The 57,671-nt window shown below is 64.3% G+C and carries 39 protein-coding genes and 1 tRNA gene (2 of these 40 running past the window's edge); 21 read left to right on the forward strand and 19 right to left on the reverse strand.

The window, feature by feature from the left end:
• Positions 1–956: the 5' portion of a trans-sulfuration enzyme family protein gene (locus tag F3J43_RS03330; RefSeq protein WP_205297604.1), read on the reverse strand. Its footprint begins 214 nt before the window's first position; 956 of the gene's 1,170 nt are visible here — the first part of the coding sequence; it begins with the start codon at positions 954–956; the stop codon falls past the left edge of the window.
• Positions 957–1,121: 165 nt separating this feature from the next.
• Between F3J43_RS03330 and F3J43_RS03335 the strand changes: the two genes are divergently transcribed.
• Positions 1,122–1,580: an Lrp/AsnC family transcriptional regulator gene (locus tag F3J43_RS03335; protein ID WP_166883399.1), complete on the forward strand. Its 459-nt coding sequence runs from the start codon at positions 1,122–1,124 to the stop codon at positions 1,578–1,580.
• A gap of 40 nt (positions 1,581–1,620) precedes the next feature.
• On the opposite strand, the gene F3J43_RS03340 is transcribed toward F3J43_RS03335, so the two are convergent.
• Positions 1,621–3,951, reverse strand: coding sequence for an FdhF/YdeP family oxidoreductase (locus tag F3J43_RS03340; protein WP_166883400.1), 2,331 nt, complete (start codon positions 3,949–3,951; stop codon positions 1,621–1,623).
• A 256-nt stretch (positions 3,952–4,207) separates the two neighbouring features.
• On the opposite strand from F3J43_RS03340, the gene moaA reads away from it, so the two are divergent.
• Together moaA and F3J43_RS03350 are read left to right on the forward strand one after the other, a co-directional pair.
• The gene (gene moaA / locus F3J43_RS03345) at positions 4,208–5,212 is read left to right on the forward strand and encodes a GTP 3',8-cyclase MoaA (RefSeq protein WP_166883401.1); all 1,005 of its coding nucleotides are present in this window, start codon (positions 4,208–4,210) and stop codon (positions 5,210–5,212) included.
• Between the two features lie 21 nt (positions 5,213–5,233).
• Positions 5,234–6,133: a bestrophin family protein gene (locus F3J43_RS03350; RefSeq protein WP_166883402.1), complete on the forward strand. Its 900-nt coding sequence runs from the start codon at positions 5,234–5,236 to the stop codon at positions 6,131–6,133.
• A gap of 32 nt (positions 6,134–6,165) precedes the next feature.
• On the opposite strand, the gene moaB is transcribed toward F3J43_RS03350, so the two are convergent.
• Positions 6,166–6,705, reverse strand: coding sequence for a molybdenum cofactor biosynthesis protein B (gene moaB, locus F3J43_RS03355; RefSeq protein WP_166883403.1), 540 nt, complete (start codon positions 6,703–6,705; stop codon positions 6,166–6,168).
• A 204-nt stretch (positions 6,706–6,909) separates the two neighbouring features.
• On the opposite strand from moaB, the gene F3J43_RS03360 reads away from it, so the two are divergent.
• Positions 6,910–7,797: a LysR family transcriptional regulator gene (locus F3J43_RS03360; RefSeq protein ID WP_166883404.1), complete on the forward strand. Its 888-nt coding sequence runs from the start codon at positions 6,910–6,912 to the stop codon at positions 7,795–7,797.
• Here F3J43_RS03360 and F3J43_RS03365 read toward each other — a convergent pair.
• A complete protein-coding gene (locus F3J43_RS03365; RefSeq protein ID WP_166883405.1) occupies positions 7,785–8,564 on the reverse strand; it encodes an AraC family transcriptional regulator in 780 nt (259 codons plus the stop codon). The genes F3J43_RS03360 and F3J43_RS03365 overlap by 13 nt on opposite strands.
• Before the next feature lie 299 nt (positions 8,565–8,863).
• Between F3J43_RS03365 and F3J43_RS03370 the strand changes: the two genes are divergently transcribed.
• The 5 genes from F3J43_RS03370 (at position 8,864) to F3J43_RS03390 (ending at position 15,368) form a co-directional block, all read left to right on the forward strand.
• Positions 8,864–10,480, forward strand: coding sequence for an APC family permease (locus F3J43_RS03370; RefSeq protein WP_166883406.1), 1,617 nt, complete (start codon positions 8,864–8,866; stop codon positions 10,478–10,480).
• A 52-nt stretch (positions 10,481–10,532) separates the two neighbouring features.
• Complete coding sequence (locus F3J43_RS03375) at positions 10,533–11,459, forward strand: 4-hydroxyproline epimerase (RefSeq protein WP_166883407.1); 927 nt, start codon at positions 10,533–10,535, stop codon at positions 11,457–11,459.
• A gap of 39 nt (positions 11,460–11,498) precedes the next feature.
• Entirely contained in the window at positions 11,499–12,446 is a 948-nt protein-coding gene (locus tag F3J43_RS03380; RefSeq protein WP_166883408.1) for a dihydrodipicolinate synthase family protein, read from the forward strand.
• 108 nt (positions 12,447–12,554) lie between these two features.
• A complete protein-coding gene (locus tag F3J43_RS03385) occupies positions 12,555–14,132 on the forward strand; it encodes an aldehyde dehydrogenase (NADP(+)) (protein WP_166883409.1) in 1,578 nt (525 codons plus the stop codon).
• A gap of 3 nt (positions 14,133–14,135) precedes the next feature.
• On the forward strand, positions 14,136–15,368 hold the full coding sequence (locus tag F3J43_RS03390; protein WP_166883410.1) for an NAD(P)/FAD-dependent oxidoreductase: 1,233 nt from the start codon (positions 14,136–14,138) through the stop codon (positions 15,366–15,368).
• Positions 15,369–15,489: 121 nt separating this feature from the next.
• Here F3J43_RS03390 and xenA read toward each other — a convergent pair whose 3' ends face one another.
• Positions 15,490–16,581 carry a xenobiotic reductase XenA gene (gene xenA, locus F3J43_RS03395; protein ID WP_166883411.1) on the reverse strand — a complete coding sequence of 364 codons (1,092 nt, stop codon included), beginning with the start codon at positions 16,579–16,581 and terminating at the stop codon, positions 15,490–15,492.
• 74 nt (positions 16,582–16,655) lie between these two features.
• Between xenA and F3J43_RS03400 the strand changes: the two genes are divergently transcribed.
• Positions 16,656–16,964: an ArsR/SmtB family transcription factor gene (locus F3J43_RS03400; protein ID WP_166883412.1), complete on the forward strand. Its 309-nt coding sequence runs from the start codon at positions 16,656–16,658 to the stop codon at positions 16,962–16,964.
• A 108-nt stretch (positions 16,965–17,072) separates the two neighbouring features.
• On the opposite strand, the gene mqo is transcribed toward F3J43_RS03400, so the two are convergent.
• The gene (gene mqo, locus F3J43_RS03405; RefSeq protein WP_166883413.1) at positions 17,073–18,710 is read right to left on the reverse strand and encodes a malate dehydrogenase (quinone); all 1,638 of its coding nucleotides are present in this window, start codon (positions 18,708–18,710) and stop codon (positions 17,073–17,075) included.
• Between the two features lie 328 nt (positions 18,711–19,038).
• Positions 19,039–19,230: a DUF4223 family protein gene (locus F3J43_RS03410; protein ID WP_023630554.1), complete on the reverse strand. Its 192-nt coding sequence runs from the start codon at positions 19,228–19,230 to the stop codon at positions 19,039–19,041.
• A gap of 722 nt (positions 19,231–19,952) precedes the next feature.
• On the opposite strand from F3J43_RS03410, the gene F3J43_RS03415 reads away from it, so the two are divergent.
• The 3 genes from F3J43_RS03415 (at position 19,953) to F3J43_RS03425 (ending at position 21,291) form a co-directional block, all read left to right on the forward strand.
• On the forward strand, positions 19,953–20,189 hold the full coding sequence (locus F3J43_RS03415) for a hypothetical protein (protein ID WP_166883414.1): 237 nt from the start codon (positions 19,953–19,955) through the stop codon (positions 20,187–20,189).
• Positions 20,190–20,220: 31 nt separating this feature from the next.
• A complete protein-coding gene (locus F3J43_RS03420; RefSeq protein ID WP_166883415.1) occupies positions 20,221–20,511 on the forward strand; it encodes a DUF3077 domain-containing protein in 291 nt (96 codons plus the stop codon).
• A gap of 297 nt (positions 20,512–20,808) precedes the next feature.
• Entirely contained in the window at positions 20,809–21,291 is a 483-nt protein-coding gene (locus tag F3J43_RS03425) for a hypothetical protein (protein ID WP_166883416.1), read from the forward strand.
• Positions 21,292–21,622: 331 nt separating this feature from the next.
• Here the strand turns inward: F3J43_RS03425 and F3J43_RS03430 are convergent, their stop codons facing one another.
• The 7 genes from F3J43_RS03430 to dapA form a co-directional block, all read right to left on the reverse strand.
• Positions 21,623–22,147 (reverse strand): hypothetical protein, encoded by a 525-nt coding sequence (locus F3J43_RS03430; RefSeq protein ID WP_166883417.1) that lies wholly within the window; start codon positions 22,145–22,147, stop codon positions 21,623–21,625.
• Positions 22,147–36,825, reverse strand: coding sequence for a two-partner secretion domain-containing protein (locus tag F3J43_RS03435; protein WP_166883418.1), 14,679 nt, complete (start codon positions 36,823–36,825; stop codon positions 22,147–22,149). Before F3J43_RS03435 ends, F3J43_RS03430 begins: the two co-directional genes overlap by 1 nt.
• A gap of 399 nt (positions 36,826–37,224) precedes the next feature.
• Positions 37,225–37,314, reverse strand: a tRNA-Ser gene (locus tag F3J43_RS03440).
• A gap of 91 nt (positions 37,315–37,405) precedes the next feature.
• Positions 37,406–38,116, reverse strand: a complete 711-nt coding sequence (gene purC / locus F3J43_RS03445; RefSeq protein WP_166883419.1) for a phosphoribosylaminoimidazolesuccinocarboxamide synthase — start codon at positions 38,114–38,116, stop codon at positions 37,406–37,408.
• A 28-nt stretch (positions 38,117–38,144) separates the two neighbouring features.
• Positions 38,145–38,903 carry an MBL fold metallo-hydrolase gene (locus F3J43_RS03450; protein WP_166883420.1) on the reverse strand — a complete coding sequence of 253 codons (759 nt, stop codon included), beginning with the start codon at positions 38,901–38,903 and terminating at the stop codon, positions 38,145–38,147.
• A complete protein-coding gene (bamC, locus tag F3J43_RS03455; RefSeq protein WP_166883421.1) occupies positions 38,904–40,019 on the reverse strand; it encodes an NlpB/DapX family lipoprotein in 1,116 nt (371 codons plus the stop codon).
• Between the two features lie 17 nt (positions 40,020–40,036).
• Positions 40,037–40,924, reverse strand: coding sequence for a 4-hydroxy-tetrahydrodipicolinate synthase (dapA, locus tag F3J43_RS03460; RefSeq protein WP_166883422.1), 888 nt, complete (start codon positions 40,922–40,924; stop codon positions 40,037–40,039).
• 260 nt (positions 40,925–41,184) lie between these two features.
• Here dapA and F3J43_RS03465 point away from each other — a divergent pair, with 260 nt between their 5' ends.
• On the forward strand, positions 41,185–41,745 hold the full coding sequence (locus F3J43_RS03465) for a glycine cleavage system transcriptional repressor (protein ID WP_166883423.1): 561 nt from the start codon (positions 41,185–41,187) through the stop codon (positions 41,743–41,745).
• 10 nt (positions 41,746–41,755) lie between these two features.
• Positions 41,756–42,229 (forward strand): peroxiredoxin, encoded by a 474-nt coding sequence (locus F3J43_RS03470; protein WP_166883424.1) that lies wholly within the window; start codon positions 41,756–41,758, stop codon positions 42,227–42,229.
• 60 nt (positions 42,230–42,289) lie between these two features.
• Here F3J43_RS03470 and F3J43_RS03475 read toward each other — a convergent pair whose 3' ends face one another.
• The gene (locus tag F3J43_RS03475) at positions 42,290–43,360 is read right to left on the reverse strand and encodes an AI-2E family transporter (protein WP_166883425.1); all 1,071 of its coding nucleotides are present in this window, start codon (positions 43,358–43,360) and stop codon (positions 42,290–42,292) included.
• Between the two features lie 21 nt (positions 43,361–43,381).
• Positions 43,382–43,621 carry a sulfurtransferase TusA family protein gene (locus tag F3J43_RS03480; RefSeq protein ID WP_166883426.1) on the reverse strand — a complete coding sequence of 80 codons (240 nt, stop codon included), beginning with the start codon at positions 43,619–43,621 and terminating at the stop codon, positions 43,382–43,384.
• Positions 43,622–43,729: 108 nt separating this feature from the next.
• Here F3J43_RS03480 and F3J43_RS03485 point away from each other — a divergent pair, with 108 nt between their 5' ends.
• Positions 43,730–45,166, forward strand: a complete 1,437-nt coding sequence (locus F3J43_RS03485) for a M48 family metalloprotease (RefSeq protein WP_166883427.1) — start codon at positions 43,730–43,732, stop codon at positions 45,164–45,166.
• Between the two features lie 95 nt (positions 45,167–45,261).
• Here F3J43_RS03485 and nadA read toward each other — a convergent pair whose 3' ends face one another.
• Together nadA and F3J43_RS03495 are read right to left on the reverse strand one after the other, a co-directional pair.
• Positions 45,262–46,320, reverse strand: a complete 1,059-nt coding sequence (nadA, locus tag F3J43_RS03490; protein WP_166883428.1) for a quinolinate synthase NadA — start codon at positions 46,318–46,320, stop codon at positions 45,262–45,264.
• Positions 46,321–46,596: 276 nt separating this feature from the next.
• The gene (locus F3J43_RS03495; RefSeq protein WP_166883429.1) at positions 46,597–48,111 is read right to left on the reverse strand and encodes a YdgA family protein; all 1,515 of its coding nucleotides are present in this window, start codon (positions 48,109–48,111) and stop codon (positions 46,597–46,599) included.
• A gap of 512 nt (positions 48,112–48,623) precedes the next feature.
• Between F3J43_RS03495 and F3J43_RS03500 the strand changes: the two genes are divergently transcribed.
• From F3J43_RS03500 to F3J43_RS03520, 5 genes are all read left to right on the forward strand, one after another.
• Positions 48,624–49,976, forward strand: coding sequence for an APC family permease (locus tag F3J43_RS03500; RefSeq protein ID WP_166883430.1), 1,353 nt, complete (start codon positions 48,624–48,626; stop codon positions 49,974–49,976).
• A gap of 69 nt (positions 49,977–50,045) precedes the next feature.
• The gene (locus F3J43_RS03505) at positions 50,046–52,112 is read left to right on the forward strand and encodes a methyl-accepting chemotaxis protein (protein WP_166883431.1); all 2,067 of its coding nucleotides are present in this window, start codon (positions 50,046–50,048) and stop codon (positions 52,110–52,112) included.
• Between the two features lie 181 nt (positions 52,113–52,293).
• Positions 52,294–54,063 (forward strand): phosphoethanolamine transferase CptA, encoded by a 1,770-nt coding sequence (locus F3J43_RS03510; RefSeq protein WP_166883432.1) that lies wholly within the window; start codon positions 52,294–52,296, stop codon positions 54,061–54,063.
• A gap of 470 nt (positions 54,064–54,533) precedes the next feature.
• Positions 54,534–56,087: an amino acid permease gene (locus tag F3J43_RS03515; RefSeq protein WP_166883433.1), complete on the forward strand. Its 1,554-nt coding sequence runs from the start codon at positions 54,534–54,536 to the stop codon at positions 56,085–56,087.
• Positions 56,088–56,135: 48 nt separating this feature from the next.
• The gene (locus F3J43_RS03520; RefSeq protein WP_166883434.1) at positions 56,136–57,428 is read left to right on the forward strand and encodes an NAD(P)/FAD-dependent oxidoreductase; all 1,293 of its coding nucleotides are present in this window, start codon (positions 56,136–56,138) and stop codon (positions 57,426–57,428) included.
• Between the two features lie 44 nt (positions 57,429–57,472).
• Here F3J43_RS03520 and F3J43_RS03525 read toward each other — a convergent pair whose 3' ends face one another.
• Positions 57,473–57,671, reverse strand: the 3' end of a protein-coding gene (locus F3J43_RS03525; protein ID WP_166883435.1) for a TolC family protein. It continues 1,148 nt past the right edge of the window; only the last 199 of its 1,347 coding nucleotides appear in the window; its start codon lies off the right edge, out of view; the stop codon is at positions 57,473–57,475.

The raw sequence follows: 57,671 nt of genomic DNA on the forward strand, positions 1-57,671 counted from the left end.
TCGACCAGGCGATTGACCGCCGCCCGATCCCCCTTGATACGCAATGCCACCACCGCGCCGCCGGTGCGCATCTGGCGCTGGCACAGCGCATGCTGCGGGTGGCTCTCCAATCCTGGGTAGTACACCTGCTCGACCTGCGGGTGCTGCTCGAGGAACCGCGCCACACGCAGGGCGTTGGCACTCTGGCGCTCCATGCGCACATCCAGGGTCTTCAGCCCGCGCAGAGCCAGGTAGCAATCGAACGGTCCCTGGATCGCCCCCACCGCCATGCTGATCCTGCGCAGCCGCGCCAGCAGTGCGTGGTTGCCCGCCACCACCACGCCGCCGGTCAGGTCGGAGTGGCCACCGATGTACTTGCTCGCCGAATGCATCACCAGGTCGACACCAAGGGTGATCGGCTGCTGGTTCCACGGCGAGCAGAAGGTGTTGTCGATGCAGGTCATGATGCCGCGTTCGCGGGCCAGGCCGCACAGTGCCTTGATGTCCACCAGGTGCAGCAGCGGGTTGGTCGGTGACTCGATCCAGATCAGCTGGGTCTCGGGGCGGATCGCGGCGGCCACCGCCGCCAGGTCGTTGAGGTCGACATAGGTGGTGGTCAGGCCCGAGGTACGCCCACGGTAGTCTTCCAGTAGACGGAAAGTGCCGCCGTAGACACCGTTCATCACCACCACATGGGCATCCTTGGACAGCAGCTCGAGCACCGTGGCGGTGGCGCTGACGCCCGACGCGCAAGCAACTGCACCCACCCCTTCCTCCAACGCCGCGACGCAGGTCTCGTAGGCGTGCCGGGTAGGGTTGCTGACGCGGCTGTAGGCATATTCAGGGTTGTCGTCCAAGCCACGCTTGATGAACGAACTGGAAGTGACGATGGCCGGGAAGATGGCATTGTCGGCGACGCTGGATTGCTCGCCGGCGTGAATGGTGCGGGTGGCGAAATTGCGCGGCTTTTCGGACATGGTCGGGCCCATAGGCTGAGGGTGGGGAGCCGCCACTATCTCATATCCGCCAGCGCTCGACGCCTGCGCAATCAACGTGCTGCCCCGCCACCGAAAAAAGGTTTCAAACAGTACTTCACGCCGCTAATCTCGGAAAATCTTCCCTTTTCAGAGCCAAGCGACGACATGGACAGTTTCGACCAGCACATCCTTACCCTGCTCCAGCGTGACGCGTCGATTTCCCTCAAGGACCTGGCCGAGGCGGTCAACCTCTCGACCACCCCGTGCTGGAAACGGGTCAAGCGCCTGGAAGAAGAAGGCTACATCCGCAGCCGCGTCGCCCTGCTCGACCCCGAACGCCTGGGCCTGGGCCTCACCGTGTTCGTCCAGCTCAAGACCCAGCGCCACGACAGCGCCTGGCTGGCCCAGTTCGCCGCCACGGTGACGGCGTTCGAGGAGGTGATGGAGGTGTACCGCATGTCCGGCGACTGGGACTACATGCTGCGTGTAGTGGTCGGCGACATCGCCACCTACGACCGTTTCTACAAGAAGCTGATCACCAGTACCGACGGGCTGTCGAACATCACCTCGAGCTTCGCCATGGAGCAGATGAAGTACACCACGGCCTATCCGGTGAATCGCTGAGCGACCCTCGGGGTGATGCGCGAGCAGACTCCCGTACGACTCATTCCCCGCTGTTGATCGTCTCGATCCGATTACTGGCGCGGGCCTTCTCCAGCCTGATCGCCACGAACTTCGAAGTTGGCGTGTAGGTGCCCTCGCCGTAGCTTTCCAACGGCACCAGCGGGTTGGTCTCCGGATAGTAGGCCGCCGCCTGGCCGGGCGGCAGGTCGTAGGACACCAGGCGGAAGCCCGACACCCGTCGCTCGCGGCCATCCTCCCACAACGACACCATGTCCACCTGCTCGCCCGGCTCGAAGCCCAGGCGACGAATATCGGCCTCGTTGACGAACACCACTTCGCGCAGGCCGAACACCCCGCGATAACGGTCGTCCAGGCCGTACAGGGTAGTGTTGTACTGATCATGCGAACGCAGGGTCTGCAGGATCAGGTCCGGCTTGTCGCCACGGGCCAGCACCTTGGCATTGACCAGTTGCTCGGGCAGTTGGCTCGGGGTGAAGCGCGCCTTGCCCGTGGCGGTGCGGAAATTGCGCTCGGCGGCATTGTTGCCCAGGTGGAAACCGCCCGGGTGCTGCAGACGCTCGTTGAAGTCGCTGAAGCCGGGGATGACATCGGCGATCAGTTCACGAATGCGCCCGTAGTCGGCGATGACATGCTCCCAGTCGATCGGTCGATCGCCCAAGGTGGCCTTGGCCATACCGGCGACAATCGCCGGCTCCGAGCGCAACAGCGGCGAGCGCGGTTTCAGTTGGCCGTGGGAGATGTGCACCATGCTGAAGGTGTCCTCCACGGTCACGCCCTGTGGCCCCTCGGCCTGCAGGTCGATCTCGGTACGGCCCAGACACGGCAGGATCAGCGCGTCGCGGCCGGTGACCAGGTGCGAGCGGTTGAGCTTGGTCGAGATCTGCACGGTCAGCGCGCAATTGCGCAGCGCCGCGTGGGTGCGCGGGGTGTCCGGGGTGGCCTGGGCAAAATTGCCGCCCAGTCCGATGAACACCTTGGCACGCTGCTCCTCCATGGCCTTGATCGCCAGCACGGCGTTATGACCATGCTCGCGCGGCACCTTGAACTGGAAGCGCTTTTCGATGGCATCGAGCAACTGTGCCTTGGGCTTCTCGTCGATGCCCATGGTGCGGTCGCCCTGCACGTTGCTGTGGCCACGCACCGGCGACAGACCGGCGCCCGGCTTGCCGACATTGCCGCGCAACAACTGCAGGTTGACGATCTCCTGCACGGTCGGCACCGAATGACGGTGCTGGGTCACGCCCATCGCCCAGCACATGATCACCCGCTCGGCCTTGCGGTACATGCGCGCGGCCAGTTCGATCTCGGCCTTGCTCAGGCCGGACTGCTCGATGATATGTGCCCAGGGCGTGGCATCCACGACGTCGAGGTAGGCGTCGACGCCGCTGGTATGTTCGGCGATGAAGGCATGGTCGAACACCGCCGGCAGGCCATTGGCCTTGGCCTCGCGCTCCCACTGCAGGAGAAACTTGGCGATACCGCGCATCGCCGCCATGTCCCCGCCCAGGGCCGGGCGGAAGTAGGCGGTGTTGGTCGGCTCGGAGCCGTTGCTGAGCATCTCGAACGGGTGCTGTGGATGCTGGAAGCGCTCCAGGCCACGCTCCTTGAGCGGATTGAAACAGACTACCTGGGCCCCGCGCTTGACCGCTTCGCGCAGCGGTTCGAGCATGCGCGGGTGGTTGGTCCCGGGGTTCTGGCCAATGACGAAGATCGCATCGGCCAGCTCCAGGTCATGGAACACCACGGTGCCCTTGCCGACGCCGAGGGTGTCGCTCATGCCCACGCCGCTGGCCTCGTGGCACATGTTCGAGCAGTCGGGGAAGTTGTTGGTGCCATAGGCGCGGACGAACAACTGATAGAGGAACGCTGCCTCGTTGCTGGCCCGGCCCGAGGTGTAGAACTCGGCCTGGTCGGGCGACTCGAGAGCGTTGAGGTGCTGGGCGATCAGCGCGAAGGCCTGTTCCCAACTGGTCTCGACATAGTGGTCGGTGGTCGCGTCGTAGCGCATCGGGTGAGTCAGGCGCCCCTGGTACTCGAGCCAGTAGTCGGTCTGCTCGAGCAGCGCGCTGACACTGTAGCGGGCGAAGAAATCCGGGTCCACCGAGCGGCCGGTGGCCTCCCAGTTGACCGCCTTGGCGCCGTTCTCGCAGAACTTGACCATGTCGCTTTCCGGCGACTCGCCCCAGGCGCAGCCCGGGCAGTCGAAGCCGCCGTTCTGGTTGGTCTTGAGCATGGCCCGCAGGTTCTTGAAGGCGTTCTCGCTGCCCAGCCAGCTCTTGGTCACGCTCTTGAGCGCGCCCCAGCCGGCCGCTGGCCCCTTGTAGTCCCTGATGTGTTCGTCCTGGCTCATGCTCTCTAGATTCCCGCGCGGTGTTTTCTAAAGCCTAAGAAGCCCCCCGGACAGCGTCCAATCGAAATAAGTGAAGGCGTGATAAACGGTTTCGATCACGGCATGCAGGCCTCGCCATTCGTGGCGTGCAGCCGTGATAGAGGAGACTGATCGAACAGTCGGGGAAAGCAATTTGACGGCACTGGACGCAGGTTATAGCTTGAACCTTGTCTGCGGCACTGCGCCGCCTCACCCCTTGCCTATGTCGAGCGCGAACGTGGAAAACAACCCCCAGGCCCTGATCGACGGTTTCAACCGCAAAGTCGACTACCTGCGGATGTCGGTGACCGACCGCTGCGATTTTCGCTGCGTCTACTGCATGGCCGAGGACATGCAGTTCCTGCCGCGCCAGCAGATCCTCAGCCTCGAGGAGCTGTACCAGGTCGCCGAACGCTTCGTCGCCCTCGGCACCCGCAAGATCCGCCTGACCGGCGGCGAGCCGCTGGTGCGCCAGGGCATCGTCGAGCTCTGCGGGCGCATCGCAGCCTTGCCCGGCCTGCGCGAACTGTGCCTGACCAGCAACGGCTCGCAGCTCGGCCGCCTGGCCCGGCCGCTGTTCGACGCCGGCGTGTCGCGCCTGAACATCAGCCTCGACAGCCTCGACCCCGAGCGTTTCCGCGCCCTCACCCGCACCGGCGACCTGGCCCAGGTGATCGCCGGCATCGACGCCGCGCGCGCCGCCGGCTTTCGCCGCACCAAACTCAACGCCGTGGTGCTCAAGGGCCGCAACGACCACGAGATCGTCGACCTGGTGCGCTTCGCCATCGATCGCGAACTGGACATTTCCTTCATCGAGGAAATGCCCCTGGGGGTCATCAGCGAACACGAGCGGGGCGAATCGTTCTGCTCCAGCGATGATGTCCGCGCCCGCCTGGCCGAGCACTTCACCCTGATCGAGTCGGCCGAGTCGTCCCAGGGGCCGGCGCGCTACTGGCGCCTGGCCGAGGCACCAGGCACCCGCGTTGGCTTCATTTCACCGCACAGCCATAATTTCTGCGCCACCTGCAACCGCGTGCGGCTCACCGTCGAGGGCCGCCTGTTGCTGTGCCTGGGCAACGAGCACTCGGTGGACCTCAAGCAGGTCCTGCGCCAGCACCCCGGCGACAGCGCCCGCCTGGAAACCGCCATTCGCGACGCTATGCAGCTCAAGCCCTACCGCCATCACTTCGAAGTCGGCGGCGAGGTGCAGATCCTGCGTTTCATGAACATGACCGGTGGCTGATCGGCCGCCTCTGGAACCGCCTTGATCGTCCACCCACGTCCCGACATGCTGCGCGTGCTGTTCACCCTCAAGGGCTCGATCATCCAGCGTATTGCCCTGCGCTGCCTGGGGGTGACCCTGCTGGCAGCGCTGATCGTGCTGGTCGAACGGCACTATCCGGCGTTGTTCTACCCGGTCAGCGCCACGCCGTTCACCCTGCTCGGCCTGTCGCTGTCGATCTTCATGAGCTTTCGCAACAACGCCTGCTACGACCGCTGGTGGGAAGGCCGCAAGGCCTGGGGGCAAATGATCATCGAGGTACGCTCGTTCGTGCGCGAAAGCGTGGCGATCGACGATGCGCACCTGCGCGCGCAACTGCTGCGCAGCCTGTGCGGCTTCGCCCATGCGCTCAATGCCCGGCTGCGTAACGAAGATGAACTGGCCGCCGCCCAGGCGTGGTTGCCGACACCGACACCGGTGTTCAGCCACAACGTGTGCGACGGCATCCTGCGCGAGGTCGGCGCGCATTGTTCACGGTTGGCCAAGGAGCAGGCGATCAGCGAGTTTCGCTACACCGTCCTGGAGCAGCGCCTGACCGGGCTTTCGCAGGTGCAAGCCACCTGCGAACGGATCAAGGGCACGCCGCTGCCCTTCCCCTATACCCTGCTGCTGCACCGCACCATCTACATCTTCTGCCTGCTGCTACCGTTCGCCCTGGCCGAGCCATTGGGCTGGCTGGCGCCGTTGTTCACCACCATCGTCAGCTACACCTTCTTCGGCCTGGATGCGATCGGCAACGAACTGGAGGATCCCTTCGGACGGGACGAGAACGACCTGCCGACCGACGCCATGGTGCGCACCCTCGAGCGCGACGTGCTGTCGGCACTGGGACACACGCCGCTGCCGCCGCCACTGGTGCCGGTGGATCATGTGCTGCGCTAGAAGATGCAGCGCGGCCCCGCGATAAGCCGCCGTCAGCCGCGGCTCTCGCAGGCGCCGATCGGCTTGAGGTGGGCCACGAAGTTGCACGGCCGGTGGCGGGCGTCGAGCTGCTCGGCCAGGATCCCTTCCCACGCCGTGCGACAGGCGCCGGTCGAGCCCGGCAGGCAGCACACCAGGGTACCGTTGGCCAGCCCGGCCAGGGCCCGGCTCTGTACCGTCGAGGTACCGATATCGAGAATCGACAGCGCGCGGAACAGCTCGCCAAAGCCGTCGATACGCTTGTCCAGCAGACACTCCACCGCTTCCGGCGTGCTGTCGCGCCCGGTGAAACCAGTACCGCCGGTGATCAGCACCACCTGCACCTGCTCATCGGCGATCCAGGTCGCGACCTGGGCACGGATGCGGTACAGGTCATCCTTGAGCAACTCGCGCGCCACCAGGCGGTGGCCGATCTCCACCGCGCGGCTGGCCAGCAGCTCGCCGGAAGTATCGTTGTCGTAGGTGCGGGTGTCGCTGACGGTCAGCACGGCGATGTTCAACGGCACGAATACCGCATCCGGTTTCACACTCATGGCTCTGCTCCTGAATTGGCCCTGGCGCCACGTTAGAACCCTGTCCGCCCAGCGTCCAATCGATAGCGCGAACCGACCGATCAAGGGCGTCTATCACCCCATCATCAAGCGCCTCTATCAACTGGTCATCATTAAAGATTGGCCAGCCTGGGTCGCTTTGGTTAAGGTCGCAGGACCCGCCCACCCCGCTCGCCAGGCCGCCTCATGGACATCAAGCAGCTCAAGTTCCTCATTGCCCTCGACCAGACCCGCCATTTCGGCCAGGCCGCGGCGCTGTGCCACATCACCCAACCCACGTTGTCCATGCGTCTGCGCAATCTCGAGGACGAGCTGGACCTGGTGCTGGTCAAGCGCGGCCAGCGCTTCGAGGGCTTCACCGAGGCCGGCGAGCGCATCCTCGCCTGGGCCCGTACCCTGCTCGCGGCCCATGACGGCTTGCAGGCCGAGGCCGCCAGTTGCCGTGGCCAGGTGGTCGGCAGCCTGCGCCTGGGCACCGTGCCGCTGGCCAGCTTCAACCCCATGCAACTGCTGATGCCGCTGCGCGAGAAGTATCCGGAACTGACCTTCCAGCTGTCCTCGCTGAGTTCCGAGCAGGTCATCGACGGCCTCAGCCGCAACCAACTCGACCTCGGCATCTGCTACCTCGACCAGGTCAATGCCAGCTTCTTCGAGGTGATCGAGCTGAGCATCACCACCATGGGCCTGCTGCACGACACCCGGCACTTTCGCTTCGAGGCCGACAGCCTGCGTTGGGACGACCTCGGCGAACTGCCGCTCGGCCTGCTGAGCAAGGGCATGCACTATCGCCAGTCCCTGGACCTGAGCTTGCGCAGCCGCGGCCTGGAGCCCAACGCGGTGCTGGAAAGCGACTCGACCTTCCAACTGATCCAGGCGATCAACACCGGCGTGTGCTGCGCGGTCATGCCGCTGGACTGCGGCCTGGAGGAGCTCAGCGCGCACATGCGCATCATCCCCGTGCAGGACGCCAGCATCCACAGCCCGGTCGGCCTGCTGCTACGCCGTAGCGAACCACGCTCGGCGATCGCCGAACAGTGCTTCGACGAGGCCAAGGCGCTGTTTCAACCCTCCTGAGTCGTCGCCTGCCGATACTGCCGCGGACTGAAGCCGGTCAGTTGCCTGAACTGCCGGCTGAACGCGCTGTGGTCGGTGTAGCCGCAGCGCAGCGCGACCTCGGTGATCGGCAGGTCGGTATGCAGCAAACGGTGGGCATGCTCCAGCCGCGCCTTGTGGATCATCTGCCGCGGCGTGAGGTGGAAGACCTTCTTGCAGTAGCGTTCCAGTTGCGCCACCGAGATCCCGGCGATACGGGTCAGCTCGCCCATGCTGATCGGCTGGTGGAAATGCTCGCGGATATGACCGTCCACGGCGGCCAGGCGCTGGTAGGCCGGGTGGCTGTCGGTGGCTGACTGCAAGTCGATCGAGATGCCCACCAGGCCGATGATCTTCCCGGCCGGGTCGTACAGCGGACGCTTGTGCGTCAGGCACCAGCCCGGCTCGCGACTGCCATACAGGTGCAACTCCAACTGATCTTCCAGCACCAGCCCCTCCTCCAGCACCCGCCGGTCCTGCTCGGTGTAGCCAGGGCCCAGGCGTGCCGGAAACACCTGCGCGCTGGTCTTGCCCAGCAGCGGCTGCAACTGCTTCAGGCCACAACGCTGCACCAGGGTGCGGTTGGCCAGCACGTAGCGGGCCTGGTCGTCCTTGATGAAGATCGCCGCGTTGGCGATCACATCGAGCATGGGTAACAACCAGACCACACCCGTGAGCAAAGCCTCGAGAGACTCGGGGCGGTGCTGGTCGAGGTGCTGGTAAAGCGCAGTCAGCGATTGCTGGGGCATGCGAATCTCTCGTCGGTTCAGCACCCTGATCGCGGCACCGTTCGGCGCCGTGGGAGCGTGCCTGCCCCGCGATGGACCGGCCCTGCAAGCCTAGCCAGGAGCATGGCCGGGGCACCAGCAGTTTTCTCCGACTGTGCCGATTTCGTCACCTCCCCTGCAGAAAACCATCAAGAACCCTCGCCCCGACCGGTTCACTCTATGCCCCACGCAAGCCGCACCGAGACCAACAAGAACGCGGCCCACGAAGCCGCACCGTGACAGCAGACCTGCCTATCCAAAACCTACAAAAAGGCGACCCCATGTCAGGCAAATTCAAGAAACAGCTCTCCCTGCTGGACCTCACCTTCATCGGCCTGGGCGCCATATTCGGCTCCGGCTGGCTGTTCGCCGCCAGCCACGTCTCGGCCATCGCCGGCCCGGCCGGCATCCTCTCCTGGTTCCTCGGCGGCTTCGCCGTGCTGTTGCTGGGCATCGTCTACTGCGAGCTCGGCGCCGCCCTGCCCCGCGCCGGTGGCGTGGTGCGCTACCCGGTGTACTCCCACGGCCCGCTGCTGGGCTACCTGATGGGCTTCATCACCCTGATCGCGTTCTCCAGCCTGATCGCCATCGAAGTGGTCGCCTCGCGCCAGTACGCCGCGGCCTGGTTTCCCACGCTGACCAAGACCGGCTCCAGCGACCCGACCGTGTTCGGCTGGCTGGTACAGTTCGCCCTGCTGGGGTTGTTCTTCTTCCTCAACTACCGCAGCGTCAAGACCTTCGCCAAGGCCAACAACCTGATCAGCGTGTTCAAGTTCATCGTGCCGCTGCTGGTGATCGGCGTGCTGTTCACCTTCTTCAAGCCAGAGAACTTCGAGGTCCAGGGCTTCGCCCCGTTCGGCCTGTCCGGTGTGGAGATGGCCGTGTCGGCCGGTGGCATCATCTTCGCCTACCTGGGCCTGACCCCGATCATCTCGGTGGCCAGCGAGGTGAAGAATCCGCAGCGCACCATCCCAATCGCGCTGATTCTCTCGGTGTTGTTGTCCACCGCCATCTATGCCCTGCTGCAACTGGCCTTCCTCGGCAGCGTGCCGACCGAAATGCTGGCCAACGGCTGGGCCAGCGTGACCAAGCAACTGGCCCTGCCCTACCGTGACATCGCCCTGGCTCTGGGCGTGGGCTGGCTGGCCTACCTGGTGGTGGCCGACGCGGTGATCTCGCCCAGCGGCTGCGGCAACATCTACATGAACGCCACTCCGCGGGTGATCTATGGCTGGGCGCAGACCGGCACGTTCTTCCGCTACTTCACCCGCATCGACGAACAGTCCGGCATCCCGCGTCCGGCACTGTGGCTGACCTTCGCCCTGGCGGTGTTCTGGACCTTGCCGTTCCCGTCCTGGGAGGCACTGATCAATGTGGTCTCCGCCGCCCTGGTGCTGAGCTACGCCGTGGCCCCGGTATCGGTCGCCGCCCTGCGGCGCAGCGCCCCGGACATGCCCCGGCCGTTCCGGGTCAAGGGCATGGGCGTGCTCGGCCCGCTGTCGTTCATCATCGCGGCGCTGATCGTCTACTGGTCCGGCTGGAACACCGTGTCCTGGCTGCTGGCGCTGCAGATCGCGATGTTCGTGCTGTACCTGCTGTGCCGCCGCTTCGTGCCCACCGAGCACCTGTCGCTGGGCCAGCAAGTACGCTCCTCGGCCTGGCTGATCGGTTTCTACGCCGTGACCATCCTGCTGTCCTGGCTCGGCAGCTTCGGCGGCCTGGGGCTGATCGGTCACCCGCTTGACACCCTCGCCGTCGCCGCCAGCGCCCTGGGCATCTACTACTGGGGCGCAGCCACCGGTGTGCCGGCGCAGCTGGTACGGCTGGAAGGTGACGACGAGAGCGAAGGGGATGCTGCGGCCCACCCTGGGCGCGAACCGGCAGCGCTGGCCTCCTGAGCATTGCCAGCGCGCGTCCCAAAAACTTCCCAAACCTGCAACGGACTACGCCATGAAACACGTCCATGTCATCGACTCCCACACCGGCGGCGAACCTACCCGCCTGGTCATGGAAGGCTTCCCGTCACTCACCGGTCGCAGCATGGCCGAGCAACGCGACGAACTGCGCGAGCTGCACGACCACTGGCGTCGCGCCTGCCTGCTGGAGCCGCGCGGCAACGATGTGCTGGTGGGGGCGCTGTATTGCCCTGCGGTATCGACGGATGCCACTTGCGGGGTGATCTTCTTCAACAACGCCGGCTACCTGAACATGTGCGGCCACGGCACCATCGGCCTGGTCGCCTCGCTGCACCACCTGGGCCTGATCGCACCAGGCCTGCACCGGATCGACACGCCGGTAGGCCAGGTCAGTGCCACCCTGCATGAGGATGGCCGCGTCACCGTCGGCAACGTGCCGGCCTATCGCTACCGCCAGCAGGTGGCCGTCGACGTACCAGGCCTTGGCCTGGTACGCGGCGACATCGCCTGGGGCGGCAACTGGTTCTTCCTGGTCAGCGAGCACGGCCAGCGTATCGCGCTGGACAACGTCGAGACGCTCACCGACTACACCTGGGCCCTGCTCAAGGCCCTCGAAAGCCAAGGCATCACCGGCGAGCACGGCGCGCCCATCGACCATGTCGAGCTGTTCGCCGACGACGCCGAAGCCGACAGCCGCAACTTCGTGATGTGTCCCGGCAAGGCCTACGACCGCTCGCCCTGCGGTACCGGCACCAGCGCCAAGCTGGCCTGCCTGGCCGCCGACGGCAAGCTCGCCGAAGGCCAGACCTGGACCCAGGCCAGCATCACCGGCAGCCAGTTCCAAGGCCGCTTCGAGCACGACGGCCAGCGCATCCGCCCGTTCATTACCGGCCGCGCCTACATGACCGCCGACAGCACCCTGCTGATCGACGAGCAAGACCCCTTCGCCTGGGGCATCTGACCCCGATTTTCCCGACTGGACACAGCAAGGAGTGACACCATGACCGACAACATCTTCACCGGCTGCATGCCCGCCCTGATGACCCCCTGCACCGCCTCGCGCAAGCCGGACTTCGACGCCCTGGTGCGCAAGGGCCGCGAGCTGATCGAAACCGGCATGAGCGCCGTGGTGTACTGCGGCTCGATGGGCGACTGGCCGCTACTGACCGAGGCCGAGCGCCAGGAAGGCGTGGCGCGCCTGGTGGCCGCCGGCATCCCGACCATCGTCGGTACCGGCGCGGTGAACACCCGCGAAGCCGTGTCCCACGCCGCCCACGCTGCCAAGGTCGGCGCCGCCGGCCTGATGGTCATTCCCCGGGTACTGTCCCGCGGCGCCTCGCCGATCGCCCAGAAGCATCACTTCTCGGCCATTCTCGCCGCCGCGCCGACACTGCCGGCCGTGATCTACAACAGCCCCTACTACGGTTTCGCCACCCGCGCCGACCTGTTCTTCGAGCTGCGCCGTGAGTTTCCGAACCTGATCGGTTTCAAGGAGTTCGGTGGCGGCGCCGACCTGCGCTACGCCGCCGAACACATCACCTCCAAGGATGACGACGTGACCCTGATGGTCGGCGTCGATACCCAGGTGGTGCACGGTTTCGTCAACTGCAATGCCACCGGCGCCATCACCGGCATCGGCAACGCCCTGCCACGGGAGGTGCTGCAACTGGTGAGCCTGAGCAAGCAGGCCGCCAAGGGCGACGCCCGGGCCCGTCGCCAGGCGCGCGAGCTGGAGTCGGCGCTGGCGGTGCTGTCGTCGTTCGATGAAGGCTGCGACCTGGTGCTGTACTACAAGCACCTGATGGTCCTCAACGGCGACCGCGAGTACAGCCTGCACTTCAACGACACCGACGTGCTCACCGATGCCCAGCGCAACTATGCCGAGCAACAGTACGCGCTGTTCCGCACCTGGTACGCCAACTGGTCGGCCGAGCAGAACATCGCCTGACGGCCCTGCCCGCCAGCGACACCGCCTCCTGCACGGGGTCCAGACGCCTGCAGGAGGCGGCCACGCCGGCGCCTCGCGCCACTCCCCTCGCTGCCCAAGGACATCCCCATGACTCTCACTGGCAAACTGTTGCTCGGCCAACGCCTCGTGACCGGTACCGAAGCCCCGATCCATGCCATCGACCCGGCGCGCAACCAGGCGCTCGAACCGGCCTATGCCGGCGCCAGTGCCGAGCAGGTGGCCCAGGCCTGCGCCCTGGCCTGGGCGGCGTTCGATGACTACCGCGAAACCACCCTCGAACAGCGTGCCCGCTTTCTCGAAACCATCGCCGAGCAGATCGAGGCCCTGGGCGATCCCCTGGTCGACCGCGCCACGGCCGAGACCGGCTTGCCCAAGGCCCGTATCCAGGGTGAGCGCGGCCGCACCTGCGCTCAGTTGCGCAGCTTTGCCCGCGTGGTGCGCCACGGCGAATGGCTCGATGCACGGATCGACCACGCCCAGCCGAACCGTCAACCTCTGCCCCGGCCCGACCTGCGTCAGCGCCGGATCGCCCTGGGGCCGGTGGCCGTGTTCGGCGCCAGCAACTTTCCGCTGGCCTTCTCGGTGGCCGGCGGCGACACCGCCTCGGCCCTCGCCGCCGGCTGCCCGGTGGTGGTCAAGGCCCACGGTGCCCACCCCGGCACCAGCGAACTGATCGGCCAAGCCGTGGCCCGGGCAGTGGCGCTGTGCGAGCTGCCAGAGGGCGTGTTCTCGCTGCTGTACGGCGCCGGGCGCGAGATCGGCACCGCACTGGTCAGCGATCCACGGATCAAGGCCGTTGGCTTCACTGGCTCGCGCAGTGGCGGCGTCGCCTTGTGCCGGGTCGCCCAGGCACGCCCCGAACCCATCGCGGTCTATGCCGAAATGAGTTCGATCAACCCGGTGTTTCTCTTCGACGCGGCATTGAGCAACCGAAGCGACGCCCTCGCCCAGGACTTCGTCGCCTCGCTGACCCAGGGTGCCGGCCAGTTCTGCACCAATCCCGGCCTGTTGATCGCCCGCCAGGGGCCGCTGCTCGAGCAGTTCATCGACGCCGCCGCCGGCCATGTCCGGGAGGTCTCGGCCCAGACCATGCTCACCCCGGGCATTGCCGGCGCCTATGCCGAAGGCGTGGCACGACTGAACCAGAACCGCCAGACCCGCCTGGTCGCCCATGGCCTGCCCGCCCAAGGTCCCAACGCGTGCCAGGCGCACCTGTTCGTGACCACTGCCCAGGCGTTCCTGGCCGAGCCTGTACTGCAGGCCGAAGTGTTCGGTGCCTCTTCTGTGGTGGTGGCCTGCGCCAGCGACGAGGAAGTCCGTCAGGTGGCCGAACATCTGGAGGGCCAGCTCACAGCCACCCTGCACCTGGACGACGCCGACCTGGACAGCGTCCGGGCCTTGCTGCCGACCCTGGAACGCAAGGCGGGGCGGATCCTGGTCAATGGCTGGCCGACGGGGGTCGAAGTGTGCGACGCGATGGTCCATGGCGGCCCGTTCCCCGCGACCTCCGACACGCGCAGCACCTCGGTGGGCACCGCGGCGATCGAGCGCTTCCTGCGCCCAGTGTGCTACCAGGACTTCCCCGACGCGCTGCTGCCCGCAGCCTTGGCACATGCCAATCCCTTGCAGTTGCGCCGGCTGCTCGATGGCCAGCGGGAAGACTGAGCCATGGACCAGCCCGATATCGCCGTGGTCGGCGCCGGCATCATCGGCGTCTCCTGCGCCCTGCAACTGGCCCGCCAGGGGCAACGCGTGCTGCTGATCGACCGCCAGGCGCCAGGTCTGGGCGCATCGTTCGGCAATGCCGGGCACCTGGCCACCGAGCAGGTGTTCCCAATCGCCGACCTGTCGATACTCAGGCGCCTGCCGCGCATGCTCATGGACCCGATGGGGCCGCTGCGCCTGGACTGGAAATACCTGCCACGGGCCGTGCCTTGGTTCACCCGGTTGCTGCTCAACCTGCGTGCAGCGCCCTTCCAGCGCAGCGTGGCCGGTATCCGTACGCTCAATGAAGCCAGCCTGGCGGCCTGGCAGCAACTGCTGGCCAGCATCGGGCGCGGCGACATGCTCAAGGAGGATGGTTCGCTGCTGATGTTCGAGCACGAGGCCTCGCGTCCGGCGCTCGAAGCCTTGGGCCTGCGCATGCGGCAACAGGGTGTGGCGGTGGACCACTGGTCGGCGCAGGCCGTGGCCCAGGCCGCGCCACACCTGAGCCCGACGATCAAAGGAGGGCTGTTCTTCCCGCGTACCGGGCACTTCATCGACCCTTACCGTGTGCTCGTGGCCCTCTACGAAGCCGCCAGGGGCGCCGGCGTGCAGTTCACCAAGGCGCAGGTTCGCGGCGGTCGACTGGGCAGCGAGGGCGTCACCTTGCACAGCGAGCTGGGCGAGGTCCGCGCGCGCCGGGTCCTGATCGCCTGCGGCGCCCATTCGGCGCCACTGGTCAAGACCTTGACCGGCCAGGCGGTGCCCCTGGATACCGAGCGGGGATACCACCTGATGCTGCCTGGCGAACAGCAACGCTTGCCATTCGCCGTCACCTCGCTGGAACGCAGGTTCATCATGACGCCAATGAGCGACGGCCTGCGCCTGGCCGGCACGGTGGAGTTCGCCGGACTCGACGCGCCACCGAGCATGCAGCGGGCCTGGCAGTTGCACCGCTTGAGCAAAGGGCTGTTCAGGCAGGACCTGGATGCCGAAGGGGCCACACCGTGGATGGGCTTCAGGCCCTCGTTGCCGGACTCGCTACCGGTGATCGATCGGGTGGGAGATGGCCGGGTGCTGCTGGCGTTCGGGCATCAGCACCTGGGCCTGACCCAGGCGGCGGTAACGGCGCAGTGGGTGGGGGGGTTGGTCATGGGAGAAAGCGTGAACCCGGCCTACCGGCTGGACCGGTTCTGATTCGAATGGCAGACCCGCTCCCACATGAACGGAAGGATTGGAGGTCTCCTGCAGAGGATCGCGATCTTCTGCAGGAGCGGCCTTGTGTCGCGCAAGGGTCGCAACGCGGCCCCGCGAACGATCAGCGATAACGCTCGAGCCAATGCGCGTACGGCGCAGGCAGGGTCCACGAGGCCTTGTCGACCCCCAGCGCCTTGGCGGCAAAGTACGGCCAGTGCGGATCGGCCAGGTGGGCACGCCCCACCGACACCAGGTCCAGCTGGTTGGCCTGCAACGCGCCCTCGGCCAGCTCCGGCGTGCCAAAGCCCCAGGCCGAGGTCACCGGCAGTTTCGCCTCACGACGCACGCGCTCGGCGATCGGCCCCATGAACGCCGGCCCCCAGGGGATGTTGGTCTCGGGAATGGTGAAGCCGACGCTCACGCTCAGCAGATCCAGGCCTGCGGCCTTGAAGCGACGCGCCAGCTCGATGGACTCCTCGAGCGTCTGCTCGTCGCGCCCGTCGTACTCCAGTACCCCGAAGCGCGCGGTCAGCGGCAGATGCTCCGGCCATACTTCACGCACCGCGGCCAGGGTTTCCAGGAGGAAACGGCTGCGGTTGTCGAAGCTGCCACCGTAGGTATCGGTGCGCTGGTTGGAGTGTTCGCTGAAGAAGCTCTGCCCCAGGTAGCCGTGGGCGAAATGCAGCTCGATCCATTCGAAGCCGGCATCGCGTGCGCGGCGTGCAGCATCGACGAAATCCTGCTGGACCCGGGCGATGTCCTCCAGGGTCATGGCCTTCGGCACTTTCGACAAATGGCCACCAAAGGCGATGGCCGAGGGGGCAAGGGTGTCCCAGCCCCGGGCATCGTCGGCGGCGATATGGTCGTCGCCTTCCCACGGGCGATTGGCGCTGGCCTTGCGCCCTGCGTGTGCAATCTGGATACCCGGCACGGCACCTGCCGCCTTGATCGCCTGCACCACCGGCACGAACGCCTGGGCATGGGCGTCGCTCCAGATACCGGCACAACCGGGGGTGATGCGCCCCTCCGGCGACACTGCGGTGGCCTCGACCACCAGCAGCCCCGCCCCGCCTCGGGCCAGGCCGGCCAGGTGCACATGGTGCCAGTCGTTGATCATGCCGTCCTCGGCCATGTACTGGCACATCGGCGGGATGGCGATGCGATTGCGCAGGGTGACGTCCTTGAGGGTGTAGGGTTCGAACAATGCAGGCATGGCAGGACTCCAAGGGATAGTGACTATTGTTCGATCATATTCGAACTTTGGTATTTTAGGAAACCCCGGCTATCATGTCGTCCATGCGAGCCTATACCCATCCCAACCCCGACGATCTGACACTGGAGCGCCTGCTTTACGCCCTGAGCGACCCGTTGCGCCTGGAAATCGTGCGCTACCTGGCCGGCGTCGCCGAAGCCAGTTGCGGCGAGCTGGACGGTGGCCGGCCCAAGTCGAGCATGTCCCATCACTTTCGCGTGTTGCGCGATTCCGGGTTGGTGCAGACCCGCAACGTGGGTACCACGCACATGAACTCCCTGCGCAGCGAAGAACTGGACGGACGCTTCCCAGGGTTGCTGGCCAAGATCCTCGAGCAGCGCTAAGCGCCTGCTGCCTTCACTCACGAACCGCGGGCACAAAAAAACCACGAGGCCGCCAGGGGCGATCCTCGTGGTCGATGTTGCCGGGCAACCCCGGCAAGCATCCAGGCCTTACAGCGCCATGTCGTTCGCAGGCTTGCTCTCGACCGGCGCGGCAGGAGCAACGCTGGTACCGACGCTCTGGTCGATCACTGGCGGCTTCTCCAGCTGCAGTACTTCGGCGGTGTAGTCCCACTCTTTCTGGGTGGCAGCTGCCGATGCGTTCAGCTTGGTACCGTAGCTCGGCACGATCTCCTTGATCTTGGCCTGCCACTCAGGGGTAGCGACCTTTTCCTTGAACACGGTTTCCAGCACGTTGAGCATGATCGGCGCAGCGGTCGAGGCACCTGGCGAGGCGCCCAGCAGGCCGGCGATGGTGCGGTCCTGGGAGGCAACCACTTCGGTGCCCAGCTTCAGCACGCCGCCCTTCTCTTCGTCACGCTTGATGATCTGCACGCGCTGACCGGCCTGCCACAGTTTCCAGTCTTCCTTCTTGGCGTTCGGGAAGTAGGTCTGCAGTGCGGCGAAGCGGTCGTCGTCAGACTGCATCAGCTGACCGGCGAGGTACTCCACCAACGGGTACTGGTCGATACCCACGCGGGCCATCGGCCAGACGTTGTGGGTGGTGGTGCTGCTCAGCAGGTCCAGGTACGAGCCGTTCTTCAGGAACTTGGTCGAGAAGGTGGCGAATGGCCCGAACAGGATCACGCGCTTGCCATCCAGCACGCGGGTGTCCAGGTGCGGTACCGACATGGGTGGCGCACCGGTGGAGGCGATGCCGTAGGCCTTGGCCATGTGCTGCATGGCCACGGTCGGGTTCTCGGTCACCAGGAACGAGCCACCTACCGGGAAGCCTGCGTATTCCTTGGCTTCCGGGATGCCCGACTTCTGCAGCAGCTTCAGCGCGCCGCCGCCGGCACCGATGAACAGGAACTTGGCGTCGGTGGCCGATTCGGTACCGTCCTTCAGGTTCTTGTACTCGACGTGCCAGGAGCCGTCTTCGTTGCGGGTGATGTCCTGCACTTCGGTGGACAGCTTGAGATCGAAGTTCTCTTTGGTCTGCAGGCTGCCAACGAACTGGCGGGTGATCTCGCCGAAGTTGACGTCGGTGCCGATCGGGGTCCAGGTGACTGCCAGCTTCTGGTTGGGGTCGCGGCCTTCCATCATCAGCGGAACCCACTTGGCGATCTGCGCGTGGTCCTCGGAGTACTGCATCGGACGGAACAGCGGGCTGGCCTGCAGGGCGTCGTAACGCTTCTTCAGGAACTTGATGTTGTCATCGCCCCAGACGAAGCTCATGTGCGGGGTGGTGTTGATGAACGAGTGCGGGTTCTTCAGCACGCCCTGGCGAACCTGCCAGGCCCAGAACTGGCGCGAGATCTGGAACGACTCGTTGATCTCGATGGCCTTGGTGATGTTGACGTTGCCGTCTTTGTCTTCCGGGGTGTAGTTCAGCTCGGCCAGCGCGGAGTGGCCGGTACCGGCGTTGTTCCAGCCGTTGGAGCTTTCTTCGGCGACGCCATCCAGGCGCTCGACCATTTCCATCGACCAGGTGGGCTCCAGCTCGTTGAGCCAGACCGCCAGGGTGGAACTCATGATGCCGCCGCCGACCAGCAGCACGTCGACTTTCTTGGTGTCGGCAGCATGCGCTTGCATGACGCTCGCCGCGACAGCCAGACCCAGCAAGGTCTTGCCAGCTTTCTTGAACATTGATCGATTCCAGTCAGTAGAACGGAGGGTGGGCCTGTGGCTGGCCCAGAGGTTCCATGTTCTTCAGCGCAGGCTTGTTGTGATCATTGTTCAGCAGCCAGAGAGACAAGGACGTGCCAGCCTTTGGTCGGATTGACCGACGTAGCTGAAACGATTGACGGATTGTAACCGAATTGCCAGCACAAACAAACGCGCCCCCAGGCGTCAAGACGACAGGTTGCCACGCGACAAGCCACCGCGCCCGGCGCCAAACAAAAACCCCCGGCCACTTCCATGGCCGGGGGTTCTGGATCAAGCTGCAATCAGCTCGACCGGGGTATTTCCAGGATTACTGCTGCTGAGGCAGTTTGTCGATCGGGCCGCAGCCGCCGATGATCTTGGAAATGGAAACCGATGGGTGGAACAGGTAGTCGTACGAGCAGTTCTTAGGCTGGTTGTAGACCTGGCCGGTGCAGCCGGACAGCAGGGCAACGCCCGAAACGACAGCAACAGCAACAGTAGCTTTGATCAGCTTTTTCATAAAAATCCTTTAGTCCATGATCCACCATCACACTGATGGCGCGCGGATCATACGGGAAAATAGCGGTTGAATGAAAGGCATTAGCACACCTGCACTAGTTGCAGGCCATGAACTAGCCAGTTTTCGGAGCTGGAACTAAGCCTGCTAAATCGTTACAGGCAGCCTAATTGAGCATGAATCTGTAGGCGATCGATTTGCAATAGGGTCCTCTGTAGGAGCGGCTTTAGCCGCGATGCAGGCAACGCGGTTCTGGCACCCGCTTCGCGGGTGATCGCGGCTAAAGCCGCTCCTACAGAGGTCGTGCCAAATCAAAGAAATATGTTGTGCTCCATGAGCGCGCGTTTACCGGCAAAGTATCGAGAGCTGCCAAGGCAGATAAAGCTGACTGCAAAGATCAACTTTGCTGGTTATTCCTTCGCCGTCCTACAAGACCATCATCAGACTTTCCTGATTACATGTAGTCCATTTCCGAAGCACACTTCTGCCCCTTTCAAGCCATTGCAGCCGCACGTTGCGCGGCCTAGTCTCGACCCGTCGTTGCCAACTCAACGACCGGCTTTGACAGGCCGAATCTCAGAACGCAATGGTTGCTTCATGGCAGCTGTGCGTGGGGCACATTCGTGTGCGCCGGGATCCTGAGCCTCGGTCTGTCAACCTACGTACAGCTGCCTCCATTGGTTTGACAGCTCGTGGTGGACGCCCTAATCGCTCAGGTTCTTACCATGATAAAAATTGTCCCCGACCCACCGCTAAAAACCGCCGACTCTCCTCATACCGTCGAAGATCTGCTCGTGCAGATCGCCGAATATCTGGTCTGTGCCCTCACCGCCGCCCAGCACGCCGCGATGATCCATACCAAACCGCCCGGCCAGGTCATGGCATTGACCGCCGTCCACGAAATCGACAGCGCGCGCACTTTGGTCGAGATGGCCTTGAGCCGTGTACAGGCAAGGCATTGATCGCGCCACCCCGCGAACAAGGAGAATCGGCATGAGCAACGAAAGGCCCATTACCACTATCGGCATCGGAAGCTTTGGCGAAAGTGGTGAAATCAACAACGAACAGCCGCTGTTTCGAGTCGTACCCGGTCACGCCTTGGACTACGCGCTGGAACAATCAACAACATTGATGACCTGCGCCTACACCCTGAGCGATATCGCGCTGACTCAGGACCTGAAGAACGCCCCTACATTGTTAGCCGCCGCACACTATCTCACCGGCATGGCCAAAGCACTGTCGCAAGATGTCTCCCACGCAGTTACGAACAATCACACTACTTAGCCCCACTGCAATGCAAAAAGCCCCGTAGCGCGAACGACGGGGCTCTGCGCCAGGATGCAGGAGGGGATTGCTTCAAGGCGCGACACGTACGCTAGCTAACAGTGGCATTTGGCCGTATCTACACCTTGCCTAATAGCCGGTAGTCCATTTCCGAATCGGGCGTTCAAGCCCGCCAAGGTATTGCCGCTGGCTAGGTACCACTCTAGGCTCTACCCCGTCGGTGATGCACAAAAGAATCGAAGACCCTAGACGAACAGATTGTGGTGCTTCAGGAGCTATTCGTAGCGGAGGGCGCAGATGGCTAAAAAAGACACACCAGGCGGTGGGCCGCGAAAACCTTGGGCCAACCACCTTCAGCGACTTCATGCAGCAGGCATGGGCTTGGGTGGACGTGACAAGCCAGCAGAGTGGGTTGATGCTGCAACCATAAATGACCTGACCCGTGAAGAACTCAATGCCAAGTTCGAGACCATCGAGATAAAGATGGACGCTAGGCTGGAAGCCATCGCTTCGAAAATCGACGGTTTTCTCAGCGCCCAGACAGAGCGCGACAAGCGTCTGGATGACACGATCGCAGGTGTGCCTCGAGACATTGTTCGACTAGGGAACCTGAAGCTGAATATCTGGGGCGCCACGCTGACCGCTGTTGCGCTTGGTGTAGCGGTGGCCGCACTGGGCGTGACGCTTTATCAAACAGGTAAAGGCGACATCGCCATACTGCCCCAGTCGTCATCTGCGATACAGGCACCCGCCTTGGACCACGCTGCACTCGACGCATAGAAACACGTCGCTCACTGATCCCATATCAGAACGCCTTGATTATTTCCCTTGCCAACCTTGCAGCCTCCTTGTCCATGGAGATAAAGCAGCCTTCGAATGAAGCGCTTGTCAAAACCAGCCTCTGCCCCTTGTACGCCGTGATGACCAACGTTGAGTATGGCCCTTCCTCACGCTCAGGCTTCCTAGCCCCAAGGTGGTTAGAACAAATTCGACAAACTCGTCGAACCGTTCCTCCTTATAGCCATTGAAAAAAATAAAATGGCTGTCTTCGGACGTAGATTCAGAAAACCCGCGCACCCTTTTTGCTCCCCATTTGGCCAGTTGATTACAACTACAGCTGCCAGAATGTCAGGCAAACCCCATACTCATCGAGAAGATCATCAGCAATCTCAAACTGAAAAACCTTCTCTGGAAAGCAGTCTGACAACGCGCGCTTCCAATACCTAGCGATCTGCTCGGCAAACAAATGACAAAGACGATAATCCTCCTCCGACAGCCCAACCTTAAATACGGGTCGATTCGGCGAATCCTCCCACTTTGAAAAGAACTGATTTATTGAGAAAATGTTTCTGTACCGCTCAACATCTTTACGCGATGTGCTTTGCTCCAACGCACCAGCTTCAGTCTCGACCAGCCCCTTCAAACATTTTTTTTGCGACTCGTATTGCTGTGCATTAGGCAGCCAAAAAACATGACCATCAACCTCAACAAAATCGGGAGAAAGCAAACCCAGAACAGAAATTGCCTGCTCCAATGAAACCAAGTTCCCTACATATGAGAAAAACTCTCCAGAGCCAATATCTGAAGCAAATAGACTCAACGAGTCTTTAGAAATACTACCTTGATAAGCTTTCATCAATTCAACCCTAAATGATCAAGAACCGACTGAGGAACATTTCCCTCAAAGGCTTTTGTGTCGTTCCCCTTCTTGGGAAAGTATGACCCATTCGGCGCCTGATTCCATTCGACCACCTTTATCCGAGAGCTAGACACATCATACAGTGCCCGTCCCTCAGGACCATAGACAACAGCATGCCCATTTCCAAGATTGGCGTAAGAATTGGGTGTTTGTCCTTGCAACGGATACTGAACACCACCACGCGTTCCTGCGACTGTCACATTCGTTTTCGTTAGCCCCTTGGTAAATTCTAAATCAATAATGTTACCGGCAGAGTCCGCAATGAACCGGGGTGTATTGGAAGCGTTAGCTTTCGACGAACCCGACTTAGGCTCCAAGCCCACCACACCCGAGGTGGGGCCTGAATCCGGCCGAGCTGAACCAGTGCCCTTGCTACCCCGTCCGGCCAACCCCGTAGCAATCCCTGCCGCACCGGACTCCGCCATGAACGTCTGGTACCAGAAATACTGTGCCTGGCGTTCCTCGTCATAGTGGCGATCCTGGATGATGCGCACCATCGCCCGTTCATCGTTTGTCAGCGTCGACAGTTCAGCCAGTGCATCCAGTGCACTCGAGCCCGCCTTGACATCCGTGTACTGATTGCTGCAATCGCCCTCCCCCTTTGCCTTGCAGCCTTCGAACCATGCGCCGGTCTTGCTTACCCTTATCCCTTCGTACTTATCCAGCACACCGCCGCGGCAGCCCGCAGGGTTCTCGGCGCCCCGGCACCCCACCAACTCTTGCGCGAACTTGTCCACCTCTTCGTGCTTGAGGTAGTTGTTCACCGTCGCTTGTTGGGCGACCCAACCGGCAACCTGCTGGTCCTTGTCGCTTCCTCCGGCTACCGCCGCAACGCTCATCCCCAGTAACTGAGACGTCATGGCCAACAGCTGGTCATGCGCCGCACCGGGGAAAATCTGCTCCCCGTACATCTGGATCAACGCCTTGTTGGCACCCGCCGCCAACGCCGAAGTCGCGAAGTCCCCGCCGGCCATCTCGCCGATCAAGCCGCCGACAATGGCATGGACAGCGACTCGCGTAGGCAAGCCGGAACCGACGAGGCTGCTGCCGACCTGGTTGTAGACAGCACCTGTCAACGCGTCCGCAGCCAGGCCCAGCGCCGCTTCTCCGACGTTGTCGATGAATTTGCCGCCACTGGCGACCGTCTTGAGCGCCGAACTGACCGCCAGGCGCGTGCCCATCTGGGTGATGAACGACGAATCGGCGACGTAACCACCCACCCCGGCGCTGACACCTGCAATGACATAGTTCTTGAGGCTTTCACTGGAGGTGACGTCCTTGAATACCGCTCCCAGGTCACCGCGGTTGTTGATGGTGCTGATCGTCGCGCCGCTGGCGGCGGAGGTGGCCACCGCGGTCAGCGCCATGTTCGCCCAGCCCGCCGAGGTTGCCGCGGTTGTCGCGGTCGCCGCCGTGCCAGCCGCCATCGCCGAGCCAGAGCTGGCCCCCGCCGCAGTACCAATCGCGCTGCTGGCCGCGCCGGCAGTCAACACGGTGACGATGATGATGATGGCCAATATGGCCCCTTGCCCGAGGCCGGAATGGCTGTACTTGAACGACTCATGCAGCTCTTTGACCTGGCGCCAGTCCACATCGCCACGCCGTTCGGCGTCCTTCAGCCATGCCAGTTGCGGGTCGGCCGCAACCATCGAATCGATGGCCTGGCTTACGGTTTCCTGGTCGATCTGGCGGATATCGATCTTCAGGCCATCCACGGCCTTGATCAGCACCTCGCCCTGGGCCACCAGTTGGCTCTGGCGCAAGGTCTCATCGGTGTTGCCCTTGCCCTTGGCGCTATTCCAGGCCAGGCTGTTCTTGCTCTTGATGTGACTTTCCTGATGCAGGTCCTTGACCGCTTCGAAGGTGATACCCCCGCCACTGCTGAGGGTCAGGTCGCCACCGCTGTCGAGTTTTGCCACCTGGTAAAGCTGGTCTCCTGCGCTGACCAGCGTCAGGTCCCCACCCGTGGTGATCGCGCTTCCGACGTTGGTGATCCGAGTGACTTCGTCACGCTTGATGTACTTGCTGCCAAAACTGCCTTTCTTCTTCTTGTCGTACAGCGAATAGTCGCTGTCCTCGGCGGCGAGCAAGGCAAGCTTGCCACCCGCCACGAGGTAGGCTTCGTCGCCCGCGCTGATGCGGCTGGCGCTCATGGCCAGGTCTTCACCCGCGCTGATGGCGATATCGCCACCGGCCTTGAGCTCGGCCCCGACCTGCCTGACGTGGTCTTCCTGGGTCTTGAGCTTCTTCGAGGTGTAGGACGCGTGCTGCTCATCCGCCGCCGACGCCAGGGTCACGTCACCCCGGGCCGAAATATCGATATCGCGTTGCGCCTCGATCCGGCTGGCCACCGCGGTCAGGTCACGCCCGGCCACCGCGGTGAAATCCCGACCCGCGGTGACACTGGAACCGCTCTGGACAATCGACTGGGTCTTGGTGCGCCCGTAGGCGGCACTGTCCACGGCCTCGGCCGAACCCAGCACGATGTCGCGCCCAGCCTGCAGCGTGGTGTCCCGCCCGCTCTGCAACACACCGCCCGCGCTGAGAAGATCGCGGCCAGCGTTGATGCTCATGTCGTTGGCGGCCTCGATGCGCGCGGCGCTGTCCGCGTAGTCCTTGCGCGCGGACAGGCGGGCGCTGTCGGTGACATGGCTGGTCACCGAGCGTTCGTTGACGACATCGCCAATCAACGTGGTGAGGCTGACATCGCGGCCAGAGATGATGCCGCCGGCCTTGTTGACGATATCGTTGCCCGCCAGCAGGTCGACACGGTTGCCGGCCTGGATCAGGCCGCCATTGAGGATGTCGTTGCCGGCGCTGGCCGACAGGTTGTCGGTGGCCCGCAGGGTGCCGACGTTGACCAGGTCCTGCCCGGCGATCAGGTCGAGGTTCTTGCCCGCCACCAGTGCACCGTTGGGCGCCAGGCGGTTGTTGGCGTTGGCGAGGTAGACCACCGGCACCAGCACCTTCTGGCCATTGATGGTGGCTTCTTCCAGCCAGACGATGTCGTGGGTCAGCGCGGCGACCTGCTCCGAGGTCAGGCCCACGCCCACCGCCAGGTTCAACTGCTGCTTGCTGGCGATGGCGTTGTCCATCAGGTACTTGAACATCTTCTCGTCGCTGGTCTGCCCGGCGAGGAAACGCTGGCCGGTGGCGGCCACCACCGCCTGCTGGATCAGGCGCTGCTCGTAGAAGCCGTCCCCCAGGCGCTTGGCGCTTTCATCCGGGTTGTAACCCAGCCCGGCCAGCAGGTAGTCGGAGCTCATGAACTGCTTGAGGTCGGTCAGCAGCGGGTTGGTTTCGACCAGGTACTTGTGCGGTTGGGGCGGTACCGTGCGATCCGGCAGGCCCTCGACGCGCTGGATGACCTGGCCAGCCGTCGCGGTCGCCGGCGTGCTGCCGGGTGCCGTCACTTTCGCCGTGCGCGCATCGACGCCAGGGACGTCCGCACGTTCGCTTGCAGGCACCACGACCGGGACTTGGCTTACCACGGGCGCCAGGTCCGGCCGGGTGGGCTGGCTGATACCCACCTGCCCATCACCTGGGCCGGTGTTGCCGGCCCCCTGGCCCGTCGCGCTGACCGAACCGGTGCTGTCAGCGACGGACGTCTGGCTACCGATCACTTCGTTGCGGGTGATTGCGTCGGCGCTGGTGCGCCCCGATTTCCAGGTGCCATTGTCGACGGCAGTCACCGGGGACACCTGGATCGAGCGGCCATTGCCATCGATGACGGCGGCTTCGCGGGCGGTCACTGCCACCTGGTGCGCGCCTGCCGCAAGCGCACCGATGTCGTCCAGCTTGAGGGTGCGTGCGGAGGCACCAGGCACGGCTTGCTCGCGCTGTGCCAGATCGATGCTGGCACCGCTTAGGGTCCAATTGCCGGAAGTGCTGTCACCCTGGGCGACGCCTGCCGCGCTGGCAGCTTTGTCGCTCAGGCGGAACAGGCCGTTCGGGTTGGTGGGCAAGCTGAAGCCAGGCAGGCTCAACGGGTTGACCTGTTGCTGGGCCAGGTTGGGCGGCAGTTGCCGGTTCAGGACGATGACCGGCGCGCTGCCCGCCACCTTGGTGTCCAGGCTGCGGGCAGCCCCTGCCGCGCCACGGCTGTAGGCGCGCTCAACACCATTGGTGATCTTGCTGGCGGCGGTAATGGAGACGGCGCCGCCGGCCTCTACCACCGAGGGCAGGTAGTTGGAACCGGCATTTTCTACGCGCTGGGTGAGAAACGGATCGGTGCCTTGAATAACCGCCGGAGCGTTATCGACTCGCCCACTTGCATAGTTCGCCGGAAGCACGAATTCCGCATAACCGTATTTTTGACTACTGCCGCTGAGGCCAGTGTCCAGGCGCATGCTGGCGAAATTGGTCCAAGACCGGATCTCACCTTTGCCAATCGAGCGGCTGCCCGAAGTGATTGACGCCATCGACTCGGAACCGGCCGCATTCCAGAACCTGATCCCGCCGTTATAGCCTGCGTCATGATCCGCGTTGTATTGAACGATTTCCTTCCATAGGCTCCAGCCTACTTTGCCGACATCGATGTACTTGAGCTCCGAGTAGCCGTTGAGCGATGTCCCGGTATTGGAGAACGTCCCCGTCCGGATATCGATGTTGCCCGCCGCTGAAACCGTGGAGTTGGAGTTCGAGAACGTCTCGCTTGCAACGGAGAGATTGCGTCCCGCAACGAGGCTGGATTGTTTCGTCACCTGGCCAACTGCGTCATAGGTGTATGTTTTGCCCCACACCAGGTGAGAAACCGGCGCAATCTGTACCTTGCCATCCATGTAACTGGAACAGCTGTAGCAACGAACACCGATGTAGCCAGACTGCAGCGTCGGCGTCGGGTCGAAGTCCAACCGCTTGTTGCTGACGGTCGTGGCCGCGATGGTGAAGTCGCCAAGGCTCTCAAGCGTCCCGGAGATGTTTTCCAGCAAGGCTGCCCGCGTGCCTTGCGCATCCCTGGCCACGCGGATCGCGCCCAGGCTGTAGATGTCGCCTTCGCGGTTGGTAAGGTTTTGCACATAGAGCGCCATGTCGGCGCCGCTGAAAATGAACCCGCCCTGGTTCACCAGGTTCGCAGTGCTGGCGGTCAACACCTGGCCACTGCCCAGTGAGCCGTAGTTGTCGATGCCGCCGGCCTCGAGGGTCAGGTTGGCGGCGGACGTCAGGCGCCCGGCGTTGCTCAACAGGCCGCCCACCTTGACCATGGTGTTGTCGCCGGCCGACAGGCTGGCGCTCCCTCCCACGGTCAATTGGCCCAGCGTGAGGTTCATGGCGCCGAGGCTGCTGGTGCGCCCGCTGGCATTCAGGCTACCGCCGAGCGTCAGGTCAAAACGACCGTCACTGGCGATCACGCCCGCCGTGGACCAATTGTTGCCACTGCCACTGAAGCTTTCCGAGGCCAGCAGTCGCCCTTCGGCGGTCTGGTTCAGTTCACCGACATTGACGGTCAGTCGCCCAGCCTGGATTACGCTGCTGTTGGTCCAGCTGGCGGCGTTCAGGGTCAGACCACCGCGGGTCACCAAGTTGCCACCGCTGTTGGCCAGGTTCGCCATGGACACGTCGAAGTTGCCCGTGCCGCCGTGCAGCACCACACCGTTGAGGTTGCTCAGGCTCGTGGTGTTCAAGGTCAGGTCGGTGTTGCCGATTTCCACCCGGCCGAAACGGTTGTCGAAACCGCCTCGGATCTGGAAATCGCTCTTGCCTGCCGTCCCCAGGGCTCGCAACTGGCCGCTCTGGTTGTCCACCCCCCCCGCCGACACTTGCAGCAGGGTATCGCTTTCAATGACGCCCGAGCGGTTCACCAGCTCATCGCCCAGCGCCAGCTCGATACGTCCACCGGCCAGTTGTCCTGCGCTGTTGTCCAGCCCCAGGCCATCAACTCGCACCAGCCCCTTGGCGTAAAGCCCGCCACCGGCGTTGATCAGATCCCCACCACGAATGCGTGCATCACCCGACTGCGCGGCGATGCGACCGCCGCTGTTGTCGACCACGCCGGCGACCATCAGCAACTGCTGGCCTTGCACGACTCCACCCTTGCCACTGGCATCGCGCCGATTGTCGAGCACGCCGCTGACATTGACGTCCAGCAACCCGGCGAGGCTGGCGAGGATGCCACCCTGGTTGCTCAAGCTGCCTGCACGCTGCACCACAAGGTTGCCACCCTGGGCAAGCAGCTTGCCGCCCCGGTTGTCCAACCCTGCGCCGACATCCAGCAGCAGCCCGCTGCGCCCTTGCACTTCGCCCTGCTGGTTGATCAGCTCGGCAGCCTGCAACCGGACATCTGCATTCTCGCTGTAGATCAACCCCTGGGCGCTGTTGCGCAGGATCGAGCTGGCGTTGACCTTGACCTGCTCCTTGGCCGCAAGGGTGCCAAGCTGGCTGTTGTCGAGGCTACCCGCATTCAGTTCCAGGCGGCCGCGGCTGACGATCTTGCCACCCTGGTTGGCGACTTGCAGCGCCTGCTTGAGCAGCAAGGTGTCGGCACTGACCAGGGTGCCGCCGGTATTGGTCAAGATGCCACGCAGATCCAGGGTCAGGCTGCCGTTGCCCGCGATGCGCCCGGCACTGTTGTCGAGGTCGGTGCCATTGACCGTGATCCATTGCTGGGCATCGATGCTGCCACTCTGGTTGCCGAGGCTGGTGACGTTCAGTTGCAGGGCGTCGCCACTGGACAGCACGCCACCGCTGTTGTCGAGGCTGGCCGCGCCAATGTCCATGCGGCCCTGGCTGACCAGGGCACCGTCGCCGCTGTTGAGCAGGCTCCCAGACAGTTGCACGTCCAGCGCGCCACTGCGGCTGGACAAGGTGCCGGCATTGCGGTTGTCGAGACTGCCGCCATACAGGGTCAAGCCTTGCCAACCGGACAGCAGGCCGTTTTGGTTGGCGACGCTGCCGACGTTCAGGAACACCTGACGAGTGCCGATCAACCTGCCATTGCCGTTATCAAGACGGTTGGCGGAGAGGGTCAGGCCCTGTTTGGCGGAGAGCTCGCCGCCCACGTTGTCGAACACACCCACGTGCTGCACGTTCAGCGCGCCGCCCGCCTGGATCAGGCCATTGCGGTTGCTCAGGTCGTGACCACCCAGGTCGAGGGTCAACGCCTGCTCGCCAAGGATGCGGCCGCTGTTCACCGACAACGCGCCGAGGTTCAGGCCCAGGTCACCGCGAGCGGAAACTTCGCCGTTGCTGCTGTCCAGCCCCTCGGCGGTGATGTCGAGACGACCCTGGCTATTGATCAGGCCGGAGGTGCTGTTGTTCAGCGTGCGCGCGACCAGGGCCACGCTACCGGTGCCGAGCAGGCTGCCACCTTGGTTGTACAGGTCGCCGCTGCGCAGCTTCAGTGCGCCAGCCGCGCTGACCAGGCCTTGCTGGCGGTTGTCGAGCAAGCCCCCGCTGTCCAGTTGCAGGTCGCCCCGGCTGTTGAGCAGGCCAGTGCGATTGTCCACGCTACCCGCGTCGATGCGCAGGTTGGCGGCGCCGATCAGGCCCTTGATGTTGCTCAAGGTCTTGGCGATCACCAGGTTCAGGTCCTGGCTGGCGAGCACGCGCCCATTGTCGTTGTCCAGGCTGCGAGCCTCGAGGGTGAACGCCTGGGTGCTGGAGATTTCGCCGTTATGGTTGCTCACATCGACCAGGTTGCCCAGCAGCAGCGGGCCTGCGCTGTGGATCAATCCGCCCTGGTTGTCCAGTTTGCCGCCCTGGAGGTCGAGGCTCAGGCGGGTGTCGCTGATCAGTTTGCCGCCCAGCTGGTCGAGGCCTGTGACTTTGGCGGTCAGGGCCTGGAGGCTGCCGATGCTGCCGCCGTTGCTGACCTGGCCAGCGGTGAGGTCGAGCGTTTGCGCACTGTTGAGGCGGCCACCACGGTTGCTCAAGGCCCCGGTGACAAGGTCGACCGCGCCCTTGGCGCTGAGGCTGCCTTGGTCGTTGACCAGGCTGGCACTGCGCAACAGCAGGCTGGCATCGCTCACCAGCTCGCCATGGGTGTTGTCCAGCCCGTTCCTGAGGTTCAGGGACAGTGCGCCGGCACTGCCCAGGCTACCGTTGCGGTTATCGAGACTGCCCGCCGTGAGTGCCAGGGTCGACTCGCTGCTCAGGGTACCCTGCTGGTTGTCCAGGTCGCCGCTGAGCTTGAGCACCAGCGGCAGTTGCGCACGGATGAAGCCGCCGTTGTTGCTCAGGCTGGCCCCCACCAGGCTCACGCCCTGACCGTTCACCTGGCCACGGCTGTTGTTGATGACACGTTGCACGGCGAGGGCCAGGTTGCCTGCGGCGAACACCACGCCGCCATCACTGTTGTCCAGGCTCAGCCCGGTGACCGAGACATCGCTGTTGCCGGTCAGCTCACCGCCGCGGTTGTCCAAGGTGTCGACCGAGAGTTTCAGCGCTTTTGTCGCACCCAGCAGGCCGCCACGGTTGTCCAGGTGAGAGGACGTCACCTCGACGCGGTCGGTGCCGATCAACTGGCCGCTCTGGTTGTCGATGGTCGCCACGTCCACCTCGACCAGCGCCTTGCCGGCGACCTCGCCGTGGCGGTTGTCCAGGCTGGCGCCGGCGAGCGAGAGCGCGCCAGCGGCGATCAGCGTGCCGCCCTGGTTGACCAGCGCATCGCGGGCGTTCACCGTCAGGCTGCCGCGGCTGCTGATACGGCCATCACGGTTGTCCAGGCTCAGGCTGCCCAGGTCGAGACTCGCGGCGCTGATCCGCCCCTGGCTGTTGCCCAGCCCCTGCTCGCTGCGCAGGACCAGGCCCTGGTCGCTGACCAGCTTGCCGCCGCCGTTGTCGAGGCTGCGTGCGGCAAGCGTGAAGGCATTCTGGCTGGAGATCTCGCCCCCGCGGTTGGTGACCACGCCAAGGTTCTTCAGGACCAGTTGCGACGCGTTGATCAAGCCTTGGTTGCTCAAATCCCCTTGGTCGAGGTCCAGGGTCAACTGGCTGTTGCTGAACAATTCGCCATGATCCTGGACCAGCCCCGCCATACGGGCATCGAGCACGCCATTGCTGGCGATCCGTCCACCGTTGTTGACCTGGCCGGCACGCAGGCTCAGTGTCGTGTCGCTGATGATCCGGCCACCCAGCAGGTTGTCCAGACGCCCGGTGACCAGGCTCGTAGCGCCCTGGCTCTTGATCAGGCCTTGCCCGCTGTTGTCCAGGCTGGCGCTGGAGAGGCTGAGGTACTGGGCGCTTTCGACGACACCGCCCTGGTTGAGCAGGCCTGCCGCGCTGGTCAATACCAGCGGGCCGGCGCTGGAAATGCTGCCGCCACGGTTGTCCAGTTGTTCACCGCTCAGGCTCAGTGCACCTTCACTGACAAGCTTGCCCTGGCCGTTCAACAGATGGCCATCGAGCAGTGCCGCCGGTTGTGCGGTGAGACGAACCTGCAGCGAGCGCTGCCCCGAGAGCGTGCCCTGGGTGTTGTCCAGATGCCCGCCGGTCAGGCTGACATCCTGGCCGAACAACAGGCCGCGCGCCTGGTTGATGACCTTGGCCACGGTCATGTCCAGGCGGGTGCCGGCCAACAGCTTGCCGCCACTGTTGTCCAACTGCCCCGCGCTGACGCCGACAGCTTGCTGGCCGGAGATTTCACCACCGCGGTTGTCAGCGGAATCCACCTCGATCTTCAGCGCTTTCGTGCTGCCTACCAAGCCGCCCGCGCGGTTGTCCAGCCGGCCGCCGATCAGGCTCAGGCCACCCTGGGCCACCAGCTCGCCCGCCTGTTGATCGAGCGTTTTGACGGTGGCGAGCAGATCGCCCTGGCTGGCGATGCGCCCTTTGCCATTGTTGACGGTGTCGGCGTGCAGGAGAACCTGGCCACCCGCACTGACCAGGCCTTGCTGGTTGAGCAGTTCACCGCTGTCGAGATCCAGCTTGCCCGCACCGTTGAGCAGACCCTCACGGTTGTCGAGCAATGCCAGGCGCAACGTCAGGTCCTGATTGCCACGCACGACACCACCGCGGTTGTCCAATGAGGTGCCACGCAGGCTCAGGCTGCCCTGCCCGGACAGACGCCCCGCACGGTTGTCGATGCGATCGACCAGCAGTTCCATGGTGCCTTTGGCGAGCACGGCACCTGCGGCCTGGTTGTCCAGCAGACCGCTGAGTGCCAGCGACAGGCTACCGTCACTGACCAGACTGCCACCGCTGCGGTTGTCGAGGCTCGTGGCAGCAACCTTCAACGCATGGCCGGCACCCAGGGTCCCGCCCTGGTTGAACAGCGCCCCCGTCACGCCCAGGTCCAGGCTGCCGTCGCTCATCACCTGGCCCTGGCCGTTGGCCAGGCTGGCCGCCCTGATCGTGCTGATGCCGGCGCCGGATACTTCGCCCGCCTCGTTGAGCAGTGCGCCGGCCAATGTGAGGTCCAGGTTGGCGGAGCTGCTGAACAACCCGTCGTGGTTATCCAGGCTGACCGCTTCTGCCGTCAGGCCGGCGGCGGCAATTTGGCCGCCGACATTGAGCAACGCCTGGCGGATATGCAGATCGATGGCCTTGCCACTGAGCAGGTCGCCGTAACTGTTGTCCAGGTGCTCGGCGAACAGGCTGAAGCCCTGTTCGCTCGAGATTTCGCCAGACCGGTTGACCACCGTGGACAAGTTGCGCAGCCGCAACGGCCCCACTGCGTTGATCAAACCGTCGCTGTTGTCCAGCAGCCCCTGGTTCAGGTCCAGGGTCAGGGCACTGCCACTGTACAACTGGCCACCGCCATGCTGGTCGAGCCCGGCCAGCGTGGCGCTCAACGCCTTGTCACTGGCGATTCGCCCACCGTGGTTGTCGACCTGGCCGGCGCTGAGGTCGAGGCGGTCGCCGCTGGTGAGGTAGCCGGCCTGATTGCTCAAGCCACCAGTGGTCACACGCAATCCGGCATCGGCGGCGATACGCCCCCGACTGTTGTCGAGCGAGAGGCTGGCCAGGGTCAAGGCGCCACCGGCGAGCAGTTGCCCGCCGGCGTTGCCAACACCCTGCCCCGCCGTCAGTGTCAGGTTGCCCGCCCCGCTCACCCGGCCACTGTCGTTGAGCAGGTTGACCAGGTCGAGGCCGAGGTCGGCATCACTGCGCAGCACGCCCTGGCGGTTGTCCAGTTGCCCATTGGCGCCGTTACCGTCGCGCAGCAGCAACGACAGCCCCTGCTTGGCATACAGGCTGCCTTGAGCACTATTGTCCAACTGCCCGGCGACGAGGGTGACTGTGCGCTGGCCGGAGATGATGCCCTTGGCCTGGTTATCGAGACGAGCCAGGGTCAGTGCCAGGTTGCCGTTGGCGACTACCCGACCGCCGCCGCTGTTGTCCAGGTGGCCGCCGTTGACAGTGAGGTCGGAAACGCTGCTGATTTCGCCGCCACGGTTGTCGATCTGGGTCGCCTTGAGGGTCAGGTTGCCCTGCGTGGCAATCCGCCCACCCAGCCGGTTGTCCAGGCCGGCTGCATTCAGTTGCAACGTGCCCACCGCGCCGAGTACGCCGCCCTGGTTGAGCAGTTGCCCGGCGACGGCGAGGTCCAGGGTACCGTCGCTGCTCACTCGCCCTTGATGGTTGTCGAGCGCTCCGTCCACCGTCAGGTTCAGGCCGTTGCGCGCTTCCAGGGTACCTTGACGGTTGGCCAGGGAAGCCACGCGGGCATCCAGCGCCGCAGCTCTGACCAGACCCAGGGTGTTGTCCAGGGCGCGCGCGATGCGCAAGGTCAGTTGCTGGTCCGCAAGCAGCTTGCCGCCTCGGTTATCCAGGCTGGCGGCCGCCACGGTGAAGGTCTGCCGACTGGAAATCTCTCCCCCCTGGTTGTCGACCCCGTTCAGGTTGCTCAGCAGCAACTGGCCAGGCGCGTTGATCAGGCCACCGCGGTTGTCCAGATGGCCGTTGTTCAGGTCGAGGGCCAGACTGTCCTGGCTGTAGAGCTGCCCGCCGCCAACCTGGCTCAGGCCACTGACACTGGCCTTTACATCACGGGCATAAATGCGACCGGCAGTGCCGTTGTCCAGTTGCCCGGCACCTAGCTGCAAGGTCGCACCCGCCAGCAATTGCCCCTGGTAGTTGACCAGGTCGGCGCCGGTCAGTTGCAGGTTGCCTCCGGCGCTGAACAGGCCGCTCTGGTTGAGCAGGTTGCCGGCCAGCGTGGCCGTCAGGTCGGCACCGCTGGTGAGCTTGCCGAACGCGTTGTCGAGGCCAGTGGCCGTCAGTGCCAACGCGGAGCCCGCAGCCAGGACACCGTGGTCGTTATCGATACCGGCACTGTCCAGGCGCAGGCTTGCGCTGGCCTGGATCCGGCCATTGCGGTTGTCCAAAGCGCCCAGGCCCAGCCGGACATCCGCGCCCTGCACCTCACCGTCCCGGTTGTCCAGCCCGGCACTGACCACCAGGCCAAGACCACCCTCGCTCTTGAGCTTGCCGCCGCGGTTGTCCAGATGGTCGCCGCGCAGTTCGAAACCAAGCGCGCTGGAAATCTCCCCAGCCTGATTGTTCACCGCCGCCAGGTTGAGCAACTGCAGTTGGCCAGGCACCGTGACCAGCCCACCCTGGTTGTTCCATGTGCCGTGATTCAGGTCCAGGCGCAGGCCCGACTGGCCGTGCAGGCGCCCGGCGCTGTTGTCCAGGCTGCCCACCGCCACCTGCAGGTCGCCCTGCGCACTGAGGTTGCCGTCATGGTTGTTCAGCACGCCCGCGACGCGGGCTCCCATACCACCCTGGCTGAAAACCATGCCCCGTTGATCGTTGAGCAGGCTGGCGGCATCGATCCACAAGCCTTGGGCGCTGATCAGGCCGGCACTGTTACCCAGTGCCCCGGCGATGCTCAGGGTCAAGGCCTGGTCGCTCAGCAACTTGCCGGCACCGTTGTCGAGGCCACTCGCCACCACGCTGAACGCGCGATTACTGGAAATCTCGCCCTGGCGGTTGTCGACGTTGGCCAGATGCTCCAGGTCCAGCTGGCCATTGGCATTGATCACCCCGCCACGGTTGTCCAGGTGACCGTGGCGCACGTCGAGGCGCAGGCCATTGTCACTGTGCAGGCTCCCGCCACCCTGCTGGTCCAGGCTGCCGATGCTGGCCGTCAGTTGCTGCGCGCTATTGACCTGCCCGCCACGGTTGTCGAGCAGGCCAGCGGCCTGCAAGTCGAGGGATTGGCCAGCCGAAACCAGGCCCGCAACGTTGTCCAGCGAAGCCACGCGCAACGTCACTTGACCCAAGCTGGACAGTTCGCCATTGCGGTTGATCAAGGTCATGCTGTTGACGTCCAGCGCAACACTGCCGGCGATCAAGCCACCTTGGCCATTGAGCAGGGTCTGGCTGTTGACACCAAGGTCCCCTGCGGACAGGACACGCCCCCGATTCTGGTTGTCCAACTGCTGCGCGTCGATCCGGGCAGTGCGCCCGGCACTCAGGGTGCCGCCCTGGTTCGCCAGGTCAGCGGTGTTGATAGCGAGGTCGCGGCTGGCAGCCAGGGTGTGCCCGTTGTTGTCGACGGCTTGCGCGGTCACCTGCAGGTCACCCTGGTGATTGCGGCTGCCGTCGGCGTTGACCCCGGCCTCGACGATGCCCTGGTTGAGCACCCGGCCAGCGCTGTCCAGGCGCAGGCTATCGCCGGCGGCCAAACTCCGCTGGTTGCGCAGGTCACCCTGGCTGGTGATCGCCAGGTCCTTGGCGGCATGGACCGGCCCCTGCACATCCACACCCTGCGCCTTGGCGGCCAGCGCACCGCCCGCGAAGGCCTGCCCCAGGTCCAGCTTGCCGTTGGCATCGATATGGATATCGCCACCGGCGATCATGTCGCCAGCCAGCCGAACCCCGACGCCCGCCTCGGTACCGACCAGGCGGATGGTGTTGGCGTACATTCCCCCCAACGCCGACGAGTCGATCGCCAGCTCCGGTGCCGGGCTGCCGTCGCCGGCCCGGGCGGTAGCGGCCAGGGTGTGGGCATCGACATCGTTGCGGCCGGCGACGATGTCCAGCTTGTTCGCCTGGATCCGCGCATTGATCTGCGTGGCGCGGGTGATGATCTCGAATTGGTCGACATTGCTCGCATTGAGCCCAGCGCCCTGGATGGACACGGAGCCCTGATCGACCTGGTAGCGGCTCAACTGGCCGTTATCGATCACCGGCTTGCCCGTGCTGAGCGTGACGTTGGGCGTGTTGATGAAACCGCAACCGTCGCAACTGATCCCGTGGGGGTTGGCAACGATGACATGCGCGGACTTGCCCGCCACTTCGGTGTAACCACGCAACTGGCTGGGGTTTGCGCCATTGACTTCGTTGAGGATGATGTCGGCGGCCCGGCCATTGAGGTTCGGGTTACCGACAATGATCCCGCCCAGCTGGGTGGCCTGCGTGCGCTCGGTGGCGTTGTTGAGGATCAGCCCCTGGGCATCGACGTTGTAGTCCTTGAACTGGTTGTGCGACAGGCCATTGGCATTCGGCGTGGCAATATTGACGATCGGCACACCATTGCCCGCCTGGGCCAGCCCGGTGCCCGGCGCACTGACCACGATACCTTCGGCCTGGGCCCACAGCGGCTGCCAGAACATGACGTTCGCCAGCAGGAACGCCAGCGCACGCTTGGAAATACCGCAGAACGATCCGCGCGATTGCACGGTCGCCGAAGGCAGTCGGGCCAGGAAAACGAATTGGCGGGCATCCATGTCGTTGTCTCGCGTCAGCAGTGGCGGTGCTTACAACAACAGCTCCAGCCGCAAACAGGTGGGCGGTTCGCGCTCGATGATCACGTCCGGGCGCTCCAGGGAACAGGCGAAAGTGGCGCTGGCGGCCAGGCACAGGCGATCCCCCGGGGACAGGCTGTCGGCGACCTTGATTCGAGGGTGAAGAGGGGAAAGCGCAACCTCATCGCGAGGTGGTGAAGCGACATGGCCCCAAGCTATGGCATTACGCCATCACGGCGCCGCGATACTAATGGAGCTGAAAATCTGACGTCAAGAAAATTGCGTGACCACGTGCTGCCCAGGGGATGGCAAACATCCGTGGCAGAAACGACGAAGCCCCCGAAAACTCAACGTTTTCGGGGGCTTCGACTACTTCGCGTATGGCGGAGAGATAGGGATTTGAACCCTAGGTACTGTTGCCAGTACAACGGATTTCGAATCCGTCCCGTTCGACCACTCCGGCATCTCTCCAATGCCGCGCATCATACCAGCGATTTCTTGAAAGGCAAACTTTTTTTCAAAAAAAATCGCGTGGTATCAGACGCTTGCGTGAACGCGCCGCTTACAGCGGCACGCCCAGGCGCTTGGCAACTTCTTCGTAGGCTTCGATCACGTCGCCCAGACCCTGGCGGAAGCGGTCCTTGTCCATCTTCTTGCGAGTCTCTTTGTCCCACAGGCGGCAACCATCCGGGCTGAACTCGTCACCCAGGACGATCTGGCCGTGGAATACGCCGAACTCCAGCTTAAAGTCGACCAGCAGCAGGCCGGCGTCATCGAACAGCTTGCTCAGCACTTCGTTGACCTTCAACGACAGCTTCTTCATCTCGACCAACTGCTCGGCGGTGCCCCAACCGAAGGCGACGACGTGGGATTCGTTGATGAAGGGGTCGCCCTTCTCGTCGTTCTTCAGGAACAGCTCGAAGGTCGACGGCTCCAGCTTGATGCCTTCCTCGACCCCCAGACGCTTGACCAGGCTGCCGGCGGCATAGTTGCGCACCACGCACTCGACCGGAATCATGTCCAGCTTCTTTACCAGACACTCGTTGTCACCCAGCAGTTTGTCGAACTGGGTCGACACGCCGGCTTCTTCGAGCTTCTGCATGATGAAGGCGTTGAACTTGTTGTTCACCATGCCCTTGCGGTCCAGCTGCTCGATGCGCTTGCCGTCGAACGCCGAGGTGTCGTTACGGAACAGCAGGATCAAGCGGTCGGCGTCGTCGGTCTGGTAAACCGATTTGGCCTTGCCGCGGTAGAGTTCGTCGCGTTTTTCCATGATGGGCTCCGCTTGCTGAGTAGGTGGGCTAGGCGATTTGGCGCCAGTCGAGCCCATGATCCTGATTGGCCACCTGGAGCCAGTCCGGGTCGCACCCGAGGGTGTCGACGAAGCACTGGCGGGCCAGATGTGGCAGGTTGTTCTTGCTGCTGAGATGGGCCAGCACCAGGTGCTGAAGTTTTTGCCAGCCCAGCTCGGCCACCAGGCTGGCGGCCTGGTGGTTGTTCAAATGTCCCTGGCTGCCGCCGACCCGCAGCTTGAGAAAGTGCGGATAGTGCCCGCGGGCCAGCAGGTCGCGACAGTGGTTGGCCTCGATCAGCAATGCGTCCAGATCCTGGTAGCGCGACAACAACTGGTAGTCGTAGCTGCCCAGGTCGGTGAGCATGCCGAAACGTCGGCGACCATCGCTGATCACGTACTGCAGCGGCTCATAGGCATCATGCTCGACCCGCGCCGCACTGACTTCCAGATCACCGATACGCAGCAGGTCGCCACAGCCGAGAAAACCCGCGACCTCCACTGGTTTGCGCAGGCCACGCAAGGTGCCCTGGCTCATGTACACCGGAGTATTGTAGCGGCGCGCCAGCAACCCTACCCCGTGCACGTGGTCGGCATGTTCGTGGGTCACCAGCACCGCGCTCAGCTGGCTGGCCGATACCCCGAGCAGCGCCAGGCGCCGCTCGGTCTCGCGCAGGGAAAAGCCGCAGTCGACCAGGATGAACGTGTCACCACTGGCGATCAGCGTGCCGTTTCCCTGGCTACCGCTTCCAAGAACCGCGAAGCGCACTTAGCCCAGACGGTCCTGGATCGCGCTCAGCACGCGACGGGCCACATCGGCGGGCGCCACGGTGTTGATGTTCTTCTCGACGGTCACCTGCACGTTCTCGCCAACCTTGCTCAGGCGCACCTGGTAACGCTCGGCACGCGCCTCACGCTCTTCCTTGGTCGGCTCGCTGCCGAACAGGCGACTGAAGAAGCCAGGCTCCTTCTGCTTGTCGTCAGGCTTCTCGGACAGGTTGATGTAGTACAGACCCAGGCTGCGGTTGATGTCCTCGACACGCCACTCGCCCTGCTCCAGGGCACGACCGACACCGGACCAGGCCCGATCGAGGTCGGAGCCGAGGTACAGCACCGGGTTGCCGCTGCCATCCTCGCTCAGGCTGACCTGGCTCGGCGCATCGAAGTCACGGGCCGCGAGCAGCGACACCGAACCACCCTTCTCGGCGTTGCGGTTCATGCTGGCGAGCATTTCGTCGACCAGCAGCGCATCGGCGCCGGTATTGCTCGAAGTGGACGGGAAGCCAGGCTCGGCGGTGCTGCCGGCCGGACGCTCGACGCTGACGATGTACACCTCGGAGGTGTTGCGCTGCACGCCAGGCTCCATGCGCACACGAACGCGCACTTCGCTGTCCTGGCTGCCGGAAACGCTGGCCAGGCGCTGGCCGAGGGAAGCCGACAGCTCATCGAAGCGCTGCCAGGTGGTGTTGAATTCGCCGGTCTGCGGACGCTCCTCGGCGATGCGGAAGCCGTTGTCCTCGAAGAACTGGCGGGTCACCGGCCAGACTTCGGCAGGCGAGCGCTGGGCCAGCACCCAGCGGCTGTTGCCGCTGCGCTGCAGGCTGAAATCACTGATATCGGCGGCAGCCGTCAGCGGTTGCGGACGCGGCACCTCGAACTCGCCGGAGGCGCGGTCGTCGGCGACGTTACGCGGGATCGGCAGCAGCGGATCCATGCGCTTGACGTTGCTGGCGTCCGGCGGCAGTTGCATCGGCGCGGTCGGGTGCGCCTGCAGGTAATCGCTGCCGCGGTCGCGGAAATAGCCATCCTCGCCCCACAGCCAGCCGCACCCGCTGGTGCTGGAGATGATCAGGGCGAGAGCGGAAAGACCAGCCAGTCGCTTCATGCGGTGTACTTCCTCGTTTAAACCAGTACGCCGGACTGGCGCAAGGCAGTACGGACTTTTTCGTGACAGCCTTCGCTCAGCCAGGTCAGCGGCAGGCGGATGCCCTGCTGCATCAGGCCCATTTCCACGAGTGCCCATTTCACCGGAATCGGGTTGGCCTCGCAGAACAGGTCCTTGTGCAGCGGCATGAGTTTTTCGTTGATTGCGCGGGCCTTCTCGGCATTGCCCTCAAGGGCGGCCTCGCACAGGTCGGCCATTTCGCGCGGGGCGACGTTGGCGGTGACGGAGATGTTGCCCTTGCCGCCCATCAGGATCAGCTCGACGGCGGTCGGATCATCGCCGGACAGAACGATGAAGTCCTTGTCGACGCCGTCCAGGATCGCCTTGGCACGGGCCAGGTCGCCCGTGGCTTCCTTGATGCCGATGATGTTCTTGACCTTCGACAGGCGGATCACGGTCTCGGCCTGCATGTCGCAGGAGGTGCGGCCGGGCACGTTATAGAGGATCTGCGGGATGTCGACGGCTTCGGCGATGTGCTTGAAGTGCTGGTACAGGCCTTCCTGGGTCGGCTTGTTGTAGTACGGGACCACCAGCAGGCAGGCATCGGCGCCGGCATTCTTGGCGTTCTTGGTCAGGTGCACGGCTTCGGCGGTGGAGTTGGCGCCGGTGCCGGCGATCACCGGAATCGGCTTCTTGCTGTGCTTGACGCGCTCGACCACGTGCTTGATGACCAGGATGTGTTCTTCGACATCCAGCGTGGCGGATTCACCGGTGGTGCCGACAGCGACGATCGCGTGGGTGCCATTTTCCAGGTGGAAGTCTACAAGTTTGTCGAGGCTATCCCAGTCCAGACGCCCTTGTGCATCCATGGGTGTGACCAACGCCACCATACTGCCCGCAATCATGTAATTGCTCCTGCCGGAAAAAGAGAGCGGTAATGGTACTGGCGCCATCGGCCTTGCACAAGCGAAGCAGGCGGGCGGAGCATTCCCCTTCGCGCCGCTTTTCGCTACCCTTGATCCTTTGATCGGTGCAGCGCGGCCCGCCGGGCCGTCGACAGTGCTCCCGGCCCGTGTTCACGGTCGCCAACGGCGGCCATCAGCAGGCCGAACCGGGAGGCTTGCCCCCGTCCTGTGCCGACCGCTCATCGCTTTAGGAATGCTGCATGTCCACCCCCACCGTTCGCGAACAATTCCTCGTCATCAGTGCCCTGGGCCCCAACCCCATGGAGCTGGCCAACGTCCTCAGCCGCGCCGCCTTCGAGAACCGTTGCGCGGTGGTCACTTCGCGCCTGTCGCGCCACGGCGAGACCAGCGCCCTGGTCCTGCAGGTCGGCGGCAGTTGGGACGCCCTGGCGCGCCTCGAAGCCGCACTGCCCAGCCTGGGCAAGAAGCACGGCCTGACCCTGGACGTGGTGCGCAGCGCCGACCAGGAAGTGCGCCCCCAGGCCCTGCCCTATGTCGCCTATGTCAGCGCGGCCTATCGCCCGGACATCATCAACGAGCTGTGCCAGTTCTTCCTCGACCACCGTGTCGAGCTCGAGGCCATGACCTGCGATACCTACCTGGCACCGCAGACCGGCAGCAGCATGCTCAACGCCCAGTTCACCGTGATCCTGCCGGCCGGCACCCAGATCAGCTGGTTGCGCGACCAGTTCCTGGACTTCGCCGACGCCCTGAACCTGGATGCGCTGATCGAACCGTGGCGCCCACAGAACCCCATGTAAGGAAGCCCCCATGGCCGTAGCACTCGACCAACCCGTCGCCGATTTCCAGGCCCAGGCCACCAGTGGCCAGACCGTCAGCCTCGCCGGGCTGCAGGGCCAGCAGGTGGTGCTGTACTTCTACCCCAAGGACAGCACCCCGGGCTGCACCACCGAGGGCCAGGGCTTCCGCGACCAGTACGCGGCGTTCCAGGCAGCGAATACCGTGGTATTCGGCGTGTCGCGCGATGGCATCAAGTCCCACGAGAACTTCAAGGCCAAGCAGGGCTTCCCCTTCGAACTGATCAGCGACAAGGACGAAACCCTGTGCCAGCTGTTCGACGTGATCAAGCTGAAGAAGCTGTACGGCAAGGAATACCTGGGCGTCGACCGCAGCACCTTCCTGATCGACAAGAACGGCGTGCTGCGCCAGGAGTGGCGTGGCGTGAAGGTGCCCGGGCATGTGGATGCCGTACTGGCGGCGGCCGAGGCCTTGAACAAGGCCTGATGTACACCGTGGGAGCGGGCTTGCCCCGCCCCCCCACGATCAGCCCCTCACGAGCAGCCCTTAAAGCATTGGCGCCACAGACGCATCCTGGCGCGGCCAGGCATCGAGCACCGCCTTGAACAGCGTCGCCAGCGGGATCGCGAAGAAGATCCCCCAGAAGCCCCACAGCCCTCCGAACAGCAGCACCGCGCAGATGATCGCCACCGGATGCAGGCTCACCGCCTCGGAGAACAGCAGCGGCACCAGCACGTTGCCATCGAGCGCCTGGATGATCGCGTACACCGCCATCAGGTAGATGAACTGGTCGCCCCAGCCCCACTGGAACAGCGCGATCAGGGTTACCGGCACCGTCACCACCACCGCACCGACATACGGCACCACCACCGACAGCCCCACCAACAGCGCCAGCAAGGCGGCATAGTTGAGTCCCAGGGTGATGAAGGCGATATAGGTGGCAGTCCCGCAGATCAGGATTTCTATGCCCTTGCCGCGAATGTAGTTGGCGATCTGCCGGTTCATCTCGTCACCCACTCGGTTGAGCAGCGTGCGCTGGCGCGGCAGATAGCCGCTCACCCAGCGCCCGATAAGCTCGCGGTCCTTGAGGAAGAAGAACACCAGGATCGGCACCAGCACCAGGTAGATCATCGCGTTGACCAGCAACGGCAGGCTCGACAGCGAGAAGGTCAGCGCCCACTGGCCGAACTTGCCGATTTCGCCACGCACCGACTCGATGGCGCGCAGTACCTGCTCGTCCGACACCAGGTGCGGGTAACGCTCAGGCAGCAACAGCAGCAACGATTGCCACTTGCCGAGCATCCCCGGCAACTCGTTGAACAGAGTGATCAGCTGGTGCCACAGCAACGGCACCAGCACCAGTAGAAACACCGCCAGCGCGCCCATGAACAGCGCGAACACCAGCCATACCGCGAGCCGGGTCGGCACCCGCAGGCGTTCGAGGGCGTTGACCAGCCCCTGCATCAGGAACGCCAGGACCATGCCTGCCAGCACCGGCGCGAGCATGCCGCCCAGCGTCAGTACCACGGTGAAGGCCAGGAACAGCAGGACCGCCAGCACCACAGCCTCCTCATCGGAGAAGTAGCGCTGCATCCAGTCGCGAAGCACTTTGAACATTGACGATCCTTGGGTTGAGACTCAGGCCTTGCGCAGCCAGTAGGTGTACACGCCGGCCTCGGCCGTTTCGTGCAACAGCGTGTGACCGGCGAGCCGGGCGAAAGTGTGGAAGTCGCGCTGCGAGCCTGCGTCGGTGGCGATCACCTTGAGCACCGCACCGCTGCCCAGGCGATTGAGTTCCAGCTTCGCCTTGAGCAGCGGCAAGGGGCAGTTCAGACCGCTGGCGTCGAGCTCGGCGTCGCTGGTCGGGGTGTCACTCATCGGTAGTGTCTCCGGGGTGTGGACAGGAAGGTCCGCTAGGATACCGCCACTGGTCGGCATCGTGCGACCCGGCTACAGTAAGGCTTTTTGACCGACGCGAGCTTGTGCATGAATCTACTGCGCCCCACCCTGCTGGCGCTGGCCTGCCTGATGGCCCTTCCCGGCCATGCCGACGACCTGCCGTCACTGGGCGACGCCAGCTCCGCGATCGTCTCGCCACAACAGGAACACCAGCTCGGTCGCGCCTGGCTGAGCCTGCTGCGCGGCCAGGTCAACCAGCTGAACGACCCGCAACTCAAGGACTACGTCGAGACCAGCGTGTACAAGCTGGCCGAGACCAGCCAGTTGCAGGACCGGCGCCTGGAATTCATCCTCATCGACAGCCGCGAGCTGAACGCCTTCGCCGCACCGGGCGGGATCGTCGGGGTCAACGGCGGCCTGTTCCTCAATGCCCAGACCGAAGGCGAGTACGCCTCGGTTCTGGCCCACGAACTGGCACACTTGTCGCAACGTCACTTCGCCCGCGGGGTCGAGGCCCAGCAGCGCATGCAGTTGCCGATGATGGCCGCGATGCTCGCCGGCATCGTGCTGGCCGCCGGCGGCGGCGGCAATGCCGGCATCGGCGTGATCGCCGGCACCCAGGCCGCGGCGATACAGGAACAGCGGCGCTTCTCCCGGCAGAACGAACAGGAAGCCGACCGCATCGGCATCCTCAACCTGGAAAAGGCCGGCTACGACCCGCGCAACATGCCCTCGATGTTCGAGCGCCTGGCCCGCCAGTACCGCTACGACGCCAAACCACCGGAGTTCCTCCTCACCCACCCGGTCACCGAATCGCGTATCGCCGACACCCGCAACCGCGCCGAGCAGGCACCCAAGGGCGGCGTCGAGGACAGCATGCGCTACCAGCTGATCCGCGCCCGGGTCGCCCTCACCTACGAAGGCACCCCAGGCCTGGCGGCCAAGCGTTTCCGTGCCCAGCTCGACGAAAACCCCGGGATGGATGCTGCTCGCTACGGCCTGGCGCTGGCGCAGATCAAGGGCGGCCGGCTCAACGAAGCGCGGGAGAACCTCAAGCCGCTGCTGGCCAAGGCCCCCAACGACATCACCTACAACCTGGCGCAGATCGACCTGGACATCACCAACAATCGCCTGGCCGACGCCCAGCAACGCGCCGAGCGCATGCAGGGCCTGTACCCGGGCAACTACCCGCTCAAGCAGGTGCGTGCCGACCTGCTGGTCAAGCAGGGCAAGCCGGCAGAGGCGGAAAAGGTCCTGGACGACCTGGTGAAGAACCGTCCGGACGACCCGGATGTCTGGTACGACGTGGCGGAAGTGCGTGGCCTGTCAGGCAATACCATCGGCCTGCACCGTGCCCGCGCCGAGTACTTCACCCTGGTGGGCGACTTCGACCAGGCGATTCAGCAGCTCGACTATGCCAAGCGCCGCGCCGGCAGCAACTTCCCACTGGCGGCACAGATCGACCAGCGCCAGCGCGAAATCATGGAGCAGCAGCGCATGGTCAAGGAAATGATGGGCCGCTGATACGCAACCAGAACCAATCGCGGGGCAAGCCCGTTCCCACGCCCGACAACTGCGGCGTGGGAGCGGGCTTGCCCCGCGATGGTTTCAAGCGCGGCTCAGGCGTTGCCGGACAGCTTCAGGCGCGCCGCCTGGGTGAAGTCGAGCATGCGGTTCAGCGGCTTGATCGCCTTGGGGATCAGTGCCGGCTCGACGAAGATCTCGTTGCTGGCGTTGCGCAGGCAGTCCAGCACCCGCTCCAGGGTGTTCATCGCCATCCACGGGCAGTGGGCGCAGCTGCGGCAAGCCGCGCCGTTGCCGGCGGTCGGCGCCTCGACGAATACCTTGTCCGGGCACAGCTGCTGCATCTTGTAGAAGATGCCGCGGTCGGTGGCGACGATGAAGGTCTTGTTCGGCAGGGTCTGCGCCGCCTTGATCAACTGGCTGGTGGAACCCACCGCGTCGGCCAGCTCGATCACCGCTTCCGGCGACTCCGGATGGACCAGGATCGCCGCCTCCGGATACAGCGCCTTCATGTCGGCCAACTGGCGCGACTTGAATTCCTCGTGAACGATGCAGGCACCGTCCCACAACAGCATGTCGGCGCCGGTCTGCTTCTGGATGTAGCGGCCCAGGTGCTGGTCCGGCCCCCAGATGATGGTCTCGCCGTTGTCCATCAGGCTCTCGACGATCTCCAGCGCGCAGCTTGAAGTCACCACCCAGTCGGCCCGCGCCTTCACGGCCGCGGAGGTGTTGGCATAGACCACCACGGTGCGCTCGGGATGCTGGTCGCAGAACGCCGAAAAGGCCTCCACCGGGCAACCCAGGTCGAGGGAACAGGTCGCCTCGAGGGTGGGCATCAGCACGCGCTTTTCCGGAGTAAGGATCTTGGCGGTCTCGCCCATGAAGCGTACGCCTGCGACCACCACGGTCTCGGCCGGATGCTGCTTGCCGAAGCGCGCCATCTCCAGCGAGTCGGACACGCAGCCGCCGGTTTCCTCGGCCAGGGCCTGGATCACCGGATCGCAGTAATAGTGGGCGACGAGCACGGCGTTCTGCTTCTTCAGCTCGGCGGCGATGGCCGCACGGTATTCGGCCTCCTGCGCGGGCGTCAGCGGGTTGGGCTGCTTGGCGTCGAGGTGGGCCTGTACCAACAGGCGTTCGGAAATCTGGGTCATGATCGCTGGACCTGCGGGGCGCGTGCGCGCGTCAGTCGAGTGTATCACCCGGCCCTGGCAGATCGGCTAACGGCGCCGGATGGCCAGCAGTGGCAGGCCCTCGCGGCCCCTCTGCGGGCGCGGATTATTATCGGACGGCGAAGGCTACAGGCAATCGCAGCGATGCAAAAGGGGTTTTTGTGCGCCCGCCCGGATGCAATCGCGGGGCAAGCCCACCCCCACGCCAATCCACGTGGAGGCCGGCTTGCCCCGCGCAAAGGGCCATCCGGGGAAGGCTCAGCCCTGCGGCTGCAGCACCGCCAGCTGGCTGCTGATCAGCATGGCGAACTCTTCGACGGTCATCTTCTGGCCGTTGAACTCGACCATGCCGTCGGCGTACTGCAGGCTCGATACCACATCGTTGCCCTGCACCGTGGCCATGCCGCTTTGCAGCGCCATCATGCCGACCATCTCGCCAGCCTGGCCAGACTGCTGGGCAATGGCCTGGGCGTCGGTCTCGCCATCGAGCAGCGCCTGCAGGGTAGCCAGGTCGCCGATCATCGGCTTGGACACGCTCAGCTTGCCATGCAGGCGGCTGATCAGTTGCTTGCCCAACTGGTCGGGCGGCAGGTCGAACGAGCTTGGATTGGCGAAGTCCATCGCCAGGTTGAACTGGCTTTCACCATTGGCGGTCTTGAACGCCAGCTTCTCGATCGCCAGTTGCGGCTTGCCCGCCAGCAAGCGCTGCAGGTCACCCTGGACCTTGGCCTGCTCCTCGGGAGTCATGTCGAACGACGGCAGCGCCTCACCCTCGGCGGCGGCCTGCTGGACCTCCGGCAGACGAGCCTGGTACCACTCCATCAGTGCCTGCATGGCCGGGATGTCGACGGACTTCATGGTGAAGACCATCTCGCCGCTGCCAACCTTGCGCCCGGCGTAGGTGATGTCCGACACCTTGTATTCCAGGCGGCCAGAGAGCTTGTCCTTGGCCTCGCCATCGGCGCTATACAGGTTGTTCTGCTGCAACCCCTTGAGCACCAGAACTTCCTGCTTCGGCCCGGAGGTCACCTGAAGGTCGGCCAGCGCCAGGTCGATGTTGCCGACATAAATCATGTCGTGGGCCGTCTCGCTGAGCTTGCCACCGATCTTGAAGCCGTTGAGCAGGACCTTGACCGGTGCGTCCTGGGCATCGGCGAAATTCAGCTCCAGGCGATCGGCGTTGGCATGGATCTCGGCGGCCTTGCCGTCACGATCACCAATGACCCGCAGTTGCAGGCCGGAGAAATCGAGCACCTTCTCGCCATCCTGCTCAAGCTTGACCGGCGCCAGGCGGATATCGCTGTCGACCGTGCCGCCATAGCCCAGGCTGACCTGGCCGCTTACCGGTGCCTTGTCGCCGGCAGCGGCGAACCATGGCGCGGTGAAGTCGTCCTTTTGCAGCTCGCTGTTGCTGGTGGCCATCACCGGCATCAGCTTGAATGCCTTGACCCGCGACCAGGGGAACGGGCCGTGCTCGATCCGGTCGACCACGCCGACGTCGAAGTTCAACGTTTCGCCCTCGCCCAGCTGGATGTTCTGGGCCTTCAGGCGGTAGTGCGCGGTGCTGGTGAAGAAGTGCTGGTCCAGCGAGGCCAGCTCGATGGTCATGCTGCCACCGGTATTGGCCAGGGCCTTCTTCAGTTCGTCGTTGCCCTGGGTGATCGAGCGCTGCAGCTCGGCGGGCAACTGCTTGCCGGTGTACCAGGCGCCAGCGGTGGTTGCGACGGCGATGGCGACGGCCAGGCCGGAAAGGATGCCTACTGATTTCTTCATGAATAGAACCGATTGCTGTCCATAGGGCTATGCGCGACCTCATCGCCGCGACGGGGGCCGAATGATAGCACCGCAGGCATGGCCAAGGGATGGCCGGCATACCAGGCGCCCAGCCAGAAAGCGTAAATTTTTACGAACACGAAAGACGATCAAAATCGCAAAAAAACGCACATCTTCCGAACAATCAGGCTATAAAACCGATAAATATTTCAATTTAGTAACATCTTGTCATGTTTAACTTGACACCCATCAGGCCATCGTTTTTTATTTTTCCCACCTTGCCCAGCGCCCCATCCACGAAGAAGAACAATCGCGCCGCCATCATGCCCATTCGCCCCGACCCCCAGGCGCCGCCGTTTTCGTCCCGGCGTTGCCAGCCCTGACACCCGCGCCCTCCCCCGCGCACTCCCTTGCTCCAACATAAAAGGTGAACAACATGGAGCTCGTCCGCTCGTCCTTGCCGTGCCCGTCGCACGCCGTGCCCGCTGCCCTGGCTCAGGAGTCCCGCCCGCATGCAGACTGACCACCGCGCAGCCGGCAACGGCCAGTTCCGTAAATCCCTGCGCCTCTGGCACGTGGTGATCATCGGCCTGGCCTACCTCACCCCGATGACCGTGTTCGACACCTTCGGCATCGTCTCCGGCCTCACCGCCGGGCACGTGCCCAGTGCGTACATCCTGGCCCTGGCCGGCATCCTGTTCACCGCCGTGAGCTATGGCACCCTGGTACGCCGCTTCCCCCAGTCCGGCTCGGCCTATACCTACACCCAGCGGGCCATCAACCCGCATGTCGGCTTCCTGGTCGGCTGGTCGTCGCTGCTCGACTACCTGCTGCTGCCGATGGTCAACGCGCTGCTGGCCAAGCTCTACCTGTCGGCGATGTTCCCCGAGGTGGCAGGCTGGGTCTGGGTCGTCGGCTTCGTCATCGTGATCAGCCTGATCAACATGCGCAGCGTCAACCTGGTGGCGCACTTCAACCTGCTGTTCGTGCTCGTCCAGGTGGCGATCATGAGCGTGTTCGTCTACCTCTGCGTGCGTGGCCTGGATCAGGGAGAGGGCCTGGGCACGGCGTGGAGCCTGATTCCGTTCGTCGACGACAAGACCCAGTTCAGTGCCCTGGCCGCCGGTGCGACCATCCTGTGCTTCTCGTTCCTGGGCTTCGATGCCGTGACCTGCCTGTCCGAGGAAACCCGCGAGCCAGGCCGGATCATCCCGCGGGCGATCTTCCTCACCGCGCTGATCGGCGGCGTGGTGTTCATCCTGGTGTCGTACTTCATCCAGGCCTACTTCCCGACCATGGCACGCTTCCACGACCAGGAGGCGGCCCTGCCGGAGATCGCCCTGTACGTCGGCGGCAAGCTGTTCCAGTCGGTGTTCATCGCCTGCACGGTGATCAATACCCTGGCCTCGGGCCTGGCCTCGCAGACCAGCGTGTCGCGCCTGCTGTACGTGATGGGCCGGGACAACGTGATCCCGGCCGGGGTGTTCGCCCGCCTGCACCCACGCTACAAGACCCCGGTACTGAACATCGCCGTGGTCGGCCTGATCTCGCTGTCGGCGATCTTCTTCGACCTGGTCACCGCCACCTCGATCATCAACTTCGGCGCACTGGTGGCGTTCAGCTTCGTCAACCTGTCGGTGATCAACCACTGCTACTTGCGTGAAGGCAATCGCCAGGGGCTGATGAACAAGCTCAAGTACCTGGTCTTGCCGACCATCGGTTTCTGCATCATCGTCTCGCTGTGGCTGGACCTGAACGAGCATTCGCTGCTGTTCGGTGGCCTCTGGGCCATGCTCGGCGTACTGTACCTGGCCTGGCTGACCAAGGCGTTCCGGGTCGCGCCACCGAACTACCTTGCCGATTGATACTCGCCGCCAACGACGACGCCCGCGCCTGAACGCGGGCGTTGTCCATGTTCGAAAAGGAAAATGTCCATGCCGCTGCGCCGCCTGTCCATCCAATGGAAGATCACCCTGCTCGCCGGTCTGTGCCTGCTGGTGATCGTCGCCTTGCTGGTCGCCACCTCGCTCACCCAGGCCCGCCGCAGCGCCACGCTGGTCAGCCAGGCCAGTGCCCAGATGCTCGAGCAGAGCGCGCGCCTGCGCCTGCAGGCCCAGGCCGAGACCCAGACCCTGCGCATCCAGCGCTACTTCATGGACGCCTACCAGTACGGCAACGGCTTCGCCCAGGTGGTCCAGGTCCTCAAGGCCCGCGGCGACGCCGACCTGCGCGCCGCGCTGAGCGCCCAGGCGCGCAAGGCCCTGGCCGGCAACCCGAAGCTGATCGGCCTGTACCTGGTGTTCCAACCCGACGCCCTGGACCACCAGGACAGCCGCTTCGTCGGCCAGGCCGAGCAGGGCAGCAACGACAGCGGGCGTTTCTCCCTGTACTGGTCGCAACCCAGCCCCGGCACCCTGGAGTCCGAGGCCATGCCCGAGTCGATGCTGGCCGACACCAGCGTCGGCGCCAATGGCTCGCCCTACAACCGCTGGCTGACCTGCCCACAGGAGTCAGCCAAGGCCTGCGTGCTCGACCCCTACCTCGACGAGGTCAACGGTCGCCAGGTACTGATGACCAGCATCGCCCTGCCGCTGCTGGAGAACGGCAAGGTGATCGGTGTGATCGGCCTGGACATCGGCCTGGACAACCTGCAGCAGCAAAGCCTGGACGGCCGCCAGGAGCTGTACGACGGCCAGGGCCAGGTCAGCATCGTCAGCCCTGCCGGCCTGCTTGCCGGCCATAGCCGCGACGCCACCCAACTGGGCAAGCCCCTCGCGCAGGCCGTCGCCGACGGCGTGCTGCGTATCGCCCGGCCGTTCGCCCCCATCCCCGACGCCGCGCCCTGGCAGGTACTGCTGGAGCTGCCGCAAGACGTGCTGCTGGCGCCGGCGGTGGCCCTCAACCAGCGCCTGGACGCGCACAACCAGAGCGCCAACCTCACCAGCCTGCTGATCGGCCTGGCAGCAGCGGTACTGGGCTTGCTGCTGGTGTGGCTGACCGCCCGCGGCGTGACCCGACCGATTCTCGCCGTGGCCGAGCGCCTGAAGGACATCGCCAGCGGCGAAGGCGACCTGACCCGGCGCCTGGACTACAACCGTGACGATGAACTGGGCCAACTGAGCGGCTGGTTCAACCGCTTCCTCGACAAGCTCCAACCGGTCATCGCCCAGCTCAAGGCGTCGCTGCAGGAGGCCCGCGGTACTGCCGACCAGTCGGCAGTGATCGCCACCCAGACCAGTACCGGCATGCAGCAACAGCATCGCGAGATCGAGCAAGTGGCCACCGCCGCCAATGAAATGAGCGCCACCGCCCACGATGTCGCCAACAACGCGGCCCAGGCCGCGCAAGCGGCACGCGGTGCCGATCAGGCCGCCCGCGAAGGGCTGGCATTGGTCACGGCGAACCGCCAGGACATCGAGCGGCTGGCCGACGGCATGGACGCCGCCATGCACGAGGCGCGCAGCCTGGAAAGCCGCAGCGAGCAAATCGGCTCGGTGCTCGAGGTGATCCGCGCGATTGCCGAGCAGACCAACCTGCTGGCCCTCAACGCCGCCATCGAGGCCGCTCGGGCCGGCGAGGCCGGACGTGGCTTTGCAGTGGTCGCCGATGAAGTGCGCAACCTGGCCCAGCGCACCCAGGTGTCGGTCGAGGAGATCCGCCAGGTGATCGAGGGCCTGCAACACGGCACCCGCGATGTGGTGGGCGCCATGGCCACAGGCCAGCGCCAGGCCCAGGACAGCGCGACGCAGATGGCCCAGACCCTGCCGGCACTGCAACGCATCGGCGAGGCCGTGATGGTGATCACCGACATGACCTTGCAGATCGCCTCGGCCGCCGAGGAGCAGAGCGCGGTGGCCGAGGAGGTCAACCGCAATGTCGCAGGCATCCGCGACGTGACCGAGTCACTGTCCGGCCAGGCCGACGAATCGGCGCGGATCAGCCAGGCGCTGAACCAGCTGGCCAACCAGCAGCAGACGCTGATGGCGCCGTTCCGGGTCTGACCCTGGTCGCTCCCGCAGCCCGCTAACCGGGCGGGCGGGAGCCGGCCGGAGCGTCCGCCAGTCGCACGTTCAAGACTTTCATATCGTGTTGACGTTCTTTTCACGCAACGTCCTTTAGCGTCGCCTCCCTTAGCGGCCGCCACCCCGAACTCCGGCGGCCACCTGGTGCAACGAGGCCCACGTGTCGACTACTTCCTCCCCCGCTCGCAAACCCATGGACTGGGCCGGTCTCGGCTGGCTCCTGCTGTTCTTCTGGTATTTCTCCGGCGTCATCCAGGCCCTGCTGCTGTTCAGCGGCACCACTGGCTTTGCCGGCTTCCGCGACTCCTTGATCCTCAGCAGCCTGTGGCTGGCCCCGGTACTGCTGCTGCCGCGCCTGACCCGCCCGCTCAGCGCGCTGATCGGCCTGGTGCTGTGGGCCACATCGCTGGTGGGCCTGAGCTACTTCGGTATCTACCACCAGGAGTTTTCGCAAAGCGTCATCTTCGTGATGTTCGAGTCCAATACCGCCGAGGCCGGGGAGTACTTCAGCCAGTACTTCAACATCTGGCTGTGCCTGGGCCTGCTGCTCTATACCGTGGTCGCGGTACTGCTGTGGAAGCGCGTGCGTCCCGTCCACCTGCCGTTGTACAGCCGTGTCCCGGTGGTGGTGCTGCTGCTCGGTTCGATCCTGGTCTACCCGTTCTACAAGCACATGGTCACCCAGCAGCGCAACTTCGCCGACGCCCAGGAAAAGGTCGAGCAGCGCATGGAAGCGGCCGTGCCATGGCAACTGGTAGTGGGCTACCGGCAGTACCGCCAGCAACTGGACAACATGCAGAACCTGCTGCAGAAGAATGCCGCCCTGCCGCCCCTGGAAAACCTCAAGGACAGCAGCGGCGACCAGCCGCGCACCCTGGTGCTGGTACTGGGCGAGTCCACCACCCGCGAGCACATGCACCTGTACGGCTATGGCCGCGACACCACGCCGAACCTCGATGCCCTGGCCGCCAGCGGCCAAGGCCTGACGGTGTTCCGCAATGTCGTCTCGCCGCGCCCCTACACCATCGAGGTGATGCAGCAGATCCTCACCTTCGGCGATGAAGAACACCCCGACCGTTTCCTCACCGATCCGTCGCTGATCAATCTGATGAAACAGGCAGGCTACAAGACCTTCTGGATCACCAACCAGCAGACCATGACCAAGCGCAACACCATGCTCACGACGTTCTCCCAGCAGACCGACGAGCCGGTGTACCTGAACAACCAGCGCAACCAGAATGCCAGCCAGTACGACAGCGTGGTCCTGGCCCCCTTCGACAAGGCACTCAAGGATCCGGCGCAGAAAAAACTCATCATCGTCCACCTGCTGGGCACCCACATGGACTACCGCTACCGCTACCCGGACGAGTTCGACCACTTCAAGGACAAGGTCGGCGCGCCGGCGGTGCTGAGCGCCGACCAGCTGGAAACCTACAACTTCTATGACAACGCGGTGCGCTACAACGACTTCGTGGTCTCGGACCTGATCAAGCGCTACTCGGCAACGACACCGAACGGCTTCCTGCTGTACCTCTCCGACCACGGCGAGGACGTGTACAGCTCCGGCAACCATGATCGCCTCGGCCGCAACGAGCTCGATCCGACCCGGCCGATGTACACCATCCCCTTCCTGCTGTGGACTTCGCCGAGCTGGCAGGCCAGCCACCCACGCGACTTGCAGGCGATGGCCAACCGCTCCTACAGCAGCTCGCACCTGATCCACACCCTGTCCGACCTGGCGGGCCTGAGCTACGACCGCTACGACCCGAGCAAGAGCGTGGTGAACCCCCTGTTCAACGCAACCCCGCGCTGGATCGGCGACCCCTATGCCAAGAACGGGCTGCACGAGTTCGACAAACTGCCCGGTGCCGATGCGCCACAGCAACAGCAGACGGCCAGCAGCGACACCCCTCGCCCGGACGGGAAGTGACCCCCTCCTGAAGCGCGCCTTGTAGCGCCCTGCCCCACCTCGAAGCCGATACCTGAACCACAGGTATCGGCTTTTTTCGTGCCTGAAGTTTATGCATGAATTTTTTTCAGGCAATTTGCAGCAATGACATTGCAAATATTACAAAACGACGACAATAGCCATCGATATGACATGGTAAAAACTCGTCAACCATGGTGTTTTACCGGAAAAAAGAGCTAAAGCCCCGATATTGCTGAGGTTTTCACCCTATCAAAATGACGAAACACTTCATTCCAAAACAGAATGATTTAACAACTAAAGGTCGTTTGTTGGGCACGCCTTTCCAAGCTGATACTGATTTCCATCAATGCAAACGCAACCGCCGTGGTCATGGAGAAACCCCCGGCCAATATTTATCGCCGCGCCATCGGAAGTGACCAGAACACAACAAAAACAACACACTCACTGAACGCAGATCAAATAGGTTGCCCATGACCGATTCGAACAACAAAGCAAGTTTGACTGCCGCTGCACCGCCCTCTGGAAATCTCAAACGCACCCTGACCAGTCGCCACCTGAACATGATCGCCATCGGTGGCTCGATCGGCACCGGGCTGTTCGTCTCCTCCGGCGCCACCATCGCCCAGTCCGGCCCCGGTGGCGCCTTGCTGTCCTTCGCGGTCATCGGCCTGATGGTCTACTTCCTGATGACCAGCCTCGGCGAACTGGCCGCCTGCATGCCGGTCAGCGGCTCGTTCTCCACCTATGCCTCGCGCTACGTCGACCAGAGCTTCGGCTTCGCCCTGGGCTGGAACTACTGGTACGCCTGGGCGGTGACCATTGCCGTGGACCTGGTGGCAGTGCAGATCATCATGACCTACTGGTTCCCGGACACCCCGGGGGTGATCTGGAGCGCCGCGTTCCTGGGCCTGCTGCTGGCACTGAACGTCGCCTCGGTACGGTTCTTCGGCGAGGCCGAGTTCTGGTTCGCCCTGATCAAGGTCGTGACCATCGTCGTCTTCATCGTCGTGGGCGTGCTGATGCTGCTGGGCATCCTCGAGGGCGGCCAGGACGGTGGCGCCCACCTCTGGCAACTTGGCGACGCACCGATCGCCGGCGGCCTGCCAGCACTCATCGGGGTGGCCATGATCGTCGGCTTCTCCTTCCAGGGCACCGAGTTCGTCGGCATCGCCGCAGGCGAGACGGAAAACCCCGGGCGCAACATCCCCAAGGCCGTACGCCAGATCTTCTGGCGCATCCTGCTGTTCTATGTGTTCACCATCATCGTGATCGGCTTGCTGATCCCTTATACCGATCCGCGTCTGCTCAAGGATGGCCTGTCGGACATCACCATCAGTCCGTTCACCCTGATCTTCACCAAGGCCGACATGCTCGCCGCCGCTGCCGTGATGAACGCGGTGATCCTGACCTCGGTACTGTCGGCGGGCAACTCGGGCATGTACGCCTCGTCGCGCATGCTCTACAGCCTGGCCCTGGAGGGCAAGGCGCCGGCCCTGTTCGCCAGGGTCACCCGCAGCGGCACGCCGATCTGGGCCTTGCTGGCCACCGCCGCGATCGCCGGCCTGTGCCTGCTGACCTTCCTGTTCAGCCCCGGCAAGATCTACCTGTGGCTGCTGAACACTTCCGGCATGCTCGGCTTCATTGCCTGGCTGGGCATTGCCGTCAGCCACTACCGCTTCCGCCGCGGCTACACCTTCCATGGCAACGACCTGGCGAAACTGCCCTACGTGTCGAAGTTCTTCCCGTTCGGCCCGCTGTTCGCCTTCGCCCTGTGCATGGTGGTCATGCTAGGGCAGAACTACCAGGCCTTCATCGGCGGGCAGATCGACTGGATCGGCGCCCTCGCCACCTACGTCGGCCTGGTGCTGTTCGTGGCGATGTGGCTGGGCCACAAGCTGATCACCGGATCACGGACGGTTCGCTACCGGGAGATGGACTTCTCCTTCATCGAAACGCGCAGGACCGAGCGCCAGCCGACGGCCAATTCGCCGAGCCCCGCCACCGCGAGCCAACTGCCCGCCTGAGAACCACCGCGGGCCGCCAGCGGCCCGCCCTTATTGCCCGGGATCATGATGACCAGCAATTTTCTCGACTCCTATTACGAAGCCAGCAACGACCGCATCCCCTACCCGACCCAACGCGGTCGCACCGATACCCACGTCTGCATCCTCGGCGGCGGCCTGGCTGGGCTGTCGACCGCGCTGGGGCTTGCCGAACGCGGAATCACCGACGTCACGCTGGTCGAGTCGCAACGGCTCGGCCATGGCGCCTCGGGACGTAACGGCGGATTCGTCTTCGGTGGCTACAGCCTGGGCAACGCCGACCTGCTGGCGACGCTGGGCGCAGACGAAGCACGTCGCCTCTACCGGCTGACCCTCGATGCCGTCGAGCTGATCCGCGAGCGCACCCGTCGCTACGCCATCGACTGCGACCTGGTAGACCAGGGCGTGATCCTCGCCAACTGGTTCAACGACCCTTCGCGCCTGGAACAACCACGCCAGTTGATGAAGCAGGCCTATGGCGTCGACTGGGAATACATCGCCCCCGGGGAGCTACGGGAGCAACTGAAGACCGAGCGCTATTACGGCGGCCTGCTGGAGCGCAACGCCTTCCACTTCCATCCGCTGAAATATGTCTGTGGCATTGCCCGCGCCGCGACTGCCGCCGGGGTAACGCTGTTCGAACGCTCACCGGTCACCCAGCTCGAGAAAAAGCCCGACGGCAGCTTCGTCGTGCGCACCGGCGAAGGCGAGATCCACGCCCAGCACGTGGTCTTCGCCGGTGGTGGCTATGCGCGAGGCGTGCATGCCCCGGTCGAGCGCGCCGTGCTGCCGATCGCCACCTACGTGGTCGCCACGCAGCCCCTGGGCGCCGGCCTGGCACAGGCCATCGCCTGCGAATCGGCGATCTACGACACACGCTTCGCCTTCGACTACTACCGCCCCCTGAAAGATACCCGGATCCTCTGGGGCGGACGGATTTCCATCCTCGACCGCAGCCCGCAAGCGATCGCCAAGCTGCTCAAGGCCGACCTGGCGAGCGTCTACCCACAGTTGGCCGATGCGCAAATCGACTACGCCTGGGGAGGCCTGATGAGTTATGGCCGCCATCAGATGGCCCAGATCGGCCAGGACGACCAGGGTATCTGGCACGCGGTGGGGTTCGGCGGGCACGGCATGGCGCCGACCACCGTGGCCGGCGAAGTGCTGGCCGACGCCATCGCCTGCCAGCGGCCGATTCCGGACGGATTCGCGCACTTTGGCCTGGACCGTACCTACGGCCTGGCCGGCCTGGTTGCCGCACAAGCCACCTATACGGCCTACCAGGCACGCGATGCGTTCGATGCCAGGCGCCTGAACCGCTGAGCAGCCCGCTGCGTGCACGGGGCGGACTCTCCACCGCCCCGGCCTCACTGCCCCAGCTGCCCCAGGTCGGCTGCCAGCTGCAATCGCGCGGTGTACCAGTCGACCACCGAACTGACCCGGCGCTGCTGCGCGGTGGCCAGGTCGTTCTGGGCGTTGAGCAATTCGATGATGCCCCCTACGCCAGCCTTGTAACGCCCCATCGCGACCCGGTGCGACTGGCTGGCGCTGTCCACCAGGCGGCGA

This window comes from Pantoea sp. Cy-639 (assembly GCF_011752525.1).
GTDB lineage: Bacteria > Pseudomonadota > Gammaproteobacteria > Pseudomonadales > Pseudomonadaceae > Aquipseudomonas.

What these genes read in the sequence shown, in the direction of transcription:
- F3J43_RS03335 (WP_166883399.1), top strand. Translation starts at nt 1,122, where the DNA reads ATGGACAGTTTCGACCAGCACATCCTTACCCTGCTCCAGCGTGACGCG.
- F3J43_RS03340 (WP_166883400.1), bottom strand. Translation starts at nt 3,951, where the DNA reads ATGAGCCAGGACGAACACATCAGGGACTACAAGGGGCCAGCGGCCGGC.
- moaB (WP_166883403.1), bottom strand. Translation starts at nt 6,705, where the DNA reads ATGAGTGTGAAACCGGATGCGGTATTCGTGCCGTTGAACATCGCCGTG.
- F3J43_RS03360 (WP_166883404.1), top strand. Translation starts at nt 6,910, where the DNA reads ATGGACATCAAGCAGCTCAAGTTCCTCATTGCCCTCGACCAGACCCGC.
- F3J43_RS03365 (WP_166883405.1), bottom strand. Translation starts at nt 8,564, where the DNA reads ATGCCCCAGCAATCGCTGACTGCGCTTTACCAGCACCTCGACCAGCAC.
- F3J43_RS03370 (WP_166883406.1), top strand. Translation starts at nt 8,864, where the DNA reads ATGTCAGGCAAATTCAAGAAACAGCTCTCCCTGCTGGACCTCACCTTC.
- F3J43_RS03375 (WP_166883407.1), top strand. Translation starts at nt 10,533, where the DNA reads ATGAAACACGTCCATGTCATCGACTCCCACACCGGCGGCGAACCTACC.
- F3J43_RS03380 (WP_166883408.1), top strand. Translation starts at nt 11,499, where the DNA reads ATGACCGACAACATCTTCACCGGCTGCATGCCCGCCCTGATGACCCCC.
- F3J43_RS03385 (WP_166883409.1), top strand. Translation starts at nt 12,555, where the DNA reads ATGACTCTCACTGGCAAACTGTTGCTCGGCCAACGCCTCGTGACCGGT.
- F3J43_RS03390 (WP_166883410.1), top strand. Translation starts at nt 14,136, where the DNA reads ATGGACCAGCCCGATATCGCCGTGGTCGGCGCCGGCATCATCGGCGTC.
- xenA (WP_166883411.1), bottom strand. Translation starts at nt 16,581, where the DNA reads ATGCCTGCATTGTTCGAACCCTACACCCTCAAGGACGTCACCCTGCGC.
- F3J43_RS03400 (WP_166883412.1), top strand. Translation starts at nt 16,656, where the DNA reads ATGTCGTCCATGCGAGCCTATACCCATCCCAACCCCGACGATCTGACA.
- mqo (WP_166883413.1), bottom strand. Translation starts at nt 18,710, where the DNA reads ATGTTCAAGAAAGCTGGCAAGACCTTGCTGGGTCTGGCTGTCGCGGCG.
- F3J43_RS03410 (WP_023630554.1), bottom strand. Translation starts at nt 19,230, where the DNA reads ATGAAAAAGCTGATCAAAGCTACTGTTGCTGTTGCTGTCGTTTCGGGC.
- F3J43_RS03415 (WP_166883414.1), top strand. Translation starts at nt 19,953, where the DNA reads ATGATAAAAATTGTCCCCGACCCACCGCTAAAAACCGCCGACTCTCCT.
- F3J43_RS03420 (WP_166883415.1), top strand. Translation starts at nt 20,221, where the DNA reads ATGAGCAACGAAAGGCCCATTACCACTATCGGCATCGGAAGCTTTGGC.
- F3J43_RS03425 (WP_166883416.1), top strand. Translation starts at nt 20,809, where the DNA reads ATGGCTAAAAAAGACACACCAGGCGGTGGGCCGCGAAAACCTTGGGCC.
- F3J43_RS03430 (WP_166883417.1), bottom strand. Translation starts at nt 22,147, where the DNA reads ATGAAAGCTTATCAAGGTAGTATTTCTAAAGACTCGTTGAGTCTATTT.
- F3J43_RS03435 (WP_166883418.1), bottom strand. Translation starts at nt 36,825, where the DNA reads ATGGATGCCCGCCAATTCGTTTTCCTGGCCCGACTGCCTTCGGCGACC.
- purC (WP_166883419.1), bottom strand. Translation starts at nt 38,116, where the DNA reads ATGGAAAAACGCGACGAACTCTACCGCGGCAAGGCCAAATCGGTTTAC.
- bamC (WP_166883421.1), bottom strand. Translation starts at nt 40,019, where the DNA reads ATGAAGCGACTGGCTGGTCTTTCCGCTCTCGCCCTGATCATCTCCAGC.
- dapA (WP_166883422.1), bottom strand. Translation starts at nt 40,924, where the DNA reads ATGATTGCGGGCAGTATGGTGGCGTTGGTCACACCCATGGATGCACAA.
- F3J43_RS03465 (WP_166883423.1), top strand. Translation starts at nt 41,185, where the DNA reads ATGTCCACCCCCACCGTTCGCGAACAATTCCTCGTCATCAGTGCCCTG.
- F3J43_RS03470 (WP_166883424.1), top strand. Translation starts at nt 41,756, where the DNA reads ATGGCCGTAGCACTCGACCAACCCGTCGCCGATTTCCAGGCCCAGGCC.
- F3J43_RS03475 (WP_166883425.1), bottom strand. Translation starts at nt 43,360, where the DNA reads ATGTTCAAAGTGCTTCGCGACTGGATGCAGCGCTACTTCTCCGATGAG.
- F3J43_RS03480 (WP_166883426.1), bottom strand. Translation starts at nt 43,621, where the DNA reads ATGAGTGACACCCCGACCAGCGACGCCGAGCTCGACGCCAGCGGTCTG.
- F3J43_RS03485 (WP_166883427.1), top strand. Translation starts at nt 43,730, where the DNA reads ATGAATCTACTGCGCCCCACCCTGCTGGCGCTGGCCTGCCTGATGGCC.
- nadA (WP_166883428.1), bottom strand. Translation starts at nt 46,320, where the DNA reads ATGACCCAGATTTCCGAACGCCTGTTGGTACAGGCCCACCTCGACGCC.
- F3J43_RS03495 (WP_166883429.1), bottom strand. Translation starts at nt 48,111, where the DNA reads ATGAAGAAATCAGTAGGCATCCTTTCCGGCCTGGCCGTCGCCATCGCC.
- F3J43_RS03500 (WP_166883430.1), top strand. Translation starts at nt 48,624, where the DNA reads ATGCAGACTGACCACCGCGCAGCCGGCAACGGCCAGTTCCGTAAATCC.
- F3J43_RS03505 (WP_166883431.1), top strand. Translation starts at nt 50,046, where the DNA reads ATGCCGCTGCGCCGCCTGTCCATCCAATGGAAGATCACCCTGCTCGCC.
- F3J43_RS03515 (WP_166883433.1), top strand. Translation starts at nt 54,534, where the DNA reads ATGACCGATTCGAACAACAAAGCAAGTTTGACTGCCGCTGCACCGCCC.
- F3J43_RS03520 (WP_166883434.1), top strand. Translation starts at nt 56,136, where the DNA reads ATGACCAGCAATTTTCTCGACTCCTATTACGAAGCCAGCAACGACCGC.